This window comes from Paenibacillus sp. FSL H7-0690, assembly GCF_037980415.1.
In the GTDB taxonomy this organism is placed as follows: domain Bacteria; phylum Bacillota; class Bacilli; order Paenibacillales; family Paenibacillaceae; genus Paenibacillus_AQ; species Paenibacillus_AQ odorifer.
The window spans coordinates 5,651,804-5,709,474 of record NZ_CP150281.1; the positions used below are offsets into that span (position 1 = coordinate 5,651,804).

Below are 57,671 nucleotides of genomic sequence, written 5' to 3' on the forward strand. Positions count from 1 at the left end.
ATTCCAGCCTTTGTCATGCAGAACCGTCTGCCAATTACTCATAATCTTTTTCAGCTCCAGTAGACTCCATGGGACGACATCCCATTTCCCACTACCTGCCGAAGCGGCATCCAGAAACATATGCTCAAACTGAAAAGTCATATTCAGCTCCCGGCGACCATCACCTACATAATCAAGCGCCTGCTCCGGTCCAAGTCCTGAAGTCTCTCCTACCGTCATAATATCGTAGAAATAAAGCACTTTATCATATAAATTCTGTAGCAGGGTATGCACATCTGCCAGATTGGAGAACATTCCATAAGCCCTTACGGTAGGTGTTCCACCTGGATTATCCGCATCCGGGTAACCTTTCGTCTTCACGATATGTGCAATGGCATCAAAGCGGAATCCGTCCACACCCTTCTTCAGCCACCATTCCACCATCTCATGCAGCTTATCAATGACCACCGGATTCTCCCAGTTCAGATCAGGCTGATATTTGGAATAGAGGTGAAGGTAATATTCATCGGTCCGCGGATCATGCTCCCACACCGAGCCACTGAAATAAGACTCCCAGTTATTCGGGGGACCTCCATTTTTTCCTTTTCGCCAAATATAGTAGTCCCGTTTCGGATTGTCCTTCGACGATCTGGATTCAACAAACCATGGGTGCTCATGTGACGTATGGTTCAGAACCAAATCCATCATCAGCTTCATCCCACGTGCGTGCATCTCCCTCAGCAAATGGTCAAAATCATCCATCGTGCCAAATTCCTTCATAATGTCACAGTAATCACTGATATCATAACCGTTATCATGGTTTGGTGATTTATAAATTGGGCAGACCCAAATCACGTCTACACCTAAATCCTGCAGATAATCCAGTCTGGATATGATTCCTTGCAAGTCTCCAATCCCATCTCCGTTACTATCCATGAAGCTAATCGGATAAATTTGGTACACGACACTCTCTTTCCACCATTTCGGGTTCATTTCTCGGTTACCTCCTATTTAGCTATATGTAGAGTTTAACCACACAAAGCCTAGTAGATAACAATTTACCCCTACTTCCCTAGTCCCTTTTGATATTGTGAGGGCGTAAGTCCGGTCCATTTCTTAAAAGTAGCACTGAAGTGGCGTTCTTCCCCATAGCCCACTAACTTTGCAACGGCGTACATTTTTAAGTTTTGGCGGAGCAGCTTTTTTGCCTCTTCTACCCGGTATTGATGCAAGTAATCGAGAAAATTCACACCCAGCTCCTGGCGGAACAGTGAACTTAAATAAGTATTAGATACATAAGCTTCCTTCGCAACATACTCCAGAGATAGATTGGTATTATATTTGTTACGGATGATCTCAAGCGCTGTAACTACTGTTCGATGCAGAGGGCGATGTTTAGAAAAAGCCTCCACCACATTCTGCATGATCTTATTCAGGATCGTAGACAATTCCTCCAGCGTCTCGATCTGTGGTGCCTGCTCCATCCAATTGACCAAATGCTGCTTCCATTCAAATCCAGCTACTTGTTTTTCCTGCGCAAGCCTCTTAAGGCGAACGACAAAAGCGGTTGCCCGAATATTCACCTCCTGCTTGAGGCATCCGGGGTTTCCGCGAAAACGTTCCAGCCACTGCTCCAGCAGATCGAGGGCAAGCTCATTACTTCCTGCACCTACTGCCACAAGCATCTCATCCTCCAGCACATTTAATTCAGGATCATCTAAAATCCCGATCTCCTGTACGCCACCCCCAATAACTCCCGAGCCTTCTGTATAAAAATAAACGCCGCCTTTCCCGTTCAGAAAGCGGGATTCCATGGCCTGAAGCGCTTCTTTATAAGACAGGTGAGCTTCCGAAATATCCGCACGACAGGAGCCTACAGCAATACTGATTGACAGCTTGAGGTATTTCTCCAGATTGCTTTGCAGCATCCCAATCTGCTCTTTTAAATAGATGGGGGTTCGGTAAGACTTGCGAGAATCCGTTCCAGCTAAACCACTGCCGATCCAGAGCAGGAGATTGCCATCATGGAAGGTCTCGATTTTTCCTTTATAGATAGGAGACAAGGTCTCACTAATAATATTTAGGGCCGCGTAACGTAAAAGTACAAAATCCTGTCCAGACCCACCGGCAGAGGGAGGATCAAAATCAAAGCTGACCAGCCCAATCTGCGGACCTTCGTGACTAATAGCCATAGCTAACTCACCGATCAGCTCCTGCCGCCGCTCCAGCGGAACCGGAGGATGATGAATCCATTGGGACAGCACTTGGCTTTTGACAAGCGGTGCATTTTTATGCCAGGAACGATCTCTTTTTAGCTGCTCATTCTCCTGACAACGCTGCCTTTCAATTAGCTCCTTAGCCTTGAGTACCGTCTTCAGAATTTCCTCCGGCCGGCACGGCTTCAGCACATAATCGACAACCCCCAGCGCAATCGCTTGTTTCGCATAAGAGAACTCATTATAGCCAGATAAAATAATCGAGCGAAAGTCGTAACCGCGACGCCGTCCAGCTTCGATTAGCTCCAGACCATTCATCTGCGGCATGCGGATATCCGTTAACAATAAATCCGGCTGTTCAGACTCCATCAGAGCCAGCGCTTCACTTCCGTTCCCCGCTTCGCCCATTACCTCAATCTGATGCGAATTCCAGTCAATCATATTGACGATACCCTCACGGATGGTGTCTTCGTCTTCAGCAATCAGCAGCTTCAGCTTCATCATTTAGGGACCCTCCACAGTGATATGAATGATAATACGTGTGCCTGCTCCTTCTACACTCTCTACTTGCAATGAGGCTCCGGCAAAAAACAAAGCTAAACGTTCCTGTACATTCGAGAGTGCAAACCCCGAACGTCCAGCATTCTCCTCTTCCTCCGAGATAGAGCTTCCTCTCGCTAAACGCTGATGTAGCTCCTGAAGTCTTTCCGGCGTGATTCCCACCCCGTTATCTTGAACTTCGAGCACAATAGTCCTATCTTTGCGGAAGGCGCGAATCGAGATTAGTCCGCTTCCAGCCAGTGGCTCGATCCCATGAATCACTGCATTTTCCGCCAGTGGCTGGAGCAGCAGCTTAGGAACTGTAAAATCCTTGATACTCTCATCCAAGGTAATTTCGAACTCAAAACGTTCTCTAAACCGATTTTTTTGCAGGAACAAATAATTCTTTACAAGCTCTACTTCCTGTTCCAATGTAAACGTATCCCGCCCATCATTTAAGCTCAGCCGGAATACTTGAGAAAGCGAATAGACCATATCCGCTATTTCTTTGTCGCCCTTCTTCTCAGCTTCCCAACAAATCGTATTCAGCGTGTTATATAAAAAGTGCGGCCTGATCTGTGCCTGAAGCGTTTTCAATTCTGCTTCCTGCTGCTTCAGTTTGGAGGCATATACATCATTGATGAGCGATTTGATCCGCTGAACCATTAGATTATAACCATGGCCCAAGAGACCAATCTCATCATTTCCTTCAAAAAATACGCGCTGCGTGAAATCCCCTGTCTGGAATCTGCGCATGGAGCGGGAAAGTTTTTTCAGCGGTTTCGTTATTGAGGCGGCGGCGAGCCAGGTAACCATTAAGCTAACTGCCAAGCACAGAAAAGCGATCGTCACCGTGACCTGTGAAATCTGCCCCAGCTCTTTGACAAGCTGCCGTTTGGAATGCACCACCACTACATACCAACCCGTCGTTTCTGACTGCAGATGCGAGACAATCCACTGTTTGTGATCCGCTGTAGACTCCAGTCTCTGCTCTAGGTTCAACTTAGGATCGCTGTCCGCAAAATACGGAAGATCAAGATCTCTTTTGCCGATCCAGCTCCGGTTAGAAGCCGTAATGATGAGCCCGTCTCGATCAACCACAAACATATCTACATCATCTTCAGAGTTGTCTAGATATTGGCTTCCAATCTTACCAGCATCGACCCCGATCACCGCTAGCCCTGCCGGTTTTAAAGTATATACATTCTTGATAATTCTGGAAAGTACAATCTTATGATAATGATCACCAACAAATATGCCATCCGTGGGTCTGGACAATCCAAAGGTTGGACTGCCTGCGGCTTCAACGGCTTCCTTGTAGTACGAGGTTTGGATAAAGTTAGAGAACTTCATGCCAGTCGTCAATCCGGCTTGGTTCGCAGCAAAAGGCTCCGCCCCATTATTCTGGTCTTCCAAAGAGTATAGAATCAGGGATTGAATCGAATTGCCAGCGACCATCAGGTTGGTGACCGTTTTAAATACGGAATTACGTTCTTTTTGTGCTTCTGACGACACTAAGAGCCGCTGCACACTTTCATCCAGAAAGAGTGTATTGGAAAAAGAAATCATTCCCCTCACCATCTCATCAATCTGCTCTGCTGTTTTCCGGGTCAGGTGATCCTGTGACTGTTTCATTTTCTCCACCACCTGCTGCGAAGAGATCTGATAGGAGTTCCACCCCATAGCAAATATAGTCACGAGAAGCAGCGGCACAAACCATAATAACAGCTTAAACTGGAGCGGAAGATGGCGATAACGGCTTAATAAGCGGATGTTTCGATTCATGAGAACCACCTTCATGTATAATCAATAAATGTGTAAACCAAGTATAACTGAAATCATTAAACCCTGAACCAGCTTTTTACAATCACTGAAAAATGCCTACATAGTTCTTAAATATGGACCATGTTTCTATCGGTCATAAACTCTTAAGATGGGGATGCAAGAAGAAACGACATTGTCGTCCTCGTTTGATGACAGCCGTTCTCGTGGAAATATATCTCATAAAAAAGGTGGGTTTTTGATGAAAGGTAAAGGAATAAAGCTAGCACTTATGAGTCTAATGCTACCAGCTCTGCTGGCAGGCTGCGGTGGCGGAAATAACAATGCGAAAGCTACCAATGCACCTACAAATGACAAGGCCGAAGCTACTGCCGAAGCAACAGCTAGTGCAGGGGAAAACACACCCGCCGAAAAAATCACACTGAAGTTCTTCACCGCGCTCGCGGATCGGGCCAATGGTTCAGGTAAGGTAGAGCAAGACATTATCGATGCTTACATGAAAGAGAACCCTAACGTCAAGATTGAAGTGGAAGCGCTTCAAGATGAGCCTTACAAATCAAAAATCAAAGTGTATGCCTCCAGCAATCAGCTTCCCGATATCATTCAAGCCTGGGGTCAGCCCTCCTTCCTGAGTCCGCTGCTGGATAACGATCTGCTGCTTGAACTGAACAGTGCTGACTTCGAAGGTAATCAGTTTGTGTCCGGATCCATGGACGGCTTCAGTAAAGACGGTAAGCTTTACGGCTTGCCGCGTGGTGCCGACTACATGGTGATGTACTATAACAAAAAAATATTTGCTGACAACGGCATCGAGGTGCCAAAGACAACAGATGATTTGCTTGCCGCCGTCAAAACACTTCGTGCCAAGAAAATTAACCCGATCGCTATGAATGGTATGGACGCTTGGACACTGCCTATCTGGTATGAATTTGTAGCCCAACGTCAGACTGGCGATTTCAATACAATGGATGAAGCTGTTGCACGTAAAATATCCTTTACAGATCCTAGTCTGGTTGCAGCTGCAACTGAAATGCAGCAATTCGCCGATGCTAAAGGTTTTGCCGATGGCTGGCTGACTGCCGATTACGGTGCTGCACGCAACTTGTTCGGACAAGGGCAAGCTGCCATGTTCTTTATGGGCGCTTGGGAGTCGGGTCTGGCAACAGACGAGAACTTCTCTGAAGAATTCCGCAATAACGTAGGTGCTTTCGCATTCCCAGCTTCAGCTAAAGGTAAAGCAACGGATGATGCCGCTTGGTATGGTGGTGGATATGCAGTCAGCAAAAACTCCAAACACGCTGAAGCCGCTGTTGATTTCTTGAAATATTTCTTCGCTCCAGAGCATTGGTCTAAAATGCTATGGCAAGCTGGCGCGGGTACACCTGCGCAGCAATTCGATCAATTCCTAACGGGTAACGAAACCCAGCTGCAAAAAGAATTGATTGAAGTGTTCAGCTCCATGACCTCTTCCAGCGGTACTCCACTGCAGGATGTGGGTGACGATGAGTTCAAGCAAAAGGTAATGGAGGCGCATCAAAGCCTGCTTTCTGATGCGATTACCCCTGAAGAATTCGCCAAAGCACTGGATGCTGCATCCGATAAATTCGCTGGTAAATAAACCAGAGAACTACAAAAAACATGAACCTTAGCGCTCCTGAAGTAACCTTATAGATGGCAGTGCGCAAACCCCGGCTTCCCCCAGAGGCCGGGGTTTTGTTTTCGAAAAAATGTATACACCGATCTGAAATTTACGGCATGTTCCGGTGCCTGGCTTCCCGTTACGATGGTAATAGATAGATTACTCTTTAAAAGGACGGAGATTTCCATGCACAGAGTGTTAAGCGACAAAAAAGCGATATTCTTACTCATCGCACCTGGACTGTTCCTATTTGCTTTTATGATCTGCATCCCTATCTTCATGAGCGCTTATTACGGTTCTACGGATTGGGGCGGAATCGGCAAATACAATTTCATCGGCTTTGATAACTACCGCGAAATTCTGTTTCATGACAAAGTGTTCTGGAGATCGCTGGTCAACGCCCTGCTCCTGACCGCCGCCACTGTATTTTTACAACATCCTTTTGCTATTCTCATGGGGATATTCCTAACCAATTCCGGCAAATACGAAAAAATATTCCGGACGATCTTTTTTATCCCCGCTGTAATTTCCGTCGTCGTTACAGCCAAGCTGTGGACCGGAATTTTCCATCCGAACTACGGACTGCTTAACAAGCTGCTAAGCGGAGTTGGATTGGATGCACTTACGCATGATTGGCTCGGTGATCCGAAGACAGCCATCTGGTGCATCATCATTGTTGTTATGTGGCAAGGCTTTGGGTATGCACTGCTGCTGTATTATTCAGGTCTGCAAGGCATTCCGGAAGATTTAAGCGAAGCCGCGAGAATCGATGGCGCCAACAACTTTACCCTCTACACGCGTATCATCATTCCGCTGCTTTCGCCGATGATGCGGGTTGCCATCATCATTGCCGTCACCACCTGTCTTAAGCAAATGGAAACCGTATTCTTAATGACCAACGGTGGCCCTGCAAATAGCACACAGTTCCTAGGGAACTATCTGTACAAAACCGCCTTCTCATCATCGCTTTACGGCTATGGTAATGCCATTTCGATTCTGTTTATTGTGTTCTGCCTGATCCTAACCGTTATCCTCAACAAGATTTTAAAGAAAGATATCGGAGAATTTTAAAGAAACCCTGTAACCGGAGGAAATCCTATGAATAATTCCTTATCGCCTGCCGCTTCACCCCCTAAGCTAAACCTTCACAAACAAGAACGCAGAAAGCCTACAACCGGCAAAATCCTAATGATGGTGTTCCTATGTATCATCGCGTTGATTCAGTTATTTCCGCTTATTTGGTTGATCGATTATTCCCTGCTCAAGAGCGGTGAGTTCTTTGGAAGCTCATTTCTGAAATGGCCCTCTCCACCCCAGTGGGAGAACTATCGAAACGCTTTTACCTACGGGCGTGTACCACGTTATTTCGCCAACAGTCTTATCATTACAGTGATAACTGTTATGCTCTCTGCGCTGGTGTCCCTGATGATGGGATATGCGTTTACCCGGATGAAATGGAAGCTAAGTGGCATTGTCCTGTCTCTAATTATGTTAGGCATGATCATCCCGATTCACGCTACATTGCTGCCAAACTTCATTCTGTTTAACAAGCTTGGGATGCTGAACAATATGTACACATTGATTTTGCCTTACTCAGCCATTGTCATCCCCATGAGTGTCCTGATTATGACCGGGTTCCTGGAGACCATCCCACGGGCCATTGAAGAGTCCGCCGTTATTGATGGCAGTGGCATTTACGGGTTAATCTTCCGTATCATCCTGCCCATCACCAAACCGGCGCTGGCAACCATCTGTGTGCTCAACTTCATCAGCACTTGGAATGAATTCATTATGGCGAATACCTTCCTCACCTCGGAAGATCTTAAGACGATTCCCTTCTCCATTATGAAATTCACTGGTGAGTATTCATCCAACTATGGTGCACAGTTCGCGGTTATGACGATCATCGCTATCCCCACCATCCTGATCTACCTGCTCTTCACAGAACAGATGACCAAGGGTATTACCGCTGGAGCGGTTAAGGGCTAACACAATAAACTTAATCCTAACAACATAAAAAGGCTGACAAGACAGGTTTCGTACCCGTCTTGTCAGCCTTTATTCATTCTTACTAATATCTCTTACGGTCGTTGCCAATCCTCCCTCAGCCATTCAACCAAGAGGAGCTCTGGCACATTCACTTTATTAACTTCGGCATAGTCTCTCACCCGTTCAAGCAAACGTCCCGCGGTTCCAGCACTAACCTCTAAACCATGTGCGTTCAGAACATGCATGATTCCACCACTTCCGGAATGTTTACCTAACACAAAATGATGTGCTCTCCCCACCTCTGTGGGATCAAAGGTCTGGTAGGTGGCTGTTTCTTTCAACAAACCGTCAACATGTATCCCAGATTCATGTGTGAAGGCGAGTGATCCGACGATTGGTTTGGCATCGCCGACACTTCGGCCCGAGGCTGTGATCACCCTATCCGCCAGCCCCTTCAAACACTCCGGACGTACGCTGCTCTCTCCGCCATAAAGATAACGCCAAGCCATCACTACTTCTTCCATTGCTGCATTCCCGGTACGTTCACCAATCCCTGCTACCGTAGTGCTTGCCCAGACCGCACCCGCGGCAATACCGCTAAGTGTGTTTGCAGCCGCAAGACCAAAATCATTGTGGCAGTGTACCTCAAGCTCTACATCTACAGGAACAGCACTAAGTAATGTGCTTACCCGCTCTGCCATTTGACCCGGATGATGAGCAGATACCGTATCTGCATAACGGAACCAACGAATGCCTTCTTTATATAATGTATTTACCAGTTCAACCAGGTACTCCATACTTGCCCTTGAAGAGTCCTCCATCCCCACCGACACAGTCATTCCTAGCCGTTGACCATATTCCGTCGCATGCAGTAATCTTGTCAGACCTTTGGCAGGTGTTAAACCTAGCTTACCTTGTAATTGAATTTCCGAGACAGGGATCGATACATGACTCCAGTTCACACCCGTCGCCCAAGCTTTGTCGATATCACTTTCCAAAGCCCGATTCCAAGTCATCATCTTCATAGGTAGACCTAAATCAGCGATAGCCGTAATATCTTCTTGCTCTTGCTTGCCCATGGCAGGAATTCCTACCTCTGCTTGCTCCACTCCGCATTCCGACAGCAACCTTGCGATTTCCAGCTTTTCTTCCCTCGTGAATGAAACTCCAGCCGCCTGTTCACCATCCCTAAGTGTCGTGTCACATAGCCTGAGACTTTTCACGGTTTACCTTCCTCTCCGCAGCAAGTGCAATTCGGATTACGGGTAATATGGACGCTGTAACAGGCGAAGTCGAGTGAATTGAAGCGATGCATTACGCCCGCATAAGTCGTCCCTACCCTTGTAACCCATTTTACGGCTTCCAACGCAGCCAGACAACCCGCAATTCCGGAGGTTGCTCCCAATACTGGAAAGCCAAACGGTTCCCATTCTGGATTCACATCCGGATAAAGACACTCTAAGCAAGGGGTTTCACCAGGTATAACCGTTGTTAGTGAAATCTCAAATCCATACATCGCCGCCTCTACCATTGGCGTGCCGGTTTCTACACATAGGCGGTTCAACGTATATCTTTCCGGAAAATCATACCGTGCATCAATCACTATATCGGCTTGTTCTACCCAAGGTTTTGCCATATTGTATTCAATCTTCGAATTAAATCCTTCCGTTTCAACATTTGGATTCAGACGTTTTAACTGCTGAATGGCTGTGCTCATCCTTTCCATACCTAAATGATCACTGTCCATCAAAATCTGTCGATTTAAATCTGGAGGCACAATGTTTCCTTCATGCGCCAAGATCAGCTTGCCGATTCCGGCAGCAGCTAAATAAAGTGCGGCAGTGCCTCCAAGCCCTCCAATTCCAGCAATCATCACTGTAGCTTCTTTTAGCGCTTTCTGCCCGCCTTCTCCAAGCAGCTTCAATTGGCGAGCGTATCGTTCCAGTTCGGTGCCGCCTACAAGCTGCTCCATTTTGCTCCCTCCCTGTGGCTGAGCTGCATCATTGGAATCTAACCCTCCAGACCATCCGTTCCATAAAGAGCTGTCATTTCATTAAATTTATCCATAAAGGCTAACCCTTCTTCTACACAAGCAACGCCGTAGCGAATTACTTTCTCCTCAGAGGTAAAAGGAAACGGAAAACCTGCTCTCAAGCTTTTTAACACAAGAATAATCCGATCACTATATAAAAGAGCACGCCCAAATCCTTCCCCGTTTATTTCAGATGAACTCTGAACCAGAACCCCACTCTTCTCCTCGATCACGCCCGCCACCGCCTGAAACAAGAGAGGAACCTGCAAACGGACTTTTGGAGAAACCGCGCAGTTAAAATCAGATTTGTTCTTATCTTCAGCGGAAGCGAGAAACAATCGTTCGATCTTCTTCTGTGGTGAAAGAGAAGCCTGTCTTCCAAAAAAGTCTTCTGTATCAAGCAATTGACACAACCGCCGTATGAACATCTCTGCTATATCTTTATCCAGCTCTTTCTCCGTGGTTCGACTACGGTGTTTTAATGCTGATGCTTCCGGAGCAACCCGGCCCATTAATGCAGCACTCTCATTAGCTATGGGATCCATCTACACTCGCCCCTTCCGCTTCATTTTCAGCATGTAATACCTTGGCTAGCCACATTGGTGGTTTGCCCTGTAGCATTTCAACAATCCGCTTCACTTGCTCATCAATAGGACTGCCTGGTGGAACCTTTACCGGCATAATTTTACGACGTGTGACTCTTGCCGCTGCTGAGGCTCCAATCTGCATGATGAATATTAGCGTGCAATCCTCTACCACCTCCAGACGACTCTCTATTTTGCCTGCTTCATCCTGATTGAGAATCGTTGGCAGTTTACGAAGACCTATAAGCTCCCCGCCACCTTTGGTAACTTTATAAATTGCGAACATCGGACTCTGCCCAAAATGGGCATTCACTCTAATTCCATCCTCTGTAGCGAATGCTACTTTCACGATGTTCCTCCTCCCTTCGCATTAACAGATTCGCCGCTTTATTCGTCCACTCCATCGCTCCCCGATACCCTACAGAAGTGGCCATATAAGCACCAAGCTCATTCCAAACGGGAAATCCAGCCGCCATAAATGCTGCATCTAACCGCGCCGCTCCATTTATCCCATGTGAGTTACCGATCCATAAATCTGCACCTTTACCCAAAAACTCAACATCATCCAGATCACCGACCCATACCTCTCGTTCCATCTCAACCACCAAAGGAGTTTCATAGGAAGTGACCAGGGCCTTTTGCTCCACCCCCAGCTCTTCGAGCCAAGAAGATACGGTATACAAATGATCTGGCTCCAGCGCAACAAGTGCAGACATTCCCGCAAATTGAAAATGAGCATCCAGCATGCTATCCAATAAATTCTCTCGTTGCCAGCAATAACGAAGCTGTACCGGCTGCCCGCTAATTTGATGCAGAAATTGCAAAATATCATCCGTTGCTTTAAGCCCCATAGCACTCTCGAATACTTTGTAGGGAGTTCCCAGCGCATTATGCAGTCTTCTAGCTGGACGCTCCATACTTCCGCCGATGGCAAGGGTTAGACCCGAATGCAAGCTTTGCAGCATCGAATCTAGAGGCACCCCACCTCTTGTTAGCGGTGAAAATCCTGTCAGCAGATGCCCAGACAAAGAGGTCGATATATCAGGTACAGCGATTACCTCAAAACCGAAGGAGGATATCATTTCTTTCAGCTCCATCACATCACCCGGCGTCAGAAACGATCCCGGCAAGAGGGTAATCTGACGTGAATTCACACTCCTTGAACCCCGATGGCCTACCTGCTGAATCATCTCATCAAGCATCGCCTCCACGGTAGAACTGAACCCCGATTCCAATGAACCACGAAAGTCAGGTAAGGTGACGGAAAAAGCAAGCCCACCCCGCATGTTCCGCTCCCTTTTATAGGTCTTGAGCATGGATTGATAATCCACTCCAGCCACATCCGTCAGCTCAGTCCCAATAATGCCTATAATGTCTGGTCGGTGTTTACTGAGTATGGTATTTAGAGCTTCCTCTAAATTCCGATTCGCATCAAAGATTACATCCATCTCCTGCAAAGCAGAGGTCTGTACGGCTATAGGCTCGCGAAAATGCCGGGTAAGCAGCGCCTTCGGAAATGCGGAACAACCTTGCGCGCCATGCACAATAGGCAATGCCTTGTAGCAACCCTGAAATGCCAGTACGGAACCAAGGGATTGACCGATTTTGATTGGATTAACTGAAGTAGGTTTACTCCTTTTGTTAACGGTCATAGGAAGGTTCCTCCTTATCCCAGGGAGCAGCACTGGCAGCCAGCTTCCAGATTGGATTAGCAAGAGAATACGTCAGCTCCTTAGCCAGCCTTAGTAAACCTTCGTAACCAGCATAGGCCTTGTGTCTTTCTTGATTAATATCGATAAACGGAATTTGCTCTTTCATTGCCACATACATATTCCGTCCGCCAGCAATCATAATATCTGCCTTACGATCCCGGACGGTTTTGATAATTCGGCTTGCCCCGCCCTCCGGGATATATTCGGTGTCATCACCAACACGATCCGCTATACGCCGTATATCATCTTCCGTGCTTTTGTTCGTGCCTACACCTACCACCTGAACGCCTAACTCCTTCAGTGCGGAAATAATCGACCAGCTTTTTACTCCACCCGTATAGAGAACTGCTTTCTTTCCTTTAAGCAGCTTGCGGTAGGGCCGCAGCTCCTGAATCAGTCTGCTTTCCTCTAGTTCCGTCAACCGATCCACACGCCGCTCCATCTCACGGTCATTCAGCAAATAAGCCATTTGACGTAAGGAATAAGTTGTCTCCTTGGCCCCATAGAAGGAGCCTTCGAAATAAGGAATGTGGTATCTTGCCTCCATTTCTTTTGCCAGACCTAACAATGCACGGCTGCACACAACCATATTCACTTTTGCATGATGTGCCCATGTAATTTCCTTATATCTTGCATCCCCTGTAATTCTGGACATTAGCGTAATTCCAACACTCTTCATTAATTTCTCGATATCCCACATTTCACCCGCGATATTGTACTCCCCAATCAAATTCACACCTAAAGGAATCTCAATCTCTGGTTCACCTGTGCCAATTACATATTGTAGCAGCGCTTCACCAGCCAGCCGATTTCCAAGATTCTTACTGCCTACGAATCCGGGGCTGTTCACGGGGATCACAGGAAGCCCCAATCTGCCTGCCGCTTCCTTGCATACCGCATCCAAATCCTCGCCAATCAATGCTGTCACACAGGTCGCATATACAAATATTGCCGGAGGCATAAAGCGCCCGGCAATATAGTCAATGCTATCTTTCAGTTTCTTTTCTCCGCCAAAAATAATATCGTTATCGTTGAGATCTGTAGTGAATCCGTATTGTGAAAGCGAAGGCCCGCTTGACAAAGCCCCTCTACTTTCCCAGCTATTCCCGGCACAAGCAGCCGGCCCATGGACAAGATGCGCAGCATCCATGATCGGCAGCAGCGTGATTTGGGCTCCGTCAAAGGAGCAGCCCCCAGCCGCTTCGCCCGGCTTGGGGCGTGGACATGGTTTCGATTTCGGAGTTAAGCTCCCGCAAGCTTGCGCGTCGAATACATCGTTTCTGATGGACTCCATCGTACCACCTCCCGTAACTGAATACTCCTTACGCTTAAAATGCTCAATTATTCAGTGTCACTACGATAAATATTGCACTTCCGGCCGCTCCCCAACGCTCGGCTCCGTATGAGGACGAGGGAATGAATCGGAAGTATACGATTCGGCTTAACGTTCTCCTACTAACGAACAAGATCGTGGTTGAAGCCAGATGAATCCTCATCCAACCCCTGCAGAATTGTATTTACTATAGTAGTTAACAAGTTCAAGGCACCTTGATAACCGATAATCGGATAACGATGCAGATGATGGCGGTCAAAGACAGGGAAGCCTACACGGATCAAAGGAACGTCGGCATCTTTGGCAGCAAATTTAAGATGAGAGCTTCCAATGGCCAGATCCACAGGATCATCAATCAGCAGAGAGCGCATATGCCACAAATCATTTCCGATATGAACCGTTGTTTCTGCTCCGTAGGGGCTGGCAGCAAGCAGAGCTTTCGCTTCTTCTTTAAATCCGTTTTCCCCATTAGAGCACACAATATGAATAGGCTCTATACCGACTTCCAGACAGAATTCAATCAGGCCGATCAGCAAATCCGGATCGCCAACTAAAGCCACTCGTTTGCCATGCAGATAAGGGTGGCTATCGAGTAAAGCATCCACTACCCGGCCACGTTCTTCCACAAGCTCAGGCGGAATGGGCAATCCCGTTAATTCACTGATAGACTCTATTAGCCGATCTGTGGCATGAATGCCCAGCGGAGTCGACATCGCAATGGTCTGTTGTTTCCATGTGCCGCTGATGTATTCCAACGTTTTTTTGACAGAATATTTCTGAAGTGAAAGAGTTCCCAACGCATTAGCTGCCTTCGGCACATCCGCCAGCTTCGTTCCCCCATAATAATAGGAATATTCACCTGTAGCCGGGGAATCAAAATTGCCGCTGTGATCACCAAGGAAGGTGTAGCCTGTATCAAACGCGGCAAGGATTTTTCGAATTTCCGCAAAATTCCCCGTATAAGGCTCAAACCCTAAAATGACATTCAGCTTCTCTCCAGTTCCCTCTCCACTGCCAGGGGTAGCTTCAATCCCAGAGCGGATGAACAAGGTACTGAGGATAGACTTTAACATGGAATCGTAACCTGTAATATGTGATCCGGAAAAACTTGGCGTGTTGGCGTAGGGCACTGGAATTTCGTTCGAAATTGCACCCTTCTGGCGGGCATTGGATATAAAAGCCTGCAGATCATCCCCTATAACCTCAGCCATACATGTAGTGGATACAGCTATCATCTCTGGCTTATAGAGCGCCACACTATTTTCAAGACCATCAATAAGATTGTTCATCCCTCCAAACACCGCACCATCTTCTGTCATAGAGGAAGAAACTGCGGGGGTCGGCTCCTTGAAATGACGGCTTAAATGACTACGAAAATACGCAGTGCAGCCTTGAGAGCCATGTATAAACGGCAGAGTTTTCTCGAATCCCAGCGCAGCCATCAAGGCTCCTAGGGGCTGGCATGCTTTATGAGGATTAACTACCAGTGAGGTGCGGGCAAAATTCTTATCCTTATATTCAGACGACTTCGAGTAGGCTAATGCTTCTGCTGTCTCTTGCTCACTGCAGGGTGCCTCGAATGCTTTTTTCCCATCACGTTGCTTCACATAGGGTTCAGTTTGAAATAATGTATTGTAATCTGGGATCTCCAGTTTGTCCTTCATACGCCCGCCTCCTTTTTAGGGAGTGATCCTGTTTTCCCTGAATTAATCAAGCTCCACACTGGGCTGTTAATGGTCATGTCCATGTCCTTAGCAAAAATCTTAAACCCATCATAGCCATGGTAAGGACCACTATAATCCCAAGAGTGCATTTGCCGGAAAGGAATACCCATCTTGTGATACACATATTTCTCCTTCACACCCGAGCCCATCAGATCAATATCAAGTCTTTGCGCAAGCTCTTCCAGCTCGTAAGCGGTTGGATCATCGTAGATAATAGTGCCTTCCGGAAGTTCAGGAAATGTCTTCTCGTAATCATCCTTGTGAGCGAACTCATAACCTGTGCCCACTACCTCCATCCCCAGATCCTCATAAGCCCCCAGTGTATGGCGGGCACGTAATCCGCCTACCAGCAGCATGACCTTTTTACCTTCCAGCCGGGGTTTAAATTTAGAGATTATCGCCTCCATTTGTGGCGTGTACTTAGCGATGACTTTCTCGCAGTTTTCCTGAATATATTCATCAAACCTTGCGGCGATGGCTCGAAGGCTTTCAGCGGTTTTGGTCGGCCCGAAAAAGTTGTATTCCAGCCAAGGAATCCCATATGCTTTCTCCATCGTCGTTACCATATAGTTCATGGAGCGATGACAGTGAATCAGATTGAGCTTCGCCTTATGCGCAATCGCCAATTCATTGATGGTTCCATCCCCAGACCACTGCGCAATAACACGCAGACCCATTTCCTCCAGTAAAATGCGTGAAGCCCAAGCGTCCCCACCGATGTTATAATCTCCGATAATATTAATATCGTAAGGACCACATTCCGCAAGCTCCTTCTTCCCCATCAGAAAATCACGGATCGCATCGTTAGCAATATGATGACCCAAGGATTGGCTAACCCCACGGAACCCTTCACAACGAACGGGAATGATCGGGATACCTAGCTCGATAGACATTTTTTTGGACACCGCTTCAATATCGTCTCCGATTAGCCCCACAGGACACTCTGATTGGATCGAAATTCCTTTAGCCAGTGGGAACATTTCTTTAATTTCACGGCAAATGACTTCAAGCTTCTTGTCACCGCCAAATACAATATCTGTCTCCTGAAAATCACTCGTCACCTGCATAGCCGTAAAGTTATCAATGCCCAGTGTTCCGTTGGCATAATTCCGTCTTGTTCCCCAGCTATATTGCCCACAACCTACAGGACCATGGCTGATATGCACCATATCCTTGATCGGGCCCCAGACCACGCCCTTCGAACCGGCATAAGCACATCCTCTTTGGGTCATAACCCCCGGACGGGACTTCATATTCGATTTGATGGCGCATTTGCCACAGTTTATTAACTCTTCATTATTGATTTCAAAATGCTTCTGACGATCCTTCCGTGCCTTTTCCGGGTAAGCCTCAAGAATCTCTTCGAGCATCTTTTGGTTATCTTCGATATTAAGCCCCATTCTGAACCCTCCTCATCCCTCAGAGTGATCCGGTGAACAGCCGTCTCTCCACTCCTGTTCACCGGACGAACCTAATTATTGGCCAGATGCCTTCAGCTTTTTCAGCGCCGTCTCTTCATCCTCAATCACACCAAATTCCATGAGTAAATCCTCCAGCTCTTCCATAGAAATCGGGGTCGGGATTGTCATCATATTGTTATTCAGGATCTTTTCTGCCAAAATCTCATATTCTCTCGCTTGCTGATGATGAGGATTATATTGGGCCACGGTCATTCTTCTCAGCTCTGCATGCTGAACCACATTATTCCGCGGGACAAAATGGATCATTTGCGTATTCAAACGGCGTGCCAGCTCCATAATGAGCTCATCCTCACGGTCCGTATTACGACTGTTGCAGATCAGACCGCCCAATCTTACGCCACCGCTGTTGGCATACTTTAGAATTCCGCGCGCAATGTTATTGGCCGCATACATAGCCATCATTTCCCCGGAGCATACGATATAAATTTCCTGTGCTTTATTCTCACGGATCGGCATTGCAAATCCACCACATACCACGTCACCAAGTACGTCATAGGATACAAAATCCAATCCTTCATAAGCCCCTTGCTGCTCCAAAAAATTAATAGCTGTAATAATCCCGCGGCCGGCACAACCCACACCCGGTTCAGGTCCACCACACTCCACATTAAGAATGTCGCCATATCCCAACTGAACTACATCCTCGAGCTCCAAATCCTCAACCGTTCCTCTTTCTGCAGCCAATTGGAGCACTGAATTCTGAGCTTTAGTGTTCAAAATCAGCCGTGTGGAGTCCGCTTTAGGATCACAGCCTACAATCATTGTTTTTTGACCAAATTTAGTGGCGAGCTGCGCCAAAGTGTTCTGCGAAGTTGTGGATTTACCGATACCGCCCTTACCGTAAAAAGCTATTTGTCTCATCATTCATCATCCCTTCGAAATCGATATATTTTCAAAATAAGAGCTGATCTTCACACTTTCGAGAATCGCATCCTGTATTTCACCTTTACGCACCAGAGGCAATACTCCGGCTTTATTTAAGCTGGCGCGAGGGACATCGCCAATACCAGAACAGAGCAATATTTGACAGTCCTGTAATATAGAAATAATTTCTTGTAACGTGGCATTCTTATCCCCATTACAATCCGCTTTACCGTGGCAATAGGCCTGAATCTTTCTGATACCTAGCAGTTTCACGCTTATTCCATCCGTTTCATAAACCATGAACTCTGTCGCGTGGCCAAAATGTTGATTGACCTTATCCCCACCACGTGTAGCAACAGCGACTTTAGTGGTGTGCTGCCCTTGCTGGATAGAGTTCTGCCTTAGCTCTTTGGCTTTGACACGCTGACAGATTTTGGCATCGAGTTCACGTTGAAAGAGCGCTCTAGCTTGCTCATTAATAACTGGATTTGCATCCATCTTTTCTAATATAAAATCCTGATTACGATCCTGACCTAGCAGCCCAATGGCATCAGCACGGCATTGCCGACAATGGCGCATGACCTTCATCCCTTCGCGCCCAAGCACTTCCTGCAGGTTGTGCAGTTCTTTAGGACGCGGCGCCTTGCGCCCATCCCGTTCATACTGACTTCCCGGTGCGATAATTAAAGGCGTCACATTATGCAGAGTTGCCCCGAGCGCTTTAACTGTTCGCGATACTTCAGGGAGATGATGATCATTGACCCCTGGAATCATAACGGAATTAACTTTAACAAGAACACCTTGCTGCGCCAGTAGCTCCAAACCTTGAAGCTGGCGGCTGATCAGCAGCTCCGCTGCTTCTTGTCCTTCGTACCGGATCCCTTCGTCAACAACCCATGGATAAATTTCACGGCCCACATTGGGATCAATGGCATTGATGGTGATCGTGACATGACGGATACCTAGCGCTAGTATGGCGTCTACATGCCTGTAAAGGGTCAATCCATTAGTACTCAGGCAAAGGGTAACATCAGGGACCTGCCGCTTGACTCGTTCGAACGTGTCAAAGGTTCGTTCTGGATTCGCCAGCGGATCACCCGGACCTGCAATCCCAACTACCGACAGTTGCATCAGCTGTGCGGCTACACCTTTCACTTTGCGTTCAGCTTGCTCTGGAGTTAGCACTTCACTAACTACACCAGGCCTGCTTTCATTCACACAATCGAATTTCCGGTTGCAGTAATTACATTGGATGTTACAGGCGGGAGCAACCGGGATGTGCATCCTAGCAAAAAAACGATGAGCTTCCTCACTGTAGCAGGGATGGCGGCTGAGCTCCTCCTCTGCTTCAATGGATAACCTCGATGACGCCTGCGGCATTTCCCCACCTCCTAAAAATTTTATGCAGCATGAACTACTAGTACTTCTTCTCAGTAAAACTCACTCCGATAGAACAACTCATGTAATTTTAGTTAACACATTTCTCGCTTGATTGCTTTGATTAGTTTCATCATATTTTCATCAACCTACATCGTCAATCGAGTTTTCCCTTTTTAAGTCCTGTTTTTCCTTATGTTTGCAGTTTCGTCATATTAAATGTTAGTTTATATAACCTATATATATCATGTTTCCGTTTCCATTTTATTCAATCTCTGTTGATTCTCCGTCATCATGTCATGTTTCTGGCCATTTTAAGGATTCTTAAAAGATAGAATCCATTTATTTCTGCAACTTTTATTGACAATGACTTTCATCTCGTATATGATCTCTTTAGGCAAGAACACATTGAATAATCTTAAAAATTTAATATATCCCGTAAAGGGGAGTAGCTGTTAAATAAAGTCGTCAATACGAGAATATGAGGATATTCTCCGGCTTTATTGGCAATTCACATTGTTAGCGAGACCTTTACCAATCAGGTTAGACCTTTATTCCAAAGGCTAATCTGTTTGGTAAAGGTCTTTTTTATATAAATTTGGTTAAAATGGTAGGGTAGATATCTTTTGGTAGATATTTGCATTCAAAAAGGGAGGACAACAGTAATGGATTGGGGATTATTATTAGAGTACGGTTGGGTATTGCTTGTTCTGGTAGCACTAGAGGGACTACTCGCCGCAGATAACGCATTGGTATTGGCAATTATGGTTAAGCACCTTCCTGATGAGGAAAGAAAAAAAGCGCTGTTTTACGGATTAGCAGGAGCCTTCGTGTTCCGATTCGGTTCGCTATTTGTCATCTCCTATCTGGTCGATATCTGGCAAGTACAAGCCATCGGCGCGATTTATTTATTATTTATCGCGGGTAATCATATTTTCCGAAAACTGTTGTTTAAAAAGCCCGTCACAGATGAAGCTGCTGAAAGCGGCACTGACGGTGCGGTCAATAAAAAGAAATCCAGCTTTTGGTTTACTGTTCTGAAGGTAGAAGTTGCTGACATCGCCTTCGCGGTCGATTCCATCCTAGCCGCAGTTGCACTCGCGGTTGCTCTTCCTGCAAGTGGTCTTCCAAAAATCGGAGGCCTTGATGGTGGACAATTCCTCGTCATCTTTGCCGGTGGATTTATCGGTCTGGTCATTATGCGTTTCGCAGCTTCCTTCTTCGTTAAGCTGTTGCATTCCCGTCCAGGACTTGAAATTGCAGCCTTCTTTATCGTAGGTTGGGTGGGTGTTAAGCTGTCAGTCATTACATTGGCGCACCCTTCACTTGGTGTTCTGTCCGAAGATTTCGCTCATAGTACCTGGTGGAAAGCCACCTTCTACGTTGTGCTCGTACTCATCGCTGTAATCGGCTGGTTTATGAGTAGCCACAAGGTTGAAGAGAATGTTGGCGAGAATCCGGTTCGAGAAGTAGACAAACAACTCGGTAAATAATCGTTAAAATACAGCCACAAACCATACCCCGAAAGATGCACCTTCTGAACAGGTGTCCGTCTTTCGGGGTATTGCTATTTATCCTCGTTTTTGCTCTCGATATTCCTGCGGCGTACAGCCAACGGTTTTTTTGAAGAATCGAAAAAAATAGTGCTGATCACTAAACCCGAGCTGGCCGGAGATCTCGTGCATTTTTAGAGCAGTTCCAAGCAGCAGCTCCTTACTCAGCTCCACTTTTTTCTCCAGAATATAATCAGAAATCCCCTTCCCTGTCGTTCTTTTATACCAGCGTGACAGATAGGACGGATTAAGTGAGACTTCCTGCGCAATCCGGGTTAAGGACAAATCATCGGCCAGATGGGATTTAATATATTGGTGGATCATGGACAGGATATTCGATTCATCATGTTTATAGGTAGCGCTTCTGTTCGAGATAATCCATTCAAAAAACGTGTGATAAAAAGAGATAACATCCGACCAGTGTGTATTGATATTAAAATATAACAAGCGTGATAAATTCATACCGCTATGTGCTTTTTCCGTTAAACCTAATTCTTGTAAAGTCTGAAGCAGGGTGTTGCTGATCCCAGACATTAATCTTAATCTCAAAAAAGGATCCTCCGGCCCACCTTCCCCCGAGAGCTCCACCCATTTGCGAAAAGATGTGCCCCAATCGAGATCACCTTCAAGCAGCCTTTGTTTTAAATAGTCGAGCAGTAATTCCGCTGTTGCATTTCGATTATGCATAGAACCTGGACTTGGGCCCACTTCCTTGGTATTTATCCTCAGCAGCTTTTCCATCCCAAGTCCGGGGCTATCAAAAATGGCTAATCGTAAACGGTTCAAGGCATAGTTCAGCTCATGCCAATGCACTTCCTGATCACTGGCGATGATAGACACAGATAGTTGCAGACATTTGCCACAGGCTTGCTGAACGGATTCCATTGTTCCGTGGACGAAGCGCAGCGTTTTTAACCAGAGCTCTTCTTCCTTGATTGAGGATACACTTTCACTTTTAGGCTGAACAAAACAAGCTATCGTCCCCGGATCCAGATCCACAGCCTTAACTTCAACCTTGTCGCTGAGCAGCTCCTCCGCAATATTGGCTACCGCATAACGAATTAAACTCCGGTCTGAAGCCGTTTCATAATTTCGCCAAGCCTCCATCCGCAGAATAATAGGCAGGACGGATCCATCCGCTTTGAACGGGAGCTGAATGGCATCGAATTCAACCTGCAAGCTCTGCCGGTCTATCCGTTCGGTGCGTCTTAGAATATCGTGTAATAACTGCTGCTGTAACTGGGGCAGCGCGCGCGGGAGCTTGTCGCGAAGCCACTGGCTTTTATAGAAATAATCCTCTTCTGAAGATATTTTCTCCAAAGTCAGCTCCACAGCGGCACGAATTTTATCCATCCCCTCTGTCTTCAATAAATAGTCAACTACACATGGATTTCGGATCGCCTGATGGGCAAAATCGAATTCATTATGTCCTGTCAGCAGAATTACTTTACAACGTGGCCAGCGGTCGACAATTTCCTGAATTAACGCCATCCCATCCATACCTGGCATACAGATGTCACTAAGCACAATATCTATTTTTACGGTATTAAGCCAGTCTATGGCATGATCCGCTGAATGAACCTTTATGATCTCCAAATCTTTAAAATCTGCCTTTACAAAAAATTCGTACAGCCCATCCAAAATATTAGGCTCATCATCAACTATCATCATTCGTTGCATCCTGCACGTCCCCTTTAAGCGGTAAATTGACTCTTACACAAAGTCCGCCCAAACTGCTTCTCTCTGCCATCAAGCCATAAGGGGAACCAAATTTGATCCTCAATCTCTGATTTACATTTAATAAACCCGTGATCTCCCCCTGAATGGCATTCTGCTCGGAGAACTGGCGCTGCAAGAGATTTAACTTGTCCTCACTAAGTGAGTCACCGTTATCTTCTATTATAATAGTCAGCGTATGCTCAACTTTTTCATAACTCATTTTTAATAGGCCATTGCTGCTTTTTTGCTTAAGCCCATGCTCGAATACATTTTCAATAATGGGCTGCAGGAGAACCCGTGGGACTTTGATGTCCCGGCAATCCGCTGCAATCTCATCTACCTCAGCTCTAATTCTCGCGCCAAAACGAATCCGCTGTATAGCCAGATAGACCAAAGCATGCTCCTGCTCTTGCTGCAAAGTAACCTCCTGGGCGGAATCCCGGGTCATGTACCGAAAATATTGCCCTAAATAATCAGAGAACTCCTTGATCAGCTCTACATTTTCCACCTCAGCCATCTGTTTTATGCTAAATAGACTGTTGTAGAGAAAATGAGGCGTGATCTGCGATTGTAGATGTTTAAGCTCCGCTTCCCCTGTCCGGATACGCTGCACGTAGTTCTCATCGATCAGTGTATTTAAATGCTTCAGCATCTCATTGAAACGAGAATATAGATACCCAAACTCATCCCTGCGGGAGTGAGTAATAAAGATCCCCGTCTGCCCCTGCTCCGCTTTCTTAAACCCCCTGATAAGAATAGACATCGGGCGATGAATCATCCTGTACGTCCATAAAGAGAACAAGATAATGATCACTATCGAGACAACGAACAACAGCCACAGCAGCAATGAGTAGACTTGAATCGGCTTCATGAGCACCGTATTGGGAATATTTGCGGTCAGCCTAAAGTTATTGCTGTGATCGTAGAGCGAATAGTAAAAAGAATTATCAAAACGATACCGCTGCACACTTACAGTCTCTTCACTATTTAGTGGTTTCTCTATGGGGAACAACCTGGGCTTCTGGTCAGAAGTTGATATCACATAATCGTTATTGCCGAAGGCTAACGTAATATCGCTCCCCCCTGATACCGCAAATTCTTTCAAACGCAACTCAAGCTCAGGTGAGGAAAGCTTCACTCCCAGCAAAAAATTAGGTGAAAGATTGCGATCCAGGTTATAAGGATTACTACGCAGTAAATATAAGTCATCTTCGTATTTAGATAAAGCACCCTTCAGATTGCCCATAGTGGCCAGCAGACTTTGCCATTCCTCGTTGGTGACATCCCTAACCCCCACCGCAGCGCTAACCCGCTTATTAATTTCCGGTACATAATACACAACATCACTAATATAAGGACTGGTTTCTTTGATTTGTTTTAGCTTGGTGTATATATTGTTCAGATTAGAATCCACTTCGTACCGACTCATAATTGGAATACGGGTACTGAAAGTAGCCAGCGTTTCATCCTGAGAGTACTCCGTGACTAAGCCCGTTATCCGTTGCAGCTCAAATTCAAGATGGCTGTAGTAAAAATGAACCTTTGATTCGTTCGCCCTCTCCACTTCAGCTTGCATTTGGTTGGAGCTATAGTAGGTAATAGATATACTCAGCGCGCAGAGTGGAAGCATGACCAATAGGAAAGCTCCGATCAGCTTGATCACAATGGAATCGGGGTTCCACCCGATGGAGAATGATTTCATTGGAATTTTCTCCCTCTTCTATCGAATAATAATAAAGAAGGAGCCATGTTCAGGCTCCTTCTTATTTTTAGGTCCAGTCCAGTTTAACCCTTTACACTACCCACGACTAGTCCATGCACAAAATATCTTTGCAGGAACGGATAAATCGCCAGGATCGGAATGATAGACAAGAAGATCTGGGAGGCTTGCGTTGTACGGTCTGAGATTTGATTTAATAACGCAGCTTGTTCAAAAGTAATATTTTCAGTCTGGATCGATACCTGCTGAAGTATGGATTGTAAATAGGTGGCCAGCGGATAATGTTCCGGGCTTCTCATATAAATCATACCATCGAACCATGCATTCCAGTGACCCACCAAAGCGAACAACGTAATGGTCGCAATACTTGGCATAGATACCGGCAGATACACACTCCACAACGTACGTAAGTGTCCTGCGCCATCCATCCATGCGGCTTCCTCCAATTCTTTTGGCAAACCTCTGAAGAAATTGAGCATGAGCAGAACATTAAAGATCGGCACCGCGCCCGGTATAACAAGCGACCAGATGCTATCCAGCAGCCCCATTTCTTTTACAATTAAATAGCCAGGAATCAGACCCCCGCTGAAGAGCATCGTGAACACAAAAATCCAGGCATACACGGTCCGTGAGCGGAAGGACTTTGCCTCTTTAGACAGCGGATAAGCTACTAGAATCGTAAACAACAAGTTAACGGATACCCCAAGCACTACCCGAAGCAGACTAGTTCCGAAGGAGTGAATGAACTGGTTGTTCTGAAGGATATATTTATAGGAAGAAAGAGTGAAATCCACAGGCCAGAAGGTTACGCTACCCGCGTTAACAGCTGCGCTGGAGCTAAAGGAGATCGCCAGAATGTTCACGATCGGAAAAAGACAAAGCACTGCGAGCAAAGTCAGAAATACATAATTGCAGCGGAGAAACCAACGATAAGCAGTTGAAGTATGGTGCATTTAGTCCACTCCTTTCTCTCTAAAAAATCCGATATTTAGCAAAACGATACGCCAGATAATAACCCAGCCCGATAAATACGAAGGAAACTACCGATTTTATCAATCCTAGTGCGGTCGATACAGAGTACTGAGCATCCTGTAGACCAATTCGGTAAATCATCGTGTCCAAAATATCGCCTGATTCATACACTAGCGGGTTGTAGAGGTTGAACACTTGGTCAAATCCCCCGTTCAGGACGTTGCCAAGGCTGAGTGTAAGCATCAGGATCATAATCGGGCGAATACCCGGAAGCGTAATATGCCAGGTCTGCTTCCATCTTCCGGCACCATCGATTACAGCAGCTTCATAAAGAGAGGAGTCAATGCTGGTTAAAGCCGCCAAATAAATAATCGTCCCGAATCCAAACTCCTTCCATTGATCTGTGATCACTAGTACGTATGGGAACCAGCTATTGTCCGCTAGAAATTGAATAGGCTGCATGCCTAGTGCTTTTAAAAGCATGTTGACAATCCCGCTGCTCGGAGACAGTACATCTACGATAATCCCGCCCAAGATAACCCATGAGAAAAAGTGCGGCATATAAATAATCGTCTGAATCGAACGTTTGAAGCCGTTTACACGAACCTCATTAAGCAATAAAGCCGCTATAACTGGCACGGTCAGCCCAGCAATAATTTTCATGACGGAGATAAATACAGTATTCCATACGACCTGACCAAAACCGGGAAGCTCAAACAAATAACGAAAGTTTTCGAGCCCTGTCCAGTTCATATTCTTAAACCCTGAGATCGGGGAAAAATTCTGGAAGGCAATTACAAGGCCAGCCATCGGAATATAACTAAAAATAATGATTACTATTAAGGCAGGTAAAATCATTAAATGGAGCGGAATATTACGTAGAAATTGCTTAGTATTAAAGTGCATATGCTTTCTCCTCCTTGTATCTCAATTATAGAGCAGCCCCAAATTGCCTTAATAGTGTAGCGTATTGACTTTAAGTATCTTTTGTTGACCTGGTTATCGAACCGAATAGCTGTTCAGCCAAAAAAAGAACTGCCCGTTTGTCATTATCATGACTAGGGGCAGTCCTCTTCTGCGTCGTTTTTACTAGTTTGCTTTTACGATATCATTTACTTCTTTCGTTATTTGATCTCCACCGAGCTTTTTCCAGTTGGCTACGAATTTGTCGAATTCATCGATAGGAAGACTTCCGTAAATGATTTTGACAAAGGTCTCTGCACGCAGTTTATCCAAGGTAGCCGCTTTGCTGTTCATCGTTTTAGTTGGGGCATAAATGAACTCATTCATCAACACCAAGTCATTGTCGCGGTAGTGTTTGATAACCGATTGTGAGCTAAGCGGCCCAAAGATCCGTTCCATATGCCATTTATCAAGATCTCCACCGCGGTAGCTTTGAATATCATCATAGAATAATTTAGCTTCAAGGCCCATGTTTGAGGTATCTCCCGATTCAAGGGCTTTTTCCACTTCATCCTGTGCCTTTACATTTTTGTTCGGTGGCAGGTTGGATACAACCGCATTTTGGAAGCCCAGACCTGTGTCCCCGTTCAAATATTTTGCCCGTTCCGTTTTAGCGGACTCCCCAAACATTTTCTCTGCTTGGAAGTTAAGCAGCTTGATCAATGCCTCCGGATATTCGTAGCCCTTACGGACCGCGAATACGCCACCAATTGTAAGATGGTTTTGGGTTTTGGCAGGTTGGTCATCAATAGATTGTACTGGATAAGGCACCCAGTTAACATTTTGATCCTTTTTAATCATGTCCTTTACTTGGAAAGGGGCCCATTGCGGCAAAAATAACATACCGGATTTACCAGCATTCACATCCTCCATCGCTTTGGCAAAGTCTTTTACCCCAAACTCTGGATCAATGACTCCTTCTTTATACAATCTTTGCAGCTCCGCAAGTCCAGCCTTTACCTCCGGTTGAATCGTACCATTCACAACCTCGCCATCGGCGTTTTTGATCCAAGTTTCCAGGTAAGCATGGTACCCGAGTAGAAACGCATTGATTGGCAAGTCCTTGTTCAACGAAATGCCGTAAGTATCCTGTTTGCCATTTCCGTCTGGATCTTTAAATGTAAAGTCTTCTGCAATCTTAATAATATCCTGCATGGATGTTGGCTCTGCCAGATTCAGCTTGTCCATCCAGTCTTTTCGAATCCATATCATGTCAGAGGAATCCAGCGAACCCGGGAAGCTTACCATCGCCATCAGTTTTCCATCTTTCGTAACCGGCTTAAGCCCTGCTCCGTCCTCTTCAGCGTAATATTCTTTGACAAGATCCGAAGCATATTTATCAAATACCCCGGTCAAATCCTCTAACATGCCAGCTTCATAAAGCTGCTCGAATTGCACCGTGGACACCTTTAATAAATCAGGTAAATCCCCGCTCGCCAAGGTAACATTCATTTTATCGTTATAGTTAGCATCAGCCACAATCCAGTCATAGGATACTTTAATCCCAAGCTCTTCCTCGTATCCTCTGGTCCAGATGTTATTGGAATGTGTATCGCCCTGCGCCAACGTCTCTTTGCCTGTTTCGTTCATCGTGGAGCGAAGTTTGATCGGCGGATCATATTTGGTTAAAGGGCCGCCTTCCATTTCCGTTTGCGCACTAGTGTTTCCCTCTGCGGTACTACTACTGTTTCCACTATTATTGCTGGAGCAACCACTGAAAACTAATGATAAAACAATGGCCGATGCCATTAAAGGCAAGCCTTTAATCTTTCTTTTCATCTATTGAACCTCCCTTATTTTCTATATCCTAATTGTAAGAAGAAAGCGTTAACACAGCGAGTGTGAACCGTTTACATTCGGTATCTTTTCTTTACCTATTCATGTTCGCCTAACAAAGCTCCGCTTTAGGGTCACTCTGATTATCATAATACTGTGAGTTTGTAAGTGTCTATGTATTGGTAATTAATTACACAAAAAAGAGGCGGATCCTTATGCTATCCCTTAAGAATCTTAGCCATCAAGATTACCTATATAGTGAGCCGGCGGTGCATAGTGTAGGAGGATTGGACTGAGGATTGCGCGGAGGATTACGCTGAGGATTGCGCGGAGGATTGCGCTGAGGACTGCGCGGAGGATTGTGCTGAGGATTGCGCGGAGGATTACGCTGAGGATTAAATTAAGCGTTGAATTAAGCATTGAATTACGCGGTATTACGCGTTTAATTGTATTTAGTACACTTATAATGCATCAAATCACTCGGCCAAAGGATATAAGTGTATTTCGTACACTTATATTCTTGCTTTTCTCGCCGATAGGTGAATTCTCTAGTTTTTAGTTGCAGAGAATGCAATTAAAGATACACATTCACCTTTTGCATAAGAAATAGCTGTATAGAATGCAGTTATTTTGCGGATTCCAGCAAGAATCGGCGCACAAAAAATGCTAAGAGAATACTGGAAACTGCATTTGCCAGATAGAGATGCTTTAGTCAATCCGTCGCGCTGCAAACTAAAAAACCAGGCAGCGATTCTCCAATCGTCGGAGAATCGCTGCCTGGCTGTCTTATTAACACTTATTGACCTATGATCTGATCGGTCTTTCCTTGCAGCTCCACTAGCTTCATGATCACCGAAGCCGCCAGCGCTTTTGTTACATTCTGCTGCGGATTAAACTTGCCGTTGTCATCCTTTAAGAGTCCCAATTTCACAACAAGAGCCACGGCCCCTTTATTGTTTATAGCTGAGCTATCACTAAACTGACTTACAGTCACATCTTTATCAAGATAAGCTGTGAGTTTATTGTATTTCAAGAAATTAGCCAGATGAACAGCAAGCTGTTCCCGGGTTAACTTACTCTCTACTTGCAGGCTTTCATCCTTATTGATCCATTTACGATCTGCTGCAAAAATAACTGCATCATAATATGAATTCTCTGGCTTCACGCCTGCCACAGTTTTTCGTTCATTATTATTATAATAATTGGTGAAATTCGGACTAGAAGCTTTGGCAAGATAGGATAACCAATCACCGACAGTTATTTCTTGATCCGGGTTCACTTTGCCATCGGCATCCGGTGTAATCACATGGTGGTTTACCAATTCTGATAATTCTCGCTCTGCTGCATGACCTTTGATGTCCGTTGCAGATAGTTGAGCATCCTGCTGACCGAGGTAATCATACACCGCAACCCATTTTCCAGTAGCTGCATCCAAAACCTGATTCAATCCATTAGATTCATCAAAGGTTGTATCATATACCAGCTTCACCTTCGGTGCGACATAGTTACTATAAGTATTGTATCCACCAACCTGAGTATATTTCAGCTTAGTCTGATATTTAGGCTTATAACTTTCGAGCGCTTCTTTCTTGGAAATTGTTGCATCAGGCGATAATGTGATTCCATCGATACCGCTTATCCGATTCCCCATGTAAGAAGTCAGTCTGCCGTAAAGATCCAAACTTACCGTAATGGTGCTGTCACTCACAGGAATTCCTTGATGATATCTAATAAACTGGTATCCATATCCTGATCCGTCTGAAGTCAAACTCGAATTATCCCCGTATTCTACCAGCTTTAGCTTCTGGCTCGCCTGAGGATATAGACTATTAATTATACTAAGCGCTTTCACCTTCGCTTCAGCCTCACTAAGCTTCTTACCTCCAGCAGGTGCCGGCTCTTCCTTCTTCTTATCCTGAATAGCACCATAAGCTTGAACCTGGTACTGCAATACTTCACCGGTCTTTGCATCGATCTCGGCAGAGGATTGTTCTGGAAAGCCAGCACCAATGTAACGATCATTTCCATTACTGCCCCAGTATAGCTGCCAGATTTTCCGATCTGAATCCTGATAGTCATTTCTCAAGGTTTGCGAGATCAATTTACGATCTGCCGGGATATAAGCAACCTTCTCTACAAGCTGTGCTGCTTCTTTTGCAGAAAGCTCTGTACTAGAACTTCTTGCCTGAAAAACATCCTTGCTCTTCGCTACTTCTGAATACACGACTGAGGTGGATACGGATTCTTTTCCTTCATAATCTATCCGCTTACCCGTTAATGCATCGATAGGATATAGAGACTGATCTATTGGACGCCAGCCTAGGATCCAGTTGTTAGGTTTTCCGTTCTTATAAATAGGAATGTAAAATAGGCCCACATCAAACTGTTCCGCAAATTGCTTCTGTGCTTGCTCCAAGGTAATCTTGGGCTGTGCAGACGGGTACTCAAGCCCTTGAGAAGACTTAGAGAATTGCGTTACAGTTCCGTTACCATCCACAACTATGTTAATGCTGTCCGAACCAGAAGGAATACCATTTTTCAGAATACTGAAGTTATATCCATATTGAACAGGACCGAATAATGATTCCGAAAAATAACTATAACCAACATTCTCATTTAATTGCAGCTCACTGCTCTTAACCGATGAGGCTGCCTTAGCCACAAAAGTCTTAGCGATCTCCAATGCCTGAGTCTGCGATACTTTCGGTGGATAATAGGATTCGTTCTTCTCCTGGGAGAATGAGAGATAGGTGTTGATGATATCACCATTAATGGCGTCTACCTCACTGCTAAAACCATATCCTATATTCCCTTCTTGAACCTGCCACTGAATATGCCAGATCATTTGATTTGCTGGAGCTGGGTAGCTTTGGTTAGATCCCAGTTGAACATTGTTTACAGTTGCATCTTTTAGGGATGGGAATAGTTCTTTTAACTTTGCAATGGCTTGCTCCTGCGTGAATTTCACTTTTGCAGGATCAGCCTCAGATTTCGTAGTCGTAGCTGGAGCCGCTGATTGCGTACTAACCTGCGTTACGGAAGTGTTGCTGCTAACAGATATAGAATCGGCTGCGGCTAAGCCAGGGGGTAAGAGTAACGCGAGTGCAACGGAAGTGATTAATACCGTTTTAGCTGTTTGATGAACAAAAAGAGTACTATTGCTTTTCAAAAGAATTCATCCTCCTCTAACACGTGATTCATATTATTATACAGATATTTTCTTGTATTTTCCATAATTATTTAACGACAGGAAATTACGACATTTTTGTGATGTGAGCTATAATGGTAAACAGTGGCAGCTATAATTCATCTAGAAAGGGGGTCACCGACATTACTGACTGGAACCTTCAGCCGCTTATTGACGGTATTACTAACCTAGACATTCGCAGTTGTTTGATCATTCAACATGGAGAACCCATACTGGAGCATTACCGCGATCCACAAATCGCTGAAGAGCTTGGCAAAATCAACTCGTGCACCAAAAGCGTACTCTCCGCCTTAGTTTGCATAGCCATAGATAAACAAATGATTCCACCTCCAGACACACCTATTTCTTTATTTTTTCCTTCATTAAAAGAAGATCGTGACCCACGTAAAAGAGAGATCACTATCGAACACTTATTAACGATGACCGGAGGCTTTAACTGGACAGAGTTTGGTGGGCAGAATTCTTTTCCGGCCATGACTAAAACCGCAGACTGGATAAAATTTGTGCTTGCACAGCCATTAGCTCATACACCAGGAACCGTGATGACTTATAACTCAGGCTCCTCTCAGCTCTTGTCCGCAATCCTGCGTGATTGTGCTGGACAGGCGGTTGCAGAATTTGCCGAAGACCAGCTGTTTCAACCACTTGGCATTCAAAGCTATCACTGGGAGAGCGATCCGCAAGGCATACATACCGGTGGGTTCGGACTTCATCTGAAGCCGGAGGATATGCTGAAATTCGGCTTACTTTATTTGCAAGAGGGACGCTGGAAGGATCAGCAGATCCTTTTTCCAGATACAATTCAGCAATCTACTCTCCCTTACGTTGAAGCCAATCATCCGCAAAAAGGATTCTACGGCTGGCATTGGTGGGTATCCCAATTCAATGCAGGTTCAGAGCAACAGCCGAACGAGATCCCTTATTATTTTGCACTCGGCTTTAAAGGGCAGCATATCATTGTAGTTCCTGCTTACGAGCTGGTTGCCGTTATCACCGCGGATAAGTACAAAAAAGGCTCTCCTGCAAATGTTTTCGGCCGATTTATTGTGCCGGCTCTTCTAGGGCAGTAAGAACCAGGAATCACATGCAGTTCTATGTGTGGATACCACACAATCCATAAAGCAGCCGCAGCCATAGACTGATAAAGTCTTGGGCTGTCGCTGTTAGTTTTGTACAAATGATCGCTATTAATTTTTCTTCAACTCGTTTGCTGCAAGCTTAAATGACACCAAATTTCTTTAATGCGTAGGCTATCCCGCCTTCACTTGCTTTTTTTGTAACAAAATCGGCTTTTTGTTTTAACTGTTCCGCACCGTTTCCCATCGCAATGCCCAATCCCACATACTCCAACATGTCGATATCATTCCCACCGTCACCAAACGCGATAGCCTCTGACTTGCAAATGTTCAGATAATCCAGCACTTGTTTAATCGCTGTTGATTTAGAAACTTTTGTTTCTTCAAGCACATTCATAACGTATCCGTGAAAACGTTCGAACCATAATTCAGGAAATCTATCTTGGAATTTTTGCGCTTCATTTTCGTCCGCATACAAGCATATACAGTAAACCTCCTCTGGCAGAGCGCTCATTTTTTCGGGATATTGTGTAAGACTCAAAGTCTCCTTTAATGCCTTCATAACGCGCTCATCCTCGGAACCCATTCCGTTCATGATTAAAAGTTCGGTGAAATAGGACATGCCATGTCCGTTCAACTCAGCAAAAGCCAAGAGTTCCCGCACGGTTTCTGTTGAAAGCGTTGATTTATAGATAACGTTATCCTTACATTTGATAAGCGCACCGTTAGCAGAAATAAAGGTATCAATGCCCATAGACTTGAACTCTTCACATAAGTTATGCGGTCTCCCTGTTGCAACTACGACTTTAATTCCTCTCTCTATCAACTTCTCAATTGCTTCTAGCGTGCTAAGTGGGATGCTTCTATCAATTTCACTAGAGTACCGTCCACATCAAAAAATACAATCTTATACATATTATGAAATAAGCCTCCCCGTTCGATCGTAACTAGATAGATTATATTTCATGGGATCTAAAACAAGAAGGAAGCCGATCACACGGATCGGCTTCCTTCTTGTTTTCTTATTCAGCTTCAGCACAACAAGCTTACGTCGTTAATTTTGCATATACCACAAAAAATAACATCATTTCACCAATGATCAGGTAATTAGGTATAAGGAACAACAAATCTACTGCGAAAAAAACACCAAGTAAACCTAATAATAACGTCAAATGGAATATCCCTAACCGTTGCTGTATACGTCTATATTTATGGAAGACCAGTGAGGTAGAGCAGAAGTAGAGCAGGACCGATCCAAAAACAAAACACACCATAAATATATAATTTAATTGATCTAAAAATAACAGTTGGATCGAAGCTGCAATCATACTCAAGGATACATAAATAAATAAATGCCCGTAAATTATGGTTTGCCCGGCAGTCTCTATAGTCTTATCCACTTTCTTTTCAACATTATCAAAATATTGCCACCACATAGCTATAATTAATAGAAAAGTTAATAATGCAAATACAATAGATTGCCATGTCCAGTGGCTAGACTGTAAAACCGCAAGGATACTGACCACTGATTCCCCAAGCAGAATAAGCGTAAACAACGAAAAGCGTTCCAATAAATGATGAGTATTGATCGGACTTTTTATCAAGTATTTCCGACCTACTAATGGAAGCAGAATGTCTACAGTAATTCCCGCATACAAAACTACATAACGCATCCAAGAGTCAAAGAAAAGTGATAAAGAAGAGATCACTAATCCAATCCAAAATCTGCTTCCCAAATACCGGGCAGTGCCCTTTCTATCAGCCGCTTCATTCTTATTTATCGTAAGATATTGAATGGCTGTCATAGCTCTTAAACCAACATAACCTATTAAGAATGGCATATAATATTGATCAAAGTTAACCGATAGGCTCGCCGTCATTATTAATACAAAAAATAATTGTAGAATCAAGAATATCCGATGTGAAAAGATATCTTGCCCAAACCGATTCACAAAAAGCGATTGCCCTACCCAAGCCCACCAGATCGGAATAAATATTAAGATAAATTTGGATAAGTATTCAAGTGGAATTGTACCCGCCTCTACATGCAATAGGACATGGCTCGCTTTTGAAACTGCTGCTACAAAAAGCAGATCATAAAATAGCTCCAGCCAAGTAACTTTCTTCTCAGCAATGGATACTGTACTGTGCTCAAATCCCGATGTGCGTTTATTCATCGTCTGACTCCCTTGGTTTGGATGTGTATTTCTAATACAGTTTATCGAATACTTATCCATCTTAACCGAATTGATATACTAATTTGAAGACCCTTTACCTAAAAATAAAACCAGCAAGCCTCCACACAGGGAGCTTGCTGGTTTTTAGTAAATAAAGTTATTCCCCGGCAATACCGGAGCGTTCCACACTTTCTACAAAATGACGCTGTACGAACAAATACAGAATCAGAATTGGCAGAATGGTTAGAATACACGCCGCCATAACCTGATTCAGTCCAGTTGGGGCCATCCCAATAGAACCCGAAGTCATTTGCGACATCGTCTCCGCTGCCTGATTATTGGAACCATAAAACATCGCTAATCGCTGCGACAGATTATAGAAATCCGGTGTTGTTAAATACGTATTCGGTTCAAAGCTGTCATTCCAGTGCCATACCACAGAGAACAAGAATACGATCAGCATTGCCGGCTTGGCGATAGGAAACATGATTTTCCAGTACGTTCTGAATGCGCCTGCACCGTCGATACGTGCTGCTTCCTCCAACACTTTAGGCATGCCGCGGTAGAACTGAATAAAGATCAGTACGAATAATGCCCCCTTCAACCCGTGCCCAAACATAGAAGGAACCACAAACGGCAAATGTGTATTAATCCACCCCAAGTCACTAAAGAACAAATACAGTGGCACAACAATCGTCTGCGGTGGAACTAGAAAAGTAAACAGTAGCAGAACGAAACACACTGCGTAGCCTGGAAAACGGTATCTGGCAAAACCATAACCGATTAAGGAACAGCTTAAGATTTGCAGAACCGCACTCCCGAAGGAAATAATCGCACTATTTGCGAACCCGGCCCAGAATTTAAGCGAATCCCATGCCAGAAAATAGTTGCCAAAACTAATCTTTTTCGGAAGCCATTGCACTGTGGCATCGGCCACGTCTGTTACTTGCATCATGGATTTGGATACCATGTATAACAAGGGATATAGGAATACGAACGTTAAGCTGAGAATAACCAAGTAATAAAAAGCGATATTCAGCACCTGAAGCGAACGTTTCACGACCCTGTCCAGCTTACCGCTTGCTTTTAGACGAGTTGTCAGATGTTCCATGTTCGTTGTCCGAACCTGCTTTACGGATTCCTTCAACATCTTCTACTTCCTCCCTTCGGTGGCACCGAGCGACTTGCTGAATAACAGGAAGACCAAACCCAGAACCAAGAAAATAAACACAAAATAAATCCAGCCCATCGCTGAGCCATATCCAAAATCATTATTCTTAAAGACGACATTCAAAATATGACTCATGATTTGATTATCTGCCTTCGTGAATGAGCTGACGATACTAAACAATGTGTTTACGAGCATCATCGGCATAATCATCGGGAAGGTGATTTTCCAAAAGCTCTCCCACGCGGTTGCTCCATCACATTTGGCCGCTTCATACAGTGAAACAGAAATCGTCTGTAACCCCGCTAGAAAAATCAGAATTTGCACGCCAGAATCCCACATCACCAGCGTTAAAGATTCTGCATATTTCAGCAACGACTTCAAAATGTCGCCGGGGATAAAGTTATGGAGCTTATCATATAAATCCTGGTTATAAAAAATCGGTAAATTTGCGGCACCCTGATCCATCAATTTGCCCAGAATCGCCCCTGAAGCAATGATGACCGGCAAAAAGAACACGCCACGAAAAAAGGTTTTTCCTACGAGTCCGCGATTTAGCAGAATCGCACAAAAGAGCGAAAAGATAAGAATTAACGGAACCTGAGTCACCGTCGACACCATCGTCGATTTCAGCAGAGGCAAGAAATTAACATCTGTAGTAAAAGCGGCGCGATAATGCTCCATCCCAACAAAAGTGGCCAGTAAACCGCCTTTGCTCACTTGGAGATCCTGAAAGGAATAATACAAGGAACGGCCCAGCGGAACAGCCATAAACACCAGAAATCCGACCAGCCACAGGCCGATGAAGGAATATCCTTCAACGAAATAACGCGCTCGCATCGATAGCTTTGATTTTTTCACTTCATCATCCTCCTGTTACCGCATAGCTGAATGCCTCGACGGTCTGACCAGACACGTCAACAGACTGCTCATTATAGTTGACTATAATGCTCACACCGTTTGCATAAGTCGTCCGAAAGACCTTACTTTGCAGCTGCTCATGATTCGTCATTTGCTGGTTGCTAATGCTGTCATAGACCTCTTTCAATGCGAGATAATTCTGCACAGAAGGTGCCAGCCAGTTCTCAAGACTAGAGCTGAACAGCCGGTCTGCCATGGTTCTCTGAAGATCGCTAGTCGGAGCATAGGTTAATTCATAACTTGGAAGGGCTCCATATTCCAGCGCCCGTAAGGTTTGGTTACGGGAATCATCGTACAGATTAACCGGGCTTGCTGTATAAGGCACTAAGCCGTGTAACACTAGTTGATAAAAAGGAATCGCCCGATCTGTATAGACAAATTGACTGGAGTCGAGCGGCACCTGATCAATCCGGTTCACATGTCCTAATGTATAAGCAAAACCATAATCTACTGCCGTGTTAAGCTCACCCTTACGGAAGTTATCCAATGCATTAACATAAGTATCTTCTGTAAGCTGGCGGTCCGTATTGGATTTATTATCCTCATCGGAGTATAGCAAGCTTCCAAAGTGTTCAAACTGCACACCCTTCACACCCAGATCCTGAAACTTGCTTAACTCAGCATTACTGCGTTTTGCGATAACACTAGGTTTCATTAAATAAAAATAGTCATCCGTATTCCACCGGGTAGAGAGATAATAGACGTACTGCTTCAAGACTTCACGATTAATACCGCGGACAGCATCTCTGCTTGCCTTCACGCCGTTGCTATCTTGGTAAGGTTTCACGTAGTTAGCTTTCAAATAAAGATTTACGCCCTTGCCTGCGGCATATTCCTGAAGCTCTTTTAGTCCCTTATTGCCTCCCAGCTTCTTCTCAACAGGGAATTGTTCTGGCTGGTTTCCGTATAAACCATTTTTGGACCATCCCTCGATCGTAATCTCTAGCTGAGTAACACCCTCTGCCTGATATTGATCAATCATGTCCTTGATTTGTTTAAACGTAGCTGCTTCTATAAAAGTTGAACCGATGACTTCATCACGTGAAATCCCACCGAGCACTTGAAGATACAATGGCGTGTTCTCAAGAACTACTTTCTTGACCTTTTTCTCTTCCATTAAGTAATTACGGTATTCCTTCGCCATCCCAACGTAGTTGGCTTCCTCGCCTTGGAGCAGAACATAACGTACGTTACGATCGGTTTTGATCATCTCACCCTGATAATAAGGAATTTGGCCGGAATTGCCGACAAAAATAACATCATCCTTGCGCAGGGTAAATTCACTTGATGCTCTATAAAGCGAAATAGCGCGAATGCCTGATGGAACACCGTTGATTTTAGCGTCGGTATCTCCCTTAGTAACAATTGCTAAATATCCTGTGTCTCCCTGATAGATCCCAAACACTGGCAAGGCGATAGCTTTTTTAAGAGGTGCCGCCTTTTGCCAAGAGTTATCCGTAATTTCATGATTTTGTTTCACGAAGGTTTCGTCCCCGCCGTAAATGTATTCAGAATAACCTTTCAAATAAGCGGGATGATCTTTCCGAAACTCCAGCAATGCCCCTGAACCATCTGGAAGCATCATTGCCCCCTCTGCATCTTCTCTAGCCGCATGAAAAAATGGCAGCACCTCCAGACTCGTGAATTTCGCATTCCCCTCTTCCTTCAAATACTCCTGTGGAATGGAAGCCTCAAATCCATTAGCAGTCAGTCTGTACTCCAGAGCAAAAGAAAGCTTCAGGCTAATAAAAGCAAACTCCGCGCGGACGACATCTTGCTCAATCGTTACGGTAACCGTGGAGTCTTCATCTTTAAGTGGGTAGACCTGTGTAATGTCAGCCCCCTGTGTGTATCTGGCATAAATTGGCGCGGTCGTATATTTCTTAATATTTGGCATGGCTGTTCGCTCCAGCTGTGGAGATCCAAGCCACTCCTTGTTTGTGATTTTGTCTGTGATGCGAAGATTTCCCGATTTCTCATCTACATATAAAATATAGCGTTCGTTCTCCAATGCTTTTGTTCCAGGCGTGACCGGCTGTAGCTCAACCTTCTGTACAGGTGCTGCTACAGCGGCTGGAGCCTGCTCTTCTGCCGGAGCCGTGGTCTCCTTTTCTTGCACAGCAGTGGCCTGCCCTTCAGCTGGTTCAGTCACCACCGATGTTTGCTCTTGCCCAACCTCTTTGCTTTCTTCAGTCTGAACAGACTGCGCAGCGGTAGACGGATCGGCGGAACTGTGTTCGGGTTGAATATTTATCACTGCGAACAGCATCATCACAACAATACAGAGAATGGCCCGCACTTTAACTTTTTTTCTCATCGTGTTACCTTTCCCTCCTTACGCGCGCAATCTCAACTCTTTGAGCAGATCGACAATAAATGAAACAAATTGATTGGAAATACCAAACAGCAAAATGCCTACAAACCAGATAATGGCGATCCCTATTACACTGATTATGGTGATAAAAATAACCTTTCGAATCTCAAAATCATGCAGGATCTTCACCTTCATTAAAATCAACCAAGCCACCCAAAGAATCACAAACTTGTGCAGCAGATTGAAGGTTGAAGCCTCATCCAGCGAAAGGATCAACGTTAGCAGTGTGACTGGGATGATAAAGAGCATGTATGGAACAAGCGCAAAGGCACTACCCACAAAAATCTCTTTAAATTTCCCCTCACCATCCATAATCGTACTGACACCCCAGTTCGAGATACACCAGGTCAACCAAGGAACGATAAGCCAAATAAACTCATGAAACATAGAGATTTCATGCGGCTCTCTAGTTTGAAAAGCATACCCTGTAATTAGAATCGAGATCATTCGTGCCACAAAGGTCAGTAGAACGATGGCAATCCCCTGTATCCAGCGGATACGCTGCTTTCCCTGAATATCGTTATAGAACTGATAAGGATGAACTACAACCTGATGAATCATTCGCAAAGTGTTCATCCAATCTCCCCCTTTGCCGGGTCCAATACTGCCTTGTTTCCTCTATACAGCCAGGTATGGAATCTCCGGTATAATCTCGGCGCACTCCAGAACAGTACTAAGAACAGTCCAATTCCGCCGGCGAAGAAATAAGTAAAGTGCTCCCGGATATACAATTTACGATATTCGCGGAAAGCGGATGAATAGTCAGCTTTGGAATTTGAAAGCTTGAAATAGCTCATAGATTCCTTATATTGCTCTGCTTTATAAAGCGCTTTGCCGATAGCCTGATAAGCCATATCATAATTGGCGTTTAATCGCAGCACCTCTTGCCATAAGGATTGCGCTTCGTCATAGCTGCCATCTACATATAGCAAAGATGCCTGATGAACCAAATCCGCAAACGGCGTGGTCCGGAAGCGATCGATTCTGCCCCGTCCTTTATCCACTACATAGATGAGACCATCAGCGGTTTGATCTACGGCGGAAGGAGTCACGAAGAGTCCATTCTGATCCCCGATCCCGCCGAAGCTGAATAACAAATTCCCCAGCTTGTCATATTGGAAGACTTTACTGGACTGCAAATCCAGCGCGGTTATAAATCCGTTCTTATCAATACTGATCCCCATAAAGGAAGCCATACTGAATGGACCCTCGGAGTAATAATCGCCGTACCAGCGTTTACCAATGTTCAGCGTATCTACGCCTACCGGAGATAACCGTTTGATCTGGTTATACTCTTCGCCCAGGGTTGTGCTGTAGATAAATCCTTCTTCATCCAGATCCACGTTGGAGAACTCAGAAGGTTTAACGGTCGCCAGCTGGTTCTGCTGCTCTTTGGTGGCCACCAGCTTAATTAAGAGTCGTGTCCAGGAGAAGCCTACATGGTTCGCTCCATAGAACCCCTTGAACTTACCGCCCGAGTCAATTTGCAGCAACCCCTGCGTGTTACCATCGCTCACCACATACATATAATCACGCTTATCTACAACTAATTTAGAAGGAGAATAAGAGAATTTAGCACCCAGTAATGGGCTATCCGGTTTTAGAAACTCTTTTACGAACTTGCCATTTTTATCAAAAATAGCAATACGCGCGTTTTTTGTATCTGCTACATATACCGTTCCATCCTCTTTCACGAATACACCCTTCGGCTCCTGCAGCTTGCCGCTGCCTTCCGTATCACCGATCAGATTTAGCAGACGACCGTCCTTATCCATATGAACAATCCGGCTATTGCCCGTGTCTACTACATAGAGTGAATCGTCATCACTAATAAAGAGAGATTCCGGATTTTTGAAGGACCCCGTATCTGTTCCTGTTGGATCGATAGAAGAATCGTAGAGATAACCATTAATCGAGCGGACCTCATTGCCGGACTGATTCCACGTATACCCCTCATACGGGGCTTCGCCAGCTAGCGCCTGCCCTGGAAGCAGCAGCACTGGCAGTGTCAGCGTCACCAGTAGCCCTGTTAGCAGCATTTTTTTCATATTACGTCCTATCATCATGACTCCCCCTATTCCTTCAGCCCCGAATGGGCCATTGTCTGAAGCACCATCCGCTGCGTTAATATAAAGACAAGAATAGTCGGGAGAATCATCAAGAAGCTTGCTGCTGCCAAAGTGCCTACCCTAGCAACGACTCCGGCTCCACCACTGATGGTTTGGATGGCAAGCGGCAATGTCTTCATTTCCTGAACAGTCGTATAGACCATTGAAGGATACGGATCATTCCAAGCAGAAATGAAGCTAAATAAAGCAAAAGTCGAAATCGCCGGCTTAAGCATTGGCATCACAACCACCCAGAATACCTTCCATTCTGAAGCCCCGTCTATGCGGGCCGCCTCTAATAAAGCGTCTGGAAGCTGCCGCAGGAACTGAGTCATAAGAAACATTCCCATCGGTGCAGCCAGATAAGGTAAGATCATTGCAAAATACGAATTCATTAATCCGCTGCGGCTAATCAGCAGATATTGCGGTATTTGCAGTACTAAGGGTGAAAACATCAGCGCCGCCACAATCATACTAAAGATAGCGCTTTTAAATGGCATATTGTGCTTGGCAAGCGGATAAGCCGCCATTGCTGAAATTAAGACACCTCCGACCACAATCCCCGATGTAACGACCACGCTATTGAAAATAAACCGTGAGAACGGCACCGCCGAAGTTCCGGTAATTAACAGCAAATCACGAAAGTTCACCAACGTCGGATTCACTACGAAAAACCGCGGTGGGAACAGGAATAGTTCGCTTGTTGGTTTTAAAGCAGTCACTGCCATATAGACAAGTGGCAGCAGCATAATTAGGCCAAACACCGTTAAGAACAGATATAAAAAGATGCCGCCATAGTCAATACGCCGTAAATTTATTTTGTGCATCCTAATCCCTCCCCAGCACTTTGAAGATGAGACGGTTGAGCCCAAGCATCAAAGCGAACAGTAATACAGCAATCGCTGACGCATATCCCATCTCAAAGCGGATAAATGCGTAGTCGAACAGATGCGCCATAATCGTATGGCCTGCATAAAGGGGACTCGGAAATCCAACAAGCCGCATACTGACGTCAAATACGGTAAGCGAACCGACCACCTGCATCACCGCACCGAATAATAGCTGCGGTTTGACGCATGGAATCGTAATGTACCATAGCTCCTGCCAGCGGTACTTGACCCCATCAATTGAGCCAGCTTCATATAAATCTGTCGGTACATTTTGAAGTCCGGCCAGAAAAGCAAGGAAACCTACCCCCATACTCATCCATAAGGAAACTATGATGATCACCGGTACGATCGAATCTACATTTTGTAGAAATAAATAAGGTTCATTGATAATCCCCAGCTGAATGAGCCAGTGATTGAGCAACCCCTTGCGGTCGCCGGCGAACAAATACAACCAAACCACGGACATTGCTACTGCACTTGTAATCGATGGCACATAGTAGCATAGGGTATAGAAAAAGCGGAACTTCTGCGGAATCTGGCTAATCAGCCAGGCCAGCAAGAAGGCCATAATATAACCTATCGGACCTGTAATAATGGCAAATTTTAGCGTAATCCCAACAGCTTTAAGAAAGATATCGTCGTCTACAAACAACAGCTTATAGTTAGAGAAGCCAATGAATCTCGGTGTCTCAATAATGTTGTAATAGCTGAAGCTTAGAACGACGGACATGATAATAGGAACAATAGTAAAAACGGTGAACAAAATCAGGAAAGGGGCCAAGAAATAATAGGAAACTTTATTTTTCTTGATATCTAACCAAAGCTGAGTCCATTTCCCGGGAGTTTTCGTCGGCTGCATCTGTACGGCTTCGTTCTGTGCCGGTGTAATTATTTCACTACTCATTTCTGACCTCCTTCCTCTTTGGCGCTTGAAGTCTGGGAAGTTTCAATTCCGAACTCTTCGCGTTTCTTACTGAGCTCTTTATTGATTTCACGCACACCTTGCTCCATCGCCTCCCGCGGGAATTTACCGTTGAGCACAATTTCATTCCAGATGTTGGCGATATGCCGGGTCGTGTAATATCCTCCAAGCACCACTTCGCGCTCTTTAAACCACTCCCACTGTTCCATAATGGCGTCGATATCATCTTGCTGCCACGGCAGACGTTTGAGTGCTTCAACATTGGCTGTATTCCAACGAGCTTCAACACCCAGCAAAGACTCAAGCTCTGAGCCGAAGTTCTCCTGTGCATCCGCACTGGTCCACCATTTCAGGAACTCCCAAGACTCTTCTTTCATATCCGTATCCTTAAAAATAATTCCTGTCTGTGCAAGCCCGCCTGTAGAACGGTTAATCTGTCCATCTGCTTGTTCAATACCCGGCATTGGTTTCATGCCCCACCAGCCTGTCAATTCAGGTGCGGCAGTAGATAACAGAATGTATGTGGAATAATCAGCAACGCCGATTGGCATCTCTCCAGAACGGAAACGGTTATAGAAATCCGCTTGTTTCTGCAGCTTGTAGTTCGTAAAGAGTCCCGTCCACATTTTCATAGCTGTCAGTGCTTCTGGTGAATCCAGATCAGACAACATCCCATTATTCTTATAGAAATCCCCGCCATACTGGAATAAGAACGGCGCAAACTCATTAATGGCTAGACTCGGATTGTTCGGGGCATGTGGATAATAGAAGTCCATCCCGTTTTGTTGCAGCACAGGAATCAGTTCCATAACCTCTTGCCACGTATTCGGAATATCCTTCTCGCTAATGCCCAGCTGTGCCATAATATCTTTCCGGTAAAAGAGCATCGTGAAGTTCTGATTCTCCGGCAATGCGAAGTCTCCGTTATCATACTTATAAGGAATCAGTGCACCCGCTCTGAAACGTTCAGCAACCTCTTGATAATCTGAGAATTCATTCAGATTCACGAGTGAATTCCGCACCGCGAAGTCAATCGGCACTTCACCCTCAACCCCCAGTGCCACATCGGGAGCAAGTCCGGCAGTATTGGCTAATAACAGAATCTGCTTCTGATCCGCTGCAAGCGTAGGAATAATATTGACGTTCACCTTGATGCCCGTGTTTGGTGTAAAGTCCTCATCCACCATTTGCTTAATGATCTCCGCCCAATCACGTCCACGAGAGATCCAGACATCCAGCACCTTTTCATTTTTGTACGTATTCCCTATGCCGCTGTAATCCTTTGTAAAAGAACTAAAGAAGTCATACGTCATCGTCCCTACACGGGTATACCAAGGAGCCGCGTCTTTAGGCCATGGCTGATCTTCCGACTTCACTTCAATATAGTCCATTACAATACTCTGCTTCATTAATCCGTTGACCCATAAGCCAAGCGATGACTGCAGATCCGTAAATTGCTGAAGACGACCTGGAATACTTGAGGTATCCTTCGCCATTTCCAGGAACCGATCACGTGCTTCATAAAGCGTACTCAGCTCAGAGCTTCCATCCGCAACGCCAAAAGCATACATATCCTGCACAGCATCATCCAACGTCCGCGCCATCAAATGTAAACGTGGCACAAGATTAGGAATGTTCTGCTCCAGCTGCCAATCCCCGTTTGGATCAGGGTTCGTTCCCGTTACCTGCGTGATTTCACGTCCCAAAAGAGACATTTTATGTGTAGTGTTCAGCACAGCTTCAATCATTCCGCCTACACCCGATACTTGAACTTCCATCCGCAACGTATGCTTGCCTTGTTCGAGATAAAAGAAGTATTCTCCGTCCTCATTTCCCAGCTTGTTTACTTGCCATTCCGCTTTGTAAGGGAATTTCAAGGCATTCAGCTCTTGGAACGGTACCTCGCCATCAATCATAATCCGGCGTTCCACCGGTATCCCGTTTAGGAACCACTGGCCGTAACGAATTGCGATATTGTAGAGCCCTGACTCAGGAATCTCGAAATCCCATTCCGCCCATTGTCCACCCGTACGCCACCCGACACCCCCAAAACTATTAAGCACAATAGCATCTTTGTTAAAAGGTTCGGTGAGTGGCTCCCGGTCCTCGATCCGCTTCAGCGTTGGATCTGAACGAAGGGAGGATTCTTCTGCCTGAATTTTGATCACTTGATTCTGAACAGGCTTGTAACCCTTATTCTCATACTCCTGCTTCACTTCCGCATAAGTCGGGAGCGGTTCTGGAGAAAATATTCTCAGTTCACTAAGTGCAGCCGGTTCCCGGATGGCTTCCAGCTTCACCGTATGCTCCCCTTTGGTCAGATAAAAGCGAAAGGGATCCGCAGTTCTGGCCTCGGCATCTCGAAACTCCCGATATTGCCAGCCTGTTACCTCTTCCCGCTTGGGATTAAATTCATTCCCTTGATTGTCCAGCCATGGCTCTGCACTTTCCTTCCACATCCGCTGGAATTCCATTTTTTTTACTTGAGAGAATAAATACTCCCCATCAATCTTTACGCTTCGAATGATCGAGGATCGTTTACCAGGAAGGGCATAATACTCCATCCCCATCTGATATAACCCATCTGCCGGAACCGTAAATGTATATTCCACCCAGCTATCCTCTGCTTTAAGCGCTAGTACCTTGCCGGGTTTTCCACCAAGATCCGTCATTACCTCTGTACCTTCAGCACTAATGGCCGTATAATCCGCCGAAGGAATAGCAAGCGTAAAATCCGATGAGTCCTTTGCTCCATCCTGCTGTTTTTCCTCGTAATAGCTTAAGTAAGAGGCTTCGAGTTTTGAATTCACACTATCGCTTTCTAAAATAGAGCTTTCATCAACATCCGCATAAACGGGGATGCCCTCCATCGCTGAATTATCAAACCCTCGTGATTGATTCCACCACACTAGGGAGACTCCTAAAAGTACCAGTAACAACAAACTAATCTTATATTTTCGCAGTATGCGTAACACGCATCGGTCTCCTCCCATCTTTACGGGCCTCTCGGACTTAAGTGAATACAAGCAGGGCAGCTCTGGCAATTGCAGGCTGCCCCTCCTGTTATTAGATTTCCTTACGGCTGCATTCCCATTGCCTTTTTAAAGGCAGCAATTTCTTTGGAAGCTTGCTTCAAGACATCATCACCAATTTTTTGAATAGCCGTCTTGGAATCTGTGTTCTTAGCCAGTGCATCACCGATCGCCGCTATAAAGATTTCCCAGCCCTTGTTATCTACTGGTGTAAGGTGTTTGACTGGAATATCGTTGCTTAATTGCTCATATAGTTTAAATTCCTCTTGCCCACCCAGATATTCATTTTTAGTGTTTGCGTACCAATCAAGACTGGAAATATCCTTGTAACCCGGCTGAATGGAATGTTTTGTCCAAATTTTCCAAGCATTTTCACTTCTCATGCTCCACTGAATGTAAGTCCATGCCGCTTCTTTATTTTTGCTTTGCGAAGGAATAACAAAGCTTGAGCCGCCCATTCCCACGTTAATTCCTATTGGCAAACGGGTTACCTTCCATTTTCCGGCAAGCTCAGGGAATGTTTCCTGAAGTCCGCGCGCTCCAAATGAACCCGATACGACACCAACTAAATCACCTTTCAGAACTAGCTGTTTACCTTCGTCTGAGCCATAACCGATATGAGGTGCCCAGCCCAACTGTTGTCCACGTTTTGTAATATCAAGAACTTTCACCATTTTGTCCGTATTACGTGTCCAGTTCATATCCTTATCAAAGTAGCCGACTTCATCTCCTGCCCATACGATCGGGCCATCGCTCCACTCCATGAAATATTTACCGTTAGCTTTCAAAATTTGAGCCAGGTTCAAGAGATTCTCTTCATCTTGCATGTATTCACCAAGCTCAGCAGGATCACTTGGCAATCCAAGCTCTTCAAAAATGTCTGCACGGTAGTAATAAACCCCCGGTGTCATATCCCAAGGCATACCAAGCAGCTGTGAGCTGTCTGGTGTCATCCAACGTTCCCAGTTATATGGAGCAACCAGATCTTTATATTTTCCAGCGTTATAAGGCTCTTCCAAAAGATTCTCCAGCACATTGCCCGCCATATAACGGTTCAACTGGTACATTTCTACTTCAGCTACATCCGGCGCTCCACTACCTGCGGCGATTGTCGTTTGCAGCTTGTCATGCAGGTCGCCAAAGGGCATAACTACCGTCTTCAGCTTGATTCCAGGATATTCAGCCATAAATGCAGCGCCGACTTCCTCGAACACTTTTTCATTAAAGGCCCAAACGGTAACCTCACCTTGAATATCTTTGCTTGGCAGGTCGTTGGCAGGATCTGCTGCTTCCGTGCCCTCAGTAGCTGTTGCATTGGTTGGCTCACTAGCATTATTAGTTTTTTCAGTGTTCGTTTTACCGTTGTTAGCTGCATTTTGATTCGTCGTTGAGCTTCCAGCGCTGCTACAGGCTGACAGAATAAGCACAAAAACCATTACCATACATACGACTAAACTGCTCGTTTTTCTTTGCGAAATCATAACCTAACCTCCCTCTTAAATTGAACAAATAAATGCTTGTTTATAGTGAAGGAGTGAACCTCCCTCCGTGACCGGCTATTTCCCCCCTTCCTTTAGTCTTAACACGGTCACGGAATATTTCGGGAATTCAAACTCCAGACTACCTTTGTCTACACTTACCTTTTGAGTTACAGGTGCCACCTTGTCAGGTTCAGCGAAGCTATTCTCAGCATTTAAATCGTCCGACTGAAGTACGGTAGCTGTTCCTTCCAGACTTGATGTGGCAAGTCCGGCAAAAGAAACATCCGTGCGCTGAGCAGTGTCACCCGCATTAACGACTTTAACGATCAACTCACCTGTGGCAAGATCACGGCTCGCAGTTTGGAACAGCGGCCCTGCTGGACTTTCATCGTTCACCTCTTGTATAAGCTCATCGTCGAGATAGAGCCGGATATTAGCACCTGATAATTCAATGCGGATATCGTACAATTTCCCAGTCTCAATCCTTACAGGAACCGTTCTTCCGATGACTGCTCTTGTTCCACCTACTGATTTTTCAATCGCGCTCTGCGTATTTCCCCAGCCGCCAAGATTCCACCAATAGAAGTTACCTTCATCTTTAGAGCCGAACATAATGAGCATGCCTTCTGCTCCGCCAGTCTTTTTCGCCTTAAGAGAAAGTGTATAATCACTCCATGAAGTCTCACCGGCAACTGCACGAATATCAATATCATTAGAAGTCTGCTTAAAAGTACCCTTGGATTGTTCCCAGTCCCCATTGTTTAGAGTCCAGGCTCCGGAATCCTTCTTGAAATGATCTTCAAAAAGAACGTCATCACCTTTCGCTACTCGTACATCGCTGTACTCTACCTGGGTGGCCCAAGTCCCCAAACCAATTCCACCTTGAATGGATTGCTTACCGGAGGTTTCTTCTTGACCTAGAGCCACAAGTGAGGTTGGAAGAACTACATCTCCCTTATTGCTTCCGAACATCTGCTGCACATGATAAGAAGGTGTTCCGTAGCTAGTCGATGAATCAAACACAATAGCGTCCGGGTTCCAAGTACGATCCTTCGTATTCACAAACAATGGAGCATAGGAGGACATTTTTACGATATCAGAATTCCGTTCCATGCCCATCATAAAAGCGGCCTCGCCGATTGCAGCGTTCAGATTGCCTTCTCCCGCACCCTTGGTCACCGCATACTCACCAACATAAATCTCAGGACCACTCCGGTCATAAGTATCGTATCTTTTCGAGTTGCTGAGGAACCATTCAGAGGTTTCATAGTAATGCTCATCAACCATCTCGATAGGCTCACCTTCAACTGCCGCATTGGCAATGAGATGAATCTCTGGATACTTCTCTTTAATTGCTTTATAAAACAAGCCATAACGCTTAATATATTCACTCATCTGGAAATTGTTTTCGTTACCAATCTCTAAATATTTCATATTAAAAGGCTCCGGATGACCATTGGCGGCTCTTTGTGCCCCCCATTTGCTAGTAACCGGTCCGTTTGCATATTCAATGGCGTCCAGCGCATCTTGTATCCATGGCTGAATTTCACTGACTGGAACGGTATTCTGCTTGGCTATAGGATCTCCGTTATGTGAAATCCCGATATAAGCTACATATAATGGTTCCGCTTTCAGATCTTCGGCCCATTGCAGATATTCGTGAAAGCCCAGCCCATCTGAGGAGCGGTAATCCCAATATCCCTTATGACCGGGACGCGTTTCAATCGGACCAATGGTGTTCTTCCATTGATAAGCATCAGTTGGCGTTTTCCCTTCCACAAAACATCCCCCCGGAAAACGAACGAATGCGGGTTTCATCGCAGCTACCTTTTCAGCCAAATCGATGCGAAGCCCATTCTCCCTGTTGTTCCAAGTCTCAGGAAACAAAGACACCATATCGAGATAAACAGTCCCTACATTGGCAGCAGAGATTACAATTCGTGCGTTTGCTACAGTACCTGTAGAAGTCAGTGTGTATGTATATGGATGCCATCCTTCTTTTAACTTATCAACGGTCTGTTCTGCATATAGCTCATTGCCATCTGGGCTCTCTAACGTTATACGCAGTGGCATATTGTCCCCTGGCTCTGGCCGCGCATAGAAAGACAACTTGTAACTGGCATCCTTCGTCAAAGCAATCCCCCAGTAACCATTATTCACAGCAGATACCGAACCACCCTCGGCAGCTGATGATACTGTTAAAGCCATTGCCTGGGTCTGAGCATCGTTCAAAAGCTTAGTGCTGGTCAGAGCAAGCTTCCCTTTACTCCCTCCTTTTTCATCCATCCACCAATTGAACAGTGTGACCGAACTATCCTCAAAGGAACGATTGGAAATCAGCTCTGCATATAGCCCTCCATCTCCCGCATGATTAATCTCTTCGAAAAAGGCTCCGTACAACATCGGGCTGATCTTAGCTCCCGGATTCGCCGTATCCACAGTCAACGTATATGCGGTTCCACTACTTGTGTTAGCTGCTGTCGCCGTTGGAAGAGTTTTCTTTCCCGCTTCACCCGTTGCTTCTTTGGCAGACTCCTGAGACAGTGTTGCTGGGTTTTCGCCCTTAGAAGCCCAATAATACGTCAGCCCGCCAATCGCAATCACGAAAATCAGTACCGTAAGCCATAGCTTCCGTCCATATTTATTCAAAGATAATTACCCCCAACCTTTTATTAGCGTTTTCATTTTTATGAAGTGAACAGATCCTTCCATTCGTAATAACTTAAAATCATTTCACAAAACCTAAATGAATCCGTTTCCATTGATAAAATACCATACTAAAATCTGGTTGTAAATAAATTAAACTAAACCTTTTTATACTTTTATGAATATAATTTCCAATAGATTTGCAAGAAATCAAGAGATTTATTAGTTTTTTTAAAACAAATTCCCTCTTTTCATCTCACCATCTTTATATTTTTCTAAAATAAACGGGGGTTTACAGCCCTAAGTAAGTTTAATTTTCATTTTTTCCTTCATTTATTTTACTGTTTTATTTTTCCATTCAAATAATAATGAAACTAAAATTAATTGTGTTGCCCCCAAAAAATCATATAAAAAAAGCTCCCCCTTGCCCAAACTCAGGCAAAGGAAAGCTATCGTTTAATTTCCAACTAAATTTAGTTCCGCCACTTCATAAACTTGTAATCAAGAAAATCAACAAGCAAGAAGAGAATAAAACCGACCAAGCTGAACAACATAATTCCCGCATACATCTCCGGATAATCTAATCTTAACCACGCATCCATGATGAAAAAGCCCATACCGTGCTCTGTTCCATAGATCTCCGTAAAAAACAGTACAGATATCGCCGTTCCAAGCGAAATACGAATCGTACTCAGAATTACTGACAATGCCCCCGGCAGTGTCACATGCCAGAACTTCTTCACAGCGCTGGCACCTATACTAGTTAAGACATCATAGGTATTGTCCGGAATAGCCTTAACCCCATCCCTTACCGAAATGATGATCTGAAACAATAGAATCAGCATGATCATTAGGATTTTGGACGTCTCCCCAAGCCCGAAGAACAGCATCACTACTGGAAGCAGGGCAATTTTGGGAACAGGATAGGTCAAGTAAACCACAGGGTCCAGCAGTTTGTTCCAGGTCAACGAACGTCCCATTAGAAGACCTACAAGCAGTCCAATAATTAACGCCAGTACCACACCTGCAAAAATTCTGAACAAGCTATACCCTACATTTATAGCAATATCCTGCGCTCCTAACTGAAACATCGCCTTATATACAGCAAAGGGACTTGGCAAAATCGAATGGTTCATAAGTAAAAATGCGATATACCAGACTACATTCATACAGACAAATACAAATAGCAGCCTTACTAGATGATGAAGTCGACGTTTGTTTACCATATCTCCTGCATTACCTTTCTAATCCGCTTAGTCTGCTCAAAGAAATCCACACTGTCCCGCTTATCCTCATGCTTCATATGAAACACCAAATGATTATCAATAATTTCAGGTGTAGTTTCTTTGTTGGACGGCATGACGATAATCTTTTGCCCCAGCAGAATCGCTTCTTCCACATCATGAGTGACAAATAATGTAGTCGTCGGGTTAGCCATCCAGTTCTCTAAAAAGAGGACCTGCAGCGTTTCCCTTGTTATCGCATCGAGTGCAGAGAATGGCTCGTCCAGCAACAGAATAGTAGGCAAAATGGCAAAAGCTCTGGCAATCGCTACTCTTTGCTGCTGGCCTCCACTGAGGGATAAGGGATAACGTTCTGCTAAATCAGAGATCCCCATCGACGAAAGCCACTGCTTAATCTGCGTCTCCCGTTCTTGCTTGGATGAACTTGCCGTATGCGTAATCTTCATCGCTATCTGAATATTATCATGTACAGTCTTCCAAGGAAGAAGCCCGTAGTTCTGCGGCACCAGCCCGATTAACGTTTCTTTCTCATGTACAGATTTCTCATTAAAAAGAATTTGTCCCTGATAGCTAGGCAGCAAGCCCGCAATCGCCCGTAATAAGGTTGATTTTCCGCTGCCAGAGGGTCCGATAATGGTGTAGATCCCATGTTCCGGCAAAGATAAATCCACCTGACCTAAGGCTAATTGTCCGCTCTTATATTCTACTTTCAGATCCTTTATGGCGAGTCCTTTATTTCTTGAATTGGACATCAGAAATCACATCTTCAGCCGAGATATTTTTGCTAAGCAAACCTTTTTCCCGTGCCCAAGCAAATGCAGCCTCTACTTCCTTCACATCCACTTGATAAGCTGGTACATAATCCGGTACCTTGATCTCATCTTTTAATGTTTCTGGATATCCTACTTCTTTGATTACAAGATCGATATATTCAGATTGTTCATGGGATTTCATATAAGCTACTGCTTCATCATAAGCAGCATACATACTGCGGATAGCTTCTGCTTTGGCATCAATTGCAGTTTGCGGGAAAGCTAATACGAACGGATTTACTCCCGCAGTTAGCGTTGAGCTCAGTACACGCAGGCCTGAGGTTTTGCCCATCGTTACAAAAGGTTCTGGCAAAATTGCCGCATCCGCCTTATTATTCTTAAGCAATTCTAAACGGGTCGGAATCTGTGGAACCTCTGTCACTGTAATATCAGCTTCGGTCAGACCTGCTTGTTTCAGCATCATGGCCACTGTATATTGTGTGGAGGTATTTTTGGACAAAATCACGGTTTTCCCCTTCAAACCCTTCACATCCTGGATCGATTCATTTCCAGTCAGCAAATCAAATTCCCCAAAAGTTGTACTGGTGATCTTCACATCCAGTCCAGCCTCATTGTAAATGGAGATCGCAACCAGGTCAGCACTTAGACCATCCAGCTTGCCTGCTTGAAAAGCTACATCCCGATCTTTGGCGCTTTTAAACGTCTGGATGTCCAGATCCACACCGTGGTTTTTATCGAAACCTTGTTCATGTGCGATGATAAAAGGAATAGCATCAATCGAGGGTAATAAACCGAGCGACAATGAGGTAACTTCTTTTGCAGCCTCTGGAGCAGCTCCCTCTGACGATTCTGTATTTGTATTATTTTTCGAACCACAACCCACTGCAAGTGCAGCGATGACAACAACCATCATAGATAACAACAACATTCTCTTTAGACCTTTATTCTTCATTTAACTCTCCTGCCTCCATTATTCTTTCTATAGTGTAATTCTCTGTAATATTCTTTGCTCACTCATAAATGTGCATGCAAAAAAATCCTTAAGCTCTACAAAAAAAGCTTTAGGCATGTTAAGTTTACCACCAATCTTTATATTTTGTATATTTATAAATTTAGATATAAGTAAATAGAAGCGACGCAAAAAAAGCTGACAGCGGAATGGTTCCGCTACCAGCCTCAATCTCTATATTATGGAGTTAGTAGATTTGTGTGGATTTTAATGACAGCTTTTTTAATCTGCTGCCCCGGTTGACCCATGCCCGGTCTGTGAACATCATGAGGGAAAAAGACCGCGAACATTCCAGGCTTCAAAGATAACAATATTTCATCTGCTGATGGGGGATAAAGCGCATATTCTCCTTCGGCATCGTAAGGCTTAATGGGCTCGATCCCTTCTTGCAGGGGTGCCCAGCCAATCGTTTCTTCACCTTCGATCAGATAATGCACATCAATATAAGTCTCATGCTTCTCTGCGGCTTGTTCCTCCAGCGATTTTGCCTCCAGAGCCATAATCGAAGCATACATTTCGTTCCCGCGGATTTCGATTCGCCCAAGATCAGGATCATGTTGTAAGATTACTTTCAATTCCTCAATAGCCTCAACAATGACAGGATTCTCATACTTGATATGCTCTTCCCAAGATGACAAAGAACCTAAGATCATAACTTCCCATTCCCCTCACATCTTAATGTGCTAAACCAGTTTCTCACTGACTGCTGAAGCTGTAGTTTCTTTATTGATTATGGATTGCTCACTAGTCTTCTTGAAATATTCTACATATAAAATATCAAGCAGATAGAGCTGCGATATCTTTGCAGATAATGAACCCCCTTGCAGCGGTCCTTCATTAGCACCACATAGCAGGGTCAGATCGGAGTACGAGGTTAACGGTGACTTTTCAAACCTGGTAATGGATATTACTTTGGCTCCTCGTTCCTTTGCTTTTCTCGCAACCTCAATGCTATCCTTGGTCGAGCCGGAATAAGAAATCACAACAGCGACATCCCGGTTAGACATCAACGCTGCCGACATCATCTGCAGATGTGAATCCATTAAACATTCCGTTTTGTTCGTAATGCGCATAAATTTAATCTTGGCTTCCATAGCTGTGACTAGAGAAGAGCCCACACCGAAAAACAATACACGTTCTGCATTAATCAAATACTCAATGGCCTCACTGATCTTCTGTATATCAATTAAATTATAGGTCTCGTTGAGTGCACTTACATTCGTGGTCAGCACTTTAGAAGCAACAGCTTCAATCGTATCATCCATCAGAATTTGATCGGTAAGCTGCGGGATCTCATTCTCCACAGTGATGCTATGTGCCAATGCGATCTTGAACTCTTGATACCCTTTATAACTTAAAGATTTGCAAAATCGAAATATACTTGATTCCCCAACATCACATGCATCTGCAAGATCAGTAATCGACATGTAGACTACACTTCTCGTATTCTCTAGTACGTAGTCCGCTACCTTCTTCTCCGTATTCGTCAAATTATTGTATTTAGAATGAATTGAAGAAAAAATACTGATTGTCCGCAAAAAAGCCCCTCCTTTTCAATAAATTAATGTACGAATAAGGAGGAAGCTCCCAGCAGACCTGCCTTATTCCCTAATGAGGCTTTAACAATTCTCACTCCCGCAAAGCTTTCCATAATCAAAGACTTCGTGCGTTCTTCTACCCTTCGAACCAAATCTTCTTGTTCCATTACACCGCCACCAATAATAATCGCGGATGGATTGAAGATATGTGTGATAGAGGCTAAACCCACAGCCACTTCAGTAATCCATAAATCTAAAATACGTTCAAGCTGCTCATTTCCGCTCTCTATTTTATCAAATAAAGCTTTTCCGTCCGTGCATTCGGGATCTGCCAGCTGAGCCATCTTCACTAAAGCTGTAGTTGAAGCGTATTTTTCATAATACGGCAGTCCTTCTACTCCGGATGGGGCCGACAATGGGTGAGTAAAGATATGGCCAAATTCAGCCGCTACCCCATTAGCCCCTTTATAGATTTGGCGATTAATGACGATCGCACCGCCAATGCCTGTGCCAAAGGTTAGACATAAGAAATTGTTAAAGCTCTGAGCAGCTCCATAATAAGCTTCGCCTAATGCTGCTGAATTCACATCGTTCTCTACCATAACAGGTTTATGAAAATGATGGGTGACAATATCCTTAATTTTCATTCCAGTATATCTAGGTATATTTTCGTTAGCATAGACAATAAATCCTTCTTCTGCATTAACTTGGCCCGCGGTGCTTATGGCAATGGCATCAAAATGATCGTATTCTGCAATCTTTTCCAGCATTCTCGAGATTACATGGGGTCCCCCCAAGTAGCTTTCTGTTGCATACTCCTTGAAGTCATGTACATTCCCCTGTTTATCGCATATACACATCTTGGTATTGGTACCGCCAATATCTACGGCTACAATTCTCATTCCCATCTACCCTCTCTGGCGTTCTACTGAATAGCGTTCACAAACCGTTTCGTAATCTCCATCGGTCTCGTGATCGCAGAGCCAACCACTGCTGAATACACACCTAAATCAAACATGGTCTTTAATTCTTCAGGAGTGGAAACCCCACCTTCAGCTATAACGGGAACAGAGAAGTTGTTGACGATTTGTTGAACCAATTCAAAATCTGGCAAGTTGCGGCCTTTAGTAGCCTCGGTATAACCGCTCAAGGTAGTTCCTATCAGATCAAATCCCAGCTCAACAGCCTTCGCAGCTTCCGCAAATGTAGAACAATCCGCCATAAACAGTTGATCTTTATAGGTCTCTTTTAAAAGTGGAAAAAGTTCAGAAATAGTAGATCCGTCCGGGCGAATCCGGTCTGTAGCATCCATAGCAATGATATCTACCCCTTCGCGGTACAGCTCATCGACTTCCTTTTGAGTGGGTGTAATAAAGACTTCAGAGCCTTTATACACCTTTTTGATTATCCCAATGATCGGCAGATTCACTTGCTTTTTGATTTCTTGAATATCCGCTACGCTGTTTGCCCGAATTCCAGAAGCCCCGCCTAAGTAAGCAGCATAAGCCATTCTCCCCATAATAAACGGGCTATGCAGCGGTTCTTCTGGTAAGGCTTGACTGGAGACGACTAGTTTATGTTTTATTTTTTTAAGTACATTATTTTCAGTATTCATCAGTAACCACTCCACATTTTTATTTATTCTTTAACTGCTCCTGCCGTAATCCCATTGGTGAAGAACCGTTGGAATAACATGAACACTAGCAACATCGGAATTGCAGCGATGGTAGCTCCGGCCATTTTATAAGCGAAATTAGGATTCAAATCCTGCATTAAGGTCGCAGTACCAACCATTAATGTTTTCATTTTGTTCTCTTGGCCTATAACCAGCTGCCACAAATAATCATTCCAGACTTGCACGAAATTCAGAATAAATAAGGCTCCAATACCAGGTTTGACAATAGGCAACATGATGCGCGTGAAGATTCTCCATTCATTTGCACCATCTATTCTCCCGGCTTCTCTTAAGGCATTAGGGGTTAAATCGAAGAATCCCTTTAATAGGAACACTCCAAATGCACCCGCCACGTTCGGCCAAATCATACCGTTATAACTATTTACCATTCCAAATTGTTGGGTGATCCGGAATAAGGGCACAATCATAATTTCTTTAGGAATCATCAAGCTTGATATAAAGATAATGAAGATTATATTTTTACCTTTAAAATTAATCTTTGAGAACGCATAGGCGGCCATAGAGCCTACAACAATAACCAAAATAGTAGAAATACCAGATACATAAATACTATTAAACGTCCATCTTAAAGCCGGCTGGTTCTGAAATACATCCACATAGTTGGAGAATGTAATCGATTTGGGCCACCAGTCTGGAGGCATCTTCACAACATCCGAGCTGTTTTTAAGTGAACTTGTGAATAACCAATATAGTGGAAAAAGATTAAGGAGTGCGAAGAGGATAATGATCACATTCGATATCACATCAAACTTCTCTCTCTTTTTCTTGTTTTTAATCTTCGACATGTTGTATTCCCCCTCACTTCACCTTAATCATGCTTCGTAGCTGTGGCACAGACAATATCAATGTAATCACGAACATGATAACCCCTACCGCAGAAGCTACACCGAGTTGGTTATATTTAAAGGCATTATTATAAAGGTAGTACATCAGCGTTACGGAGGAATTATTCGGTCCGCCACCGGTCAATAACTGAATAACTACAAAGATTTTTAATACGGCAATAATATTGATAATCGTAATATAAGTTGTTGTAGGTCCTACCGAAGGAATCAGGATCTTTGTAATCACTTGCCATCTGCTAGCACCATCGATTTCTGCTGCTTCAAAAAGCTCTTTCGAGACACCAATCATCGCAGCTATATACAGAATAATTGCCTGGCCCACGTTAGTTGCGAAGGTTACAAATATCACGACTGGCAGAACCGTCTTTGGATTTCCCAGCAGATTAATCGTCCCTAGTCCCATGTCTTTATATAGATAAGAGATAAGTCCGTTAGCCGGATTCAGCAAAAAGCTCCAGACCATACTCATAACCACCATGGACACCATTACCGGGATATAATAACTTCCTCTAATAAAGGAAACGTACTTAGCATTCTTATCAAATACCGCAGAGGCTACGAACAATGCAAACCCCACTGTAAGTAGAACGATAAATATTACGAACACA

The 57,671-nt window shown here is 44.7% G+C and carries 44 protein-coding genes and 1 pseudogene (2 of these 45 running past the window's edge); 5 read left to right on the plus strand and 40 right to left on the minus strand.

Annotation, left to right across the window (positions count from 1 at the left end):
• The 3 genes from MHI32_RS24885 to MHI32_RS24895 all read right to left on the minus strand — a co-directional run.
• On the minus strand, nt 1-972 hold the 5' portion of the coding sequence (locus MHI32_RS24885) for an alpha-glucosidase (RefSeq protein WP_076129196.1). It extends 720 nt beyond the left edge of the window; 972 of the gene's 1,692 nt are visible here — the first part of the coding sequence; its start codon is at nt 970-972; its stop codon lies off the left edge, out of view.
• 71 nt (nt 973-1,043) lie between these two features.
• Nucleotides 1,044-2,699, minus strand: coding sequence for a response regulator (locus MHI32_RS24890; RefSeq protein ID WP_076281904.1), 1,656 nt, complete (start codon nt 2,697-2,699; stop codon nt 1,044-1,046).
• A complete protein-coding gene (locus MHI32_RS24895) occupies nt 2,700-4,520 on the minus strand; it encodes a sensor histidine kinase (protein ID WP_076194621.1) in 1,821 nt (606 codons plus the stop codon). It lies immediately after the preceding gene.
• A 238-nt stretch (nt 4,521-4,758) separates the two neighbouring features.
• Here MHI32_RS24895 and MHI32_RS24900 point away from each other — a divergent pair, with 238 nt between their 5' ends.
• The 3 genes from MHI32_RS24900 (at nt 4,759) to MHI32_RS24910 (ending at nt 8,145) form a co-directional block, all read left to right on the plus strand.
• Complete coding sequence (locus tag MHI32_RS24900; protein ID WP_076129193.1) at nt 4,759-6,135, plus strand: extracellular solute-binding protein; 1,377 nt, start codon at nt 4,759-4,761, stop codon at nt 6,133-6,135.
• A 207-nt stretch (nt 6,136-6,342) separates the two neighbouring features.
• Nucleotides 6,343-7,227, plus strand: coding sequence for a sugar ABC transporter permease (locus MHI32_RS24905; RefSeq protein WP_036679565.1), 885 nt, complete (start codon nt 6,343-6,345; stop codon nt 7,225-7,227).
• 27 nt (nt 7,228-7,254) lie between these two features.
• Nucleotides 7,255-8,145, plus strand: coding sequence for a carbohydrate ABC transporter permease (locus MHI32_RS24910; protein WP_036679567.1), 891 nt, complete (start codon nt 7,255-7,257; stop codon nt 8,143-8,145).
• 92 nt (nt 8,146-8,237) lie between these two features.
• On the opposite strand, the gene MHI32_RS24915 is transcribed toward MHI32_RS24910, so the two are convergent.
• The 10 genes from MHI32_RS24915 to nifB form a co-directional block, all read right to left on the minus strand.
• The gene (locus MHI32_RS24915) at nt 8,238-9,368 is read right to left on the minus strand and encodes a homocysteine methyltransferase (protein WP_340011169.1); all 1,131 of its coding nucleotides are present in this window, start codon (nt 9,366-9,368) and stop codon (nt 8,238-8,240) included.
• Nucleotides 9,365-10,117: a HesA/MoeB/ThiF family protein gene (locus MHI32_RS24920; RefSeq protein WP_340011171.1), complete on the minus strand. Its 753-nt coding sequence runs from the start codon at nt 10,115-10,117 to the stop codon at nt 9,365-9,367. Before MHI32_RS24920 ends, MHI32_RS24915 begins: the two co-directional genes overlap by 4 nt.
• Nucleotides 10,118-10,155: 38 nt before the next feature.
• Nucleotides 10,156-10,722, minus strand: coding sequence for a DUF269 domain-containing protein (locus tag MHI32_RS24925; protein ID WP_076129190.1), 567 nt, complete (start codon nt 10,720-10,722; stop codon nt 10,156-10,158).
• The gene (locus MHI32_RS24930; RefSeq protein ID WP_036679578.1) at nt 10,706-11,110 is read right to left on the minus strand and encodes a NifB/NifX family molybdenum-iron cluster-binding protein; all 405 of its coding nucleotides are present in this window, start codon (nt 11,108-11,110) and stop codon (nt 10,706-10,708) included. Before MHI32_RS24930 ends, MHI32_RS24925 begins: the two co-directional genes overlap by 17 nt.
• Nucleotides 11,076-12,413 (minus strand): nitrogenase iron-molybdenum cofactor biosynthesis protein NifN, encoded by a 1,338-nt coding sequence (gene nifN, locus MHI32_RS24935; RefSeq protein WP_076218881.1) that lies wholly within the window; start codon nt 12,411-12,413, stop codon nt 11,076-11,078. The genes MHI32_RS24930 and nifN overlap by 35 nt, the downstream gene beginning before the upstream one ends.
• Nucleotides 12,403-13,767: a nitrogenase iron-molybdenum cofactor biosynthesis protein NifE gene (gene nifE / locus MHI32_RS24940; protein WP_340011172.1), complete on the minus strand. Its 1,365-nt coding sequence runs from the start codon at nt 13,765-13,767 to the stop codon at nt 12,403-12,405. The genes nifN and nifE overlap by 11 nt, the downstream gene beginning before the upstream one ends.
• Nucleotides 13,768-13,928: 161 nt before the next feature.
• The gene (gene nifK, locus MHI32_RS24945) at nt 13,929-15,470 is read right to left on the minus strand and encodes a nitrogenase molybdenum-iron protein subunit beta (protein ID WP_340011174.1); all 1,542 of its coding nucleotides are present in this window, start codon (nt 15,468-15,470) and stop codon (nt 13,929-13,931) included.
• Complete coding sequence (gene nifD, locus MHI32_RS24950; RefSeq protein ID WP_076129186.1) at nt 15,467-16,930, minus strand: nitrogenase molybdenum-iron protein alpha chain; 1,464 nt, start codon at nt 16,928-16,930, stop codon at nt 15,467-15,469. Before nifD ends, nifK begins: the two co-directional genes overlap by 4 nt.
• Before the next feature lie 75 nt (nt 16,931-17,005).
• Nucleotides 17,006-17,875 (minus strand): nitrogenase iron protein, encoded by an 870-nt coding sequence (gene nifH, locus MHI32_RS24955; RefSeq protein WP_235219430.1) that lies wholly within the window; start codon nt 17,873-17,875, stop codon nt 17,006-17,008.
• 3 nt (nt 17,876-17,878) lie between these two features.
• Entirely contained in the window at nt 17,879-19,255 is a 1,377-nt protein-coding gene (gene nifB / locus MHI32_RS24960) for a nitrogenase cofactor biosynthesis protein NifB (protein ID WP_340011176.1), read from the minus strand.
• Nucleotides 19,256-19,917: 662 nt separating this feature from the next.
• Here nifB and MHI32_RS24965 point away from each other — a divergent pair.
• A complete protein-coding gene (locus MHI32_RS24965; RefSeq protein WP_036679597.1) occupies nt 19,918-20,745 on the plus strand; it encodes a TerC family protein in 828 nt (275 codons plus the stop codon).
• A 78-nt stretch (nt 20,746-20,823) separates the two neighbouring features.
• On the opposite strand, the gene MHI32_RS24970 is transcribed toward MHI32_RS24965, so the two are convergent.
• From MHI32_RS24970 to MHI32_RS24995, 6 genes are all read right to left on the minus strand, one after another.
• Entirely contained in the window at nt 20,824-22,476 is a 1,653-nt protein-coding gene (locus MHI32_RS24970; protein WP_280775984.1) for a response regulator, read from the minus strand.
• Nucleotides 22,463-24,226 carry a histidine kinase gene (locus MHI32_RS24975; RefSeq protein WP_076186373.1) on the minus strand — a complete coding sequence of 588 codons (1,764 nt, stop codon included), beginning with the start codon at nt 24,224-24,226 and terminating at the stop codon, nt 22,463-22,465. The genes MHI32_RS24970 and MHI32_RS24975 overlap by 14 nt, the downstream gene beginning before the upstream one ends.
• Before the next feature lie 83 nt (nt 24,227-24,309).
• On the minus strand, nt 24,310-25,197 hold the full coding sequence (locus MHI32_RS24980; protein WP_038573097.1) for a carbohydrate ABC transporter permease: 888 nt from the start codon (nt 25,195-25,197) through the stop codon (nt 24,310-24,312).
• A 19-nt stretch (nt 25,198-25,216) separates the two neighbouring features.
• Entirely contained in the window at nt 25,217-26,122 is a 906-nt protein-coding gene (locus tag MHI32_RS24985; protein WP_036679607.1) for an ABC transporter permease subunit, read from the minus strand.
• Nucleotides 26,123-26,305: 183 nt separating this feature from the next.
• A complete protein-coding gene (locus MHI32_RS24990; protein ID WP_340011181.1) occupies nt 26,306-27,958 on the minus strand; it encodes an extracellular solute-binding protein in 1,653 nt (550 codons plus the stop codon).
• 793 nt (nt 27,959-28,751) lie between these two features.
• Nucleotides 28,752-31,124: a YcdB/YcdC domain-containing protein gene (locus tag MHI32_RS24995; RefSeq protein ID WP_076279966.1), complete on the minus strand. Its 2,373-nt coding sequence runs from the start codon at nt 31,122-31,124 to the stop codon at nt 28,752-28,754.
• A gap of 113 nt (nt 31,125-31,237) precedes the next feature.
• Between MHI32_RS24995 and MHI32_RS25000 the strand changes: the two genes are divergently transcribed.
• A complete protein-coding gene (locus tag MHI32_RS25000) occupies nt 31,238-32,233 on the plus strand; it encodes a serine hydrolase (protein ID WP_340011182.1) in 996 nt (331 codons plus the stop codon).
• Nucleotides 32,234-32,381: 148 nt separating this feature from the next.
• Here the strand turns inward: MHI32_RS25000 and MHI32_RS25005 are convergent.
• From MHI32_RS25005 to MHI32_RS25105, 21 genes and pseudogenes are all read right to left on the minus strand, one after another.
• A pseudogene (locus MHI32_RS25005) lies at nt 32,382-33,154 on the minus strand (Cof-type HAD-IIB family hydrolase).
• 131 nt (nt 33,155-33,285) lie between these two features.
• A complete protein-coding gene (locus MHI32_RS25010; protein WP_340012763.1) occupies nt 33,286-34,374 on the minus strand; it encodes a low temperature requirement protein A in 1,089 nt (362 codons plus the stop codon).
• Between the two features lie 199 nt (nt 34,375-34,573).
• Entirely contained in the window at nt 34,574-35,566 is a 993-nt protein-coding gene (locus MHI32_RS25015) for a carbohydrate ABC transporter permease (RefSeq protein ID WP_051491074.1), read from the minus strand.
• A gap of 3 nt (nt 35,567-35,569) precedes the next feature.
• On the minus strand, nt 35,570-36,445 hold the full coding sequence (locus MHI32_RS25020; protein ID WP_081382489.1) for a sugar ABC transporter permease: 876 nt from the start codon (nt 36,443-36,445) through the stop codon (nt 35,570-35,572).
• 4 nt (nt 36,446-36,449) lie between these two features.
• Nucleotides 36,450-38,822, minus strand: a complete 2,373-nt coding sequence (locus MHI32_RS25025) for a DUF5696 domain-containing protein (protein WP_340011184.1) — start codon at nt 38,820-38,822, stop codon at nt 36,450-36,452.
• Between the two features lie 18 nt (nt 38,823-38,840).
• Nucleotides 38,841-39,455, minus strand: a complete 615-nt coding sequence (locus MHI32_RS25030) for a YIP1 family protein (protein WP_076303280.1) — start codon at nt 39,453-39,455, stop codon at nt 38,841-38,843.
• On the minus strand, nt 39,452-40,945 hold the full coding sequence (locus tag MHI32_RS25035; RefSeq protein ID WP_340011186.1) for a hypothetical protein: 1,494 nt from the start codon (nt 40,943-40,945) through the stop codon (nt 39,452-39,454). The genes MHI32_RS25030 and MHI32_RS25035 overlap by 4 nt, the downstream gene beginning before the upstream one ends.
• Nucleotides 40,946-40,953: 8 nt before the next feature.
• Nucleotides 40,954-41,814, minus strand: a complete 861-nt coding sequence (locus MHI32_RS25040) for a carbohydrate ABC transporter permease (RefSeq protein ID WP_036679629.1) — start codon at nt 41,812-41,814, stop codon at nt 40,954-40,956.
• Between the two features lies 1 nt (nt 41,815).
• Nucleotides 41,816-42,781 carry a sugar ABC transporter permease gene (locus tag MHI32_RS25045; protein ID WP_052097291.1) on the minus strand — a complete coding sequence of 322 codons (966 nt, stop codon included), beginning with the start codon at nt 42,779-42,781 and terminating at the stop codon, nt 41,816-41,818.
• Nucleotides 42,778-45,708, minus strand: coding sequence for an extracellular solute-binding protein (locus MHI32_RS25050; protein ID WP_340011189.1), 2,931 nt, complete (start codon nt 45,706-45,708; stop codon nt 42,778-42,780). The genes MHI32_RS25045 and MHI32_RS25050 overlap by 4 nt, the downstream gene beginning before the upstream one ends.
• A gap of 167 nt (nt 45,709-45,875) precedes the next feature.
• A complete protein-coding gene (locus MHI32_RS25055; protein ID WP_340011191.1) occupies nt 45,876-47,312 on the minus strand; it encodes an extracellular solute-binding protein in 1,437 nt (478 codons plus the stop codon).
• Between the two features lie 75 nt (nt 47,313-47,387).
• Nucleotides 47,388-49,961: an alpha-L-arabinofuranosidase C-terminal domain-containing protein gene (locus tag MHI32_RS25060; protein ID WP_340011193.1), complete on the minus strand. Its 2,574-nt coding sequence runs from the start codon at nt 49,959-49,961 to the stop codon at nt 47,388-47,390.
• Between the two features lie 470 nt (nt 49,962-50,431).
• Complete coding sequence (locus MHI32_RS25065; protein WP_076186390.1) at nt 50,432-51,184, minus strand: ABC transporter permease; 753 nt, start codon at nt 51,182-51,184, stop codon at nt 50,432-50,434.
• Nucleotides 51,178-51,954, minus strand: a complete 777-nt coding sequence (locus MHI32_RS25070; RefSeq protein ID WP_076129171.1) for an ABC transporter ATP-binding protein — start codon at nt 51,952-51,954, stop codon at nt 51,178-51,180. Before MHI32_RS25070 ends, MHI32_RS25065 begins: the two co-directional genes overlap by 7 nt.
• Entirely contained in the window at nt 51,935-52,927 is a 993-nt protein-coding gene (locus tag MHI32_RS25075) for a MetQ/NlpA family ABC transporter substrate-binding protein (RefSeq protein ID WP_139329957.1), read from the minus strand. The genes MHI32_RS25070 and MHI32_RS25075 overlap by 20 nt, the downstream gene beginning before the upstream one ends.
• Nucleotides 52,928-53,163: 236 nt before the next feature.
• Nucleotides 53,164-53,637, minus strand: a complete 474-nt coding sequence (locus tag MHI32_RS25080) for a YhcH/YjgK/YiaL family protein (RefSeq protein ID WP_076281915.1) — start codon at nt 53,635-53,637, stop codon at nt 53,164-53,166.
• Between the two features lie 30 nt (nt 53,638-53,667).
• Nucleotides 53,668-54,522 (minus strand): MurR/RpiR family transcriptional regulator, encoded by an 855-nt coding sequence (locus MHI32_RS25085; RefSeq protein ID WP_051491079.1) that lies wholly within the window; start codon nt 54,520-54,522, stop codon nt 53,668-53,670.
• 23 nt (nt 54,523-54,545) lie between these two features.
• Complete coding sequence (locus MHI32_RS25090; RefSeq protein WP_340011196.1) at nt 54,546-55,424, minus strand: ROK family protein; 879 nt, start codon at nt 55,422-55,424, stop codon at nt 54,546-54,548.
• Between the two features lie 23 nt (nt 55,425-55,447).
• A complete protein-coding gene (locus tag MHI32_RS25095) occupies nt 55,448-56,137 on the minus strand; it encodes an N-acetylmannosamine-6-phosphate 2-epimerase (RefSeq protein ID WP_076186397.1) in 690 nt (229 codons plus the stop codon).
• Nucleotides 56,138-56,160: 23 nt separating this feature from the next.
• On the minus strand, nt 56,161-57,003 hold the full coding sequence (locus MHI32_RS25100; RefSeq protein WP_081382492.1) for a carbohydrate ABC transporter permease: 843 nt from the start codon (nt 57,001-57,003) through the stop codon (nt 56,161-56,163).
• A 13-nt stretch (nt 57,004-57,016) separates the two neighbouring features.
• A protein-coding gene (locus MHI32_RS25105) for a sugar ABC transporter permease (RefSeq protein WP_076129168.1) crosses the window boundary here: on the minus strand, nt 57,017-57,671 show its 3' portion. It continues 221 nt past the right edge of the window; only the last 655 of its 876 coding nucleotides appear in the window; its start codon lies off the right edge, out of view; its stop codon occupies nt 57,017-57,019.

Coding starts and splice junctions, on each gene's coding strand:
- MHI32_RS24895 (WP_076194621.1), bottom strand. CDS start 4,520: ATGAATCGAAACATCCGCTTATTAAGCCGTTATCGCCATCTTCCGCTC.
- MHI32_RS25100 (WP_081382492.1), bottom strand. CDS start 57,003: ATGTCGAAGATTAAAAACAAGAAAAAGAGAGAGAAGTTTGATGTGATA.
- MHI32_RS25015 (WP_051491074.1), bottom strand. CDS start 35,566: ATGTTGAAGGAATCCGTAAAGCAGGTTCGGACAACGAACATGGAACAT.
- nifK (WP_340011174.1), bottom strand. CDS start 15,470: ATGAAGGACAAACTGGAGATCCCAGATTACAATACATTATTTCAAACT.
- MHI32_RS25055 (WP_340011191.1), bottom strand. CDS start 47,312: ATGATTTCGCAAAGAAAAACGAGCAGTTTAGTCGTATGTATGGTAATG.
- MHI32_RS25075 (WP_139329957.1), bottom strand. CDS start 52,927: ATGAAGAATAAAGGTCTAAAGAGAATGTTGTTGTTATCTATGATGGTT.
- MHI32_RS24900 (WP_076129193.1), top strand. CDS start 4,759: ATGAAAGGTAAAGGAATAAAGCTAGCACTTATGAGTCTAATGCTACCA.
- nifD (WP_076129186.1), bottom strand. CDS start 16,930: ATGGGGCTTAATATCGAAGATAACCAAAAGATGCTCGAAGAGATTCTT.
- MHI32_RS25095 (WP_076186397.1), bottom strand. CDS start 56,137: ATGAATACTGAAAATAATGTACTTAAAAAAATAAAACATAAACTAGTC.
- MHI32_RS25090 (WP_340011196.1), bottom strand. CDS start 55,424: ATGAGAATTGTAGCCGTAGATATTGGCGGTACCAATACCAAGATGTGT.
- MHI32_RS24920 (WP_340011171.1), bottom strand. CDS start 10,117: ATGGAGCAGCTTGTAGGCGGCACCGAACTGGAACGATACGCTCGCCAA.
- MHI32_RS24910 (WP_036679567.1), top strand. CDS start 7,255: ATGAATAATTCCTTATCGCCTGCCGCTTCACCCCCTAAGCTAAACCTT.
- MHI32_RS25040 (WP_036679629.1), bottom strand. CDS start 41,814: ATGCACAAAATAAATTTACGGCGTATTGACTATGGCGGCATCTTTTTA.
- nifH (WP_235219430.1), bottom strand. CDS start 17,875: ATGATGAGACAAATAGCTTTTTACGGTAAGGGCGGTATCGGTAAATCC.
- nifE (WP_340011172.1), bottom strand. CDS start 13,767: ATGGAGTCCATCAGAAACGATGTATTCGACGCGCAAGCTTGCGGGAGC.
- nifB (WP_340011176.1), bottom strand. CDS start 19,255: ATGCCGCAGGCGTCATCGAGGTTATCCATTGAAGCAGAGGAGGAGCTC.
- MHI32_RS24890 (WP_076281904.1), bottom strand. CDS start 2,699: ATGATGAAGCTGAAGCTGCTGATTGCTGAAGACGAAGACACCATCCGT.
- MHI32_RS25065 (WP_076186390.1), bottom strand. CDS start 51,184: ATGGTAAACAAACGTCGACTTCATCATCTAGTAAGGCTGCTATTTGTA.
- MHI32_RS25000 (WP_340011182.1), top strand. CDS start 31,238: ATGGTAAACAGTGGCAGCTATAATTCATCTAGAAAGGGGGTCACCGAC.
- MHI32_RS25045 (WP_052097291.1), bottom strand. CDS start 42,781: ATGAGTAGTGAAATAATTACACCGGCACAGAACGAAGCCGTACAGATG.
- MHI32_RS24990 (WP_340011181.1), bottom strand. CDS start 27,958: ATGAAAAGAAAGATTAAAGGCTTGCCTTTAATGGCATCGGCCATTGTT.
- nifN (WP_076218881.1), bottom strand. CDS start 12,413: ATGACCGTTAACAAAAGGAGTAAACCTACTTCAGTTAATCCAATCAAA.
- MHI32_RS24970 (WP_280775984.1), bottom strand. CDS start 22,476: ATGATGATAGTTGATGATGAGCCTAATATTTTGGATGGGCTGTACGAA.
- MHI32_RS24925 (WP_076129190.1), bottom strand. CDS start 10,722: ATGGATCCCATAGCTAATGAGAGTGCTGCATTAATGGGCCGGGTTGCT.
- MHI32_RS25030 (WP_076303280.1), bottom strand. CDS start 39,455: ATGAACACTTTGCGAATGATTCATCAGGTTGTAGTTCATCCTTATCAG.
- MHI32_RS24905 (WP_036679565.1), top strand. CDS start 6,343: ATGCACAGAGTGTTAAGCGACAAAAAAGCGATATTCTTACTCATCGCA.
- MHI32_RS25035 (WP_340011186.1), bottom strand. CDS start 40,945: ATGATGATAGGACGTAATATGAAAAAAATGCTGCTAACAGGGCTACTG.
- MHI32_RS25080 (WP_076281915.1), bottom strand. CDS start 53,637: ATGATCTTAGGTTCTTTGTCATCTTGGGAAGAGCATATCAAGTATGAG.
- MHI32_RS24980 (WP_038573097.1), bottom strand. CDS start 25,197: ATGCACCATACTTCAACTGCTTATCGTTGGTTTCTCCGCTGCAATTAT.
- MHI32_RS24965 (WP_036679597.1), top strand. CDS start 19,918: ATGGATTGGGGATTATTATTAGAGTACGGTTGGGTATTGCTTGTTCTG.
- MHI32_RS25070 (WP_076129171.1), bottom strand. CDS start 51,954: ATGTCCAATTCAAGAAATAAAGGACTCGCCATAAAGGATCTGAAAGTA.
- MHI32_RS24975 (WP_076186373.1), bottom strand. CDS start 24,226: ATGAAATCATTCTCCATCGGGTGGAACCCCGATTCCATTGTGATCAAG.
- MHI32_RS25025 (WP_340011184.1), bottom strand. CDS start 38,822: ATGAGAAAAAAAGTTAAAGTGCGGGCCATTCTCTGTATTGTTGTGATG.
- MHI32_RS24985 (WP_036679607.1), bottom strand. CDS start 26,122: ATGCACTTTAATACTAAGCAATTTCTACGTAATATTCCGCTCCATTTA.